The sequence below is a fragment of the Candidatus Magnetobacterium casense genome (assembly GCF_000714715.1).
GTDB classification, from domain to species: Bacteria; Nitrospirota; Thermodesulfovibrionia; order Thermodesulfovibrionales; family Magnetobacteriaceae; genus Magnetobacterium; species Magnetobacterium casense.
This window is the reverse complement of the sequence record NZ_JMFO01000013.1, coordinates 1-57671: the sequence shown is the minus strand read 5'-3', so window position 1 is coordinate 57671 and position 57671 is coordinate 1. Positions and strand designations below refer to the sequence as shown.

Genomic DNA, 57671 nt, shown 5'->3' with positions numbered 1-57671 from the left:
ACTGGCAGAACAGCCTCGACATTTCTGCCCGCAGGTGACACCAACAAACTAATCCTTGAGACCATGTACAAATCCATAGACGTCCTCAGAGAGCACCCCGTTAATGCCCGGAGAAGGCAAGAGGGCAAACGCATTGCCAACAGCATCTGGCTGTGGGGACAGGGTAGAAAACCACGGATGCCACTCTTTAGGGAGAAATACGGGATCTATGGCGCCCTCATCAGCGCCGTAGACCTCACACGTGGCCTGGGCGTGTGTGCCGGATTCAATATAATCAAGGTACCCGGTGTCACCGGCTATCTGGATACCAACTACGTGGGTAAGGCCACCTATGGCGTTGACGCCCTAAAGGACGTTGACTTCGTATACATACACGTAGAGGCCCCCGATGAGGCTGGACACTCCGGCAAGCTCGATGACAAACTCAAGGCCATCGAGGACTTTGACCGCCTCGTGGTCGGTAACGTCATGGAGGGGCTGAAGTCCCTCAAGGACGACTACAGGGTGCTCCTGATGCCTGACCATGCCACCCCCCTCAGTATAAAAACACATACGGATGAACCCGTCCCCTTTGTCATCTATGACAGCCGTCACCCTATAAATAACGGCAACCTGTCCTATGACGAGGGCATCGTCACGATGAGAGATATCAGGACTTTTCACGAAGGGTATAGGCTCATGGACTATTTTATAAATCCACAACAATAAACTTAATCCGGACATAGATTTGCTATAAATAAGTATCCTCTTAAAAAAGTATGGTAAGATTTACTTCCTGGTTAAAAGACATGGATTCCTGCTTTCGCAGGAATGACAGTTACATCCGTTTTTCAAGTGTGTCATTCCTGGCTTGACCAGGAATCCAAGATGCGTAAAAGTATAGTTACCGTGAAATATAAAGAGGATACAGAAATAAAATAGAAGGGAAGACAGAAATTAATGTTGATAGTACAAAAATACGGCGGCACTTCCGTGGGCAGCATAGAGCGGATGAGGGCAGTGGCAGAGCGTGCGGTGGCCTGCAAGAGAGAAGGCAACGACGTGGTGGTCATAGTTTCGGCCATGTCCGGTGAGACGGACAGACTCATAGCACTGGCAAAGTCCGTGCAACCCGTCCCCACAGAGAGGGAGCTGGACATGCTCCTGTCAACCGGTGAGCGGGTTAGTGCCTCACTGGTGGCAATGGCGATAGAGAACCTAGGTCAAAAGGCGCTCTCTCTAACCGGTCGGCAGGTTGGGATAGTGACCGACACCGCTTACACCAAGGCAAAGATACAAAAGGTAACCGGCGAACGGGTCAAGGATGCCATACGTGGCGGCTATATAGCCGTAATAGCCGGCTTCCAGGGTATAGCCAACGAAACGTCGGACGTTACCACGTTAGGTCGTGGTGGCTCTGATCTGACAGCGGTGGCCGTGGCCGCTGCCCTTAAGGCAGACCTGTGTGAGATATACACCGATGTCGATGGCGTCTACACTGCCGACCCCAATATCGTCAATAACGCCAGAAAACTCGAAAAGATATCGTATGACGAAATGCTGGAGTTGGCCAGCCTCGGCGCAAAGGTGTTGCAGGCAAGGTCTGTGGAGTATGCCAAGAAATATGACGTACCGGTGGTGGTACGCTCGAGTTTTAATTTTTTACCGGGTACGCTCGTAGTCAAGGAGGATTTGGATATGGAAAATGTTGTTGTTTCAGGAGTTGCACACGACAAGAATCAGGTCAAGATAACCATACAGGATGTGCCGGACAGACCCGGCATTGCCGCTACAATCTTTACGGCCCTGGCAGACAAGGGCATCGTTGTCGATATGATCGTGCAAAACGTCAGCACCGATGGCAAGTTTACCGACATCTCCTCCACGGTGACAAAGGCCGACCAGCACCTGGCCGTTGAGACCACAAAGGCCTTGGCAGATTCCCTGGGGGCCAGAGGGGTCGTCGTAAACGATGACATCGCAAAGGTCTCCATCGTCGGCGTCGGAATGAGAACACACTGCGGCGTGGCTGCAATAATGTTTAAAACCCTGTCGGACAATAACATAAACATAATGATGATAAGCACCTCGGAAATAAAACTGTCGTGCGTCATAGATGGCAAGTACACAGAGCTGGCTGTAAGAGAGTTGCATAAGGCATTTGAACTAGATAAACAATAAAGACCGACTACAGTGAAAATGGTCAGATGAGAAGGGTTTTGATTTTTACGTTGCTGATATTTGTGTTTGGTTGTACAAAGAAGACTATTGTCAGAGAGGATATCTCCAGGCCCCCTGTCCCCAGTGAAGATATACCGCAACAGATACAGCAACCAACACCAAAGTCGCCTTATGACGTCCTCCGGGAGAATATCCCTCAAATATCGTCCTCATTCCTTGGCGCTAAGTATAAGTTTGGGGCAAATCCCGACGATGACCCCTCATACACCGATTGCTCCCACCTTATATGCGCCGTCATCAGGAAAAGCCTCGCAGAGTCAGATTACGAATTCAAGCCTTATTATTTCAGTACAGACAAGATATATGACAGCACCTACAAGATAGAAAGAGACGACGTAAAACCAGGCGACATCATCTTTTTTAAGGATATAAAAAGAAACTTGCGCCATATCGGCGTAGTAAACAAGACCGCACGCGACAACATCAGCTTTATTCATGCCTCAAGTCAGGCCGGCGTAATAGAACGCTCAACCAACTCAGAAAGCTGGTTCTATTACTGGCAATACAGGTTTGATTCCTTCAGACGCTGGAAGGACGAAGTCTTTGCCAGAAAAAAGTACTCTATGAACTCAGAGTGAACCGCAAACTATGAAAACGTTAAGACAAGAACCATCTGCGTACAATCTTTATAGCCTGATTAGTAAAAGCATGGTAAAATGGGGTCAAGGGGACTGGTCCCCTTGCGGGGGGTTCTGAAGGGGGGCGGAGCCGCCCCTTTCTTCTTATATGCAGGCAAGTTTGATACCCGAAAAAACTCGAATCCGATCAGTACAGGATTAAATCTTTCTCAATTCATAACCGAAATATATATATAGGTAAGGAGACATACTTATGATAGAGACAAAGAGACAGCACTACTTTCTAATAGGCAATGTTATTTATGCCGTTGAGGTTGTCATAAGAGACAGCGGTACCGTTACCTCATTTTGCAGGGTACCAAATACCAAGCGATTGATCAAGGAGTGTGCAGACAAGGATGAGGCTGCAAGAGACCTCCAGTGTCTGTTGCAACAAACGAAACAGGACTCTTGCTCTGTCAATGCAGCAAAGGCGTGAGCAGGTGAGGGCCTGCAATTCTGGATTGGTCGGACCGCCAACGTGGCTGCAGGCGGCCCCGACAGCAAATACTGTGAAAAGGGATAGTGAGTGTTGATGTGGATTTAGAGAGAATCAGAAAAACAGAGGCTATCTTAAAGAGTATTGGCATACCAACTCAGTCAAAGATACTTGTGGAGTTAAATGCTGAAATCAATAAGAACAACGTCAGCATACACAACATAGCAAGTCTTGTAAGCAGAGACGTGTCGTTATCGGCTCAGATAATAAAGGTGGCCAACTCTCCCTTTTTTGCAGTACGCAAGTGTGACTCTATCATTGGGGCCATAAATGTCCTGGGTCTGGATAACTTTAAAAACATCGTGCTCGTATCGGCGCTGAAAAACGCCATAAAAATAGATAATCCCGTCCTGGAAAAGTTCTGGACCCACTCCATGCTGGTGGCCAGGGTTGCCACGTTGATAGCCAAAAAGCTCCGTGACGTCCCCGACAACCATGCCTTCATGGCCGGTCTGTTTCACGACTGTGCCACACCATATCTGCTGAAGAAATTCCCCGCCTATGCAAAGGATATTGACATGGCCCTGGGCAACGATACCGATATCGTTGAAATCGAAGACAGGGAATTTAACACCTCTCATGCCGTAGGCGGCTATATCATAGCAAAATCAATGGGCCTGACGGACGATATCTCTGCCGTAATCATGCACCACCATGACACTGATATCAGCATCCATAAAAACTCAAACGACAGAAGGCTTGCGGCATGTCTGTTCATGGCCGATTGCATCAGCTTCTACCAGTGTCAACCCGGTGCCGACACGAATCTCTGCATCGATAAGCTGCAATCATACAAGCAGGCGATGTTTGAACTGGACCTCGACAGGGATGACCTAATCAGCCTCTCCGAGGATGTCGATGATATATCAGTACAACTGGTCTGACAGCGGATCGCATCCACCCCGGGCACGAAGAAGTCCCCTTGATCCCAGGATTTCACTCTCAATTATCATGCCTGAAAAAGCCCGTGTCATTTCGGTATATAATTTCGTATAGATTTTTATGTGAGGCAACAGGTGTTGTTTCGTTTAGATTTTAGATGAGACAATTGGGGGGGTTGTTTTTTCTATCGTTTTTTTATTAAACTGTCTTAAAATTTTTAACTTAAGGAGAATGGTGTCAACATGTCATTATTGGAAAAATACGTAAGAGAACCAAAGATTGCCTATTTCACTATGGAGATAGGACTTAAGGACGACATCCCGACCTACAGCGGAGGTCTTGGTATCCTGGCGGGTGATACGATAAAATCCGCCGCAGACCTCAACCTCCCTGTCGTGGCCGTGACGCTCATGCACCGCAGGGGATACTTCACGCAGGACTTTGACGAAAGCGGCTATCAGCTAGCCCATCCCGTCAACTGGGACCCCTCAACGTATATGACCCTGGCCCCCGAAAAGGTTAGCGTGCGCATAGAGGGCAGAACCGTGTATATACAGACGTGGATTTACTTTATCCAGAGTCTTCGTGGCGGCGTGGTGCCGGTGCTGTACCTGGACACCGACATGCCCGAAAACAGCGCCGAAGACAGGGAACTGACACACTTCCTATACGGCGGAGACAGCAGCTACAGGATAAAACAGGAAGTAATCCTTGGCATCGGTGGTGTGCGTATGCTCAGAGAGTTTGGTTTCACCATCAAGAAGTACCACATGAACGAAGGACACGCATCCTTTCTGACCCTTGAGCTCCTGCACAAGTACAAGAAGGACATAGAATCGGTCTGGGATGAGTCCCTGGTCTGGGACTTTGATTCCGTAAAGGAGCTGTGCGTCTTTACTACCCACACGCCCGTGGAGGCTGGACACGACCGGTTTGACTACGAGCTCTATCGCAAGGTTATCGGCGACTACTTCCCCGAAAAGGTGATCCGGTGGCTGGCAGGTGAGAAGGACCTCAACATGACCATGCTTGCCCTCAACCTCAGCAACTACGTCAACGGTGTTGCCAAAAAACACGGCGAAGTCTCCCAAAACATGTTCCCCGGCTACAGGATCAACGCCATAACAAACGGCATCCACTCCTACACCTGGACGGTTGAAAACTTCAAGCGCCTCTATGACAAGTACATTCCCGGATGGGCCAACGAGCCGGAGACCTTTGTCAGGGTCGGACTGATCCCGCAAAACGAAATCTGGAATGCCCACATGGAGGCCAAAAAGGTCCTCATAGACTACGTAAACTCCACTACCGGCATCGGCATGGACTATAACACGCTGACACTGGGATTCGCCCGCAGATTTGCCACATACAAGCGAGCCAATCTACTGTTCTCCGACGTTGAGAGACTCATACGGATCGCCAAGGGCAAGGTGCAGCTCATATTTGCCGGCAAGGCACATCCCCGTGATGAGGCCGGAAAAAAACTGATCCAGTCCATCTTCAATTATTCACGAGAGCTGCGTGACCAGATAAAGATCGTGTTTGTGAAGAACTACCGAATGGACATTGCCCTGATGCTTGTCTCAGGCGTTGACGTGTGGTTGAACAATCCCCTGCGTCCGCTGGAGGCATCAGGTACCAGTGGCATGAAGGCCACACACAACGGAGTGCCAAACTTCAGCGTCCTGGACGGTTGGTGGATCGAAGGACACATAGAGGGTGTCACCGGATGGTCCATCGGCCCGGCCGCCACCGAAATTGCCCCCGATGAAAGCATGAACGCAATTGACGCCGAAGACCTCTACAATAAGCTCGAAAACGTCATTATCCCCACATACTACAACAACAGACAGCAGTGGCTTAACATAATGACAGACACCATAGCCAAAAACGCATACTACTTCAATACCCACAGAATGATGCGTCGCTATGTAACCGAAGCCTATATAAAGTAAGAAAAAAAGTAGGGGGGAGTGTCTCCCCCCTCTCAGAGCACAACCTTGCTCACTCAAAAATTTATGCACCCGGCAATGGGGTGCAGTTGACATTGCACCCAATTAGGGTATATGATATAACATCGATCTGAGATCGGGGCGTAGCGCAGTCTGGTAGCGTACACGGTTCGGGACCGTGCGGCCGCTGGTTCAAATCCAGTCGCCCCGATTATAAAACACTGTCAGTAAGAAAAAATTACCTAAGACACACTCCAAACTTTACCAAATAGATCAGACCTCTTATATATAACTTGGTTTTCATAGGTGGCACGTATATTGCAACTAAAAGCAGGCAGTAGACGCTATGCAAAAAGGATCATTGGAGGTAATAACGTGCAAAATGAGGTTAACGGGCATATTGAGTCTTTTATAGGTGGCTACAAGATTTGGTGTACCAGCAAATCACGACACATAGCCTGCGTTGAGTGTGTAAGCATTCAGCTGTCAGACAGTGATAGCTGCTTCTGGTGTGGCTACTATGTAAGTGATCTATCATGCAACAGTATGATGTTAAAACAACACACCTCATATGAAACATAATTGTCTAAAATGAAAAAAAGGTCTGTGATTAGCGCAGAAATTTGCTCACTTGCTGAATTGACATCTGCCCCGGGGCCGAAACCGTCTCTATGCTGGCAAATGTAAAGAGCGAGCCTATCAGCGGCAAAAACACCCTGGATGCCATCCCGAGCCTGCCCATGGCTATTGTGACGATGTCTGCGGTGTAATGGTTGAGCGTCAGCATCGCCATGGTTTGAAGGTCGCCTTGGGAGTTGGCCATGGTGGCTATCTTTGTAATGTGCGCACCAGCCTCCTTGCACCTGCTGATGATAGCAGCGAGTTCTCCTATGGGTGGGGTCTGTTGAAAATTGTGGTAGGATGCGATAACCGTCTTGCCGGCCTGTCTTACCAAGTCGATGACCCTGTTGGCAATGGGTGAATTTATCTCTATATCCACGGCATCGGCCAGTGGCGTTACGCTGCTGATGACTTCAAACCTGACCTCCTCCTGAAGCTGCCTCAAGCCGCCCTCCGCCGTTGAGCGACAGGTGGCGATGATTGGCGTGTCAAACCGCTGCCGCGCCCTCACAAACGTATCCCTGATGACGGCATTGCCGGCCTGTTCACCGATGGGACAGTCAAACATGTCAATGCGCAGCTCCATGAGATCGGCCCCGTAGAGCGTCTCCAATGTTTCAACGTCCCTGTTGGTGAGTGCTACGGCAATGGCCGGTCTTTCGCCCAGTGCGAGCCTTCCGATCCTTACGTTGCTAATACCTGTCACGCCGTAGTCAATCTCAGGCTGCAGTAATCGTTGCCTGCCTTGGCTTGAAGTGCCGTTCGCACGTCATTGAGTTCCCCGATGTAGGATAGCGCAATGCTTACGATGTCACTGTCGAGGGCATTTTGAGCGGCCAGTCCTTGGAGCAACCTCAACGCCTCTTCCACGCTCATCCCCTTGCGGTAGGGTCTGTCCTCCGTCACGGCGGTGAAGACGTCGCTTACGGCCATGATCCTCGATCCGATGGGGATGTCCCTGCCCGGGAGATGAAAGGGATAACCGGTGCCATCTATCCGCTCGTGGTGAAAGGATGCCCAGGCGTTGATGGTCTCCATGTTCTTTATAGAGCCCAGTATTCGATAGGATTGATAGGCGTGGCGCTTCATCACGTTGAACTCTTCAACGGTGAGTTTTCCAGGTTTTTCCAGCAGTTCGGTTGGCACGGAGAGCTTGCCGATGTCATGCAGATGACCGGCTATTGACATCATTTGGCACTCAACCGCCGAAAAGCCCACCAGTTGCGCCAACAGACTTGACACCGCACTCACCCCAGCCGAGTGCATGGCGGTAAATCTGCTCCGAAAATCAATGATATGGCTGTATAGCTTGGATATACTGGCAAGCTCGGAGACGTCTAACTCTATGCCAGACATTACTCCCTTTAGCTCTATGGTCTTATCTATCTCCGGAGTGGATACGTCAAACCAGAAGCACTCCTTGGAGGCAACATCCGCAAAGGCCTCCACCATGTCAGGCATAAATAACGAGTCACTCTTTAACCGTATTGACCTTGAGATGGCGTCCTTCTGTCCTAGTATCTCCAGTTCCTTGTTTATAAGAATTTCAACCCTGTCGGCCAGATGAATGATGTGCGCCCCAAGTGGAACCTCCGTCCCTCTGAACGACTGTCCCTTACCCCTGTCCCATGGCACATGGTGGTATCTTATGATGTCGGCAACGTCGGCAAACATCTTGAAATCCCTTATGAGCAGGTAGCCGTTTTCCGCATGGACATGGGGATTGCTGCTGAGTTCATAGTGTGTCAGCTCCAGTTTTTCCTTCAGAGAAAACACCCCTATGTCGTGAAGCACGGCTGCAAGAAAGATATCCATCCGCTGCTGTCGTGACATATTATAGGCAGTGGCAATGTCGTCCGCTATACATGCCACCCGCAGGTGGTGGTTGGACAAGGCGCTATCGACATAGTCCATGGCCTTTGAAAACACCGTCAGAAGCTCCTTGAGCTTTATCTTGCTATACAAGAACATCTTTAATTATAACATAGCAGCGTAAGTCTTTGTCATATGGGGCAGACAAAGATATAATCCGGATATGATAAAATAGTAAGGATATGTTGAAGAATGTTTTAAAGCTGATATATTTCTTTTTTTTGCGAGTTGCTGGTGGCATACTTCCTTTTAGGTTGGCATACCTTGTTGCCAGGGGGATTGGGCTTGTGGCGTTTATAGCAGCCAGGGGCAAGCGCCGGATGGTTCAACGTGAGGTGAAACGCCTGTTTGAGTTGACAACACGCTCACGGACGGATATGATCGTAAAGCGAACGCTGGAGGGCTTCTTCCTGAGCGAAATGGAGGTGTTTCTCTACCCCAGGCTCAATGCGGGCAACATCCACCGGATGGTCAAGTGTATTGGGGAGCAGTACCTTGAGGAGGGCCTCAAGGGTGGTCGCGGGACGATGCTGTTGTTTGCCCACTTTGGGGCCAATCAGATGATCATGCCCGCCGTGGGATACAGGGGGTATCGGATGTGTCAGATGAGCGCACCGGCCACGGTGTGGATTGAGCGTCTGCCGGAGATGAAGTCCACCCTGGTTGAAAAGATGATGCTCAGACACAAGTGGAAAAACGAACAGTCCCTGCCCGTTAAGCACATAAATATATTCGGCTCTCTGAGGGAGGCATTCATGTGCCTTAAGAGAAACGAGTTCCTGGGGATTGCCATAGACGGCGGTGGTGGCAAGGACACGACAGAGGTCGATTTCCTGGGCAGAAAGGCCTGCTTTCCAACAGGCGCCATCGACATGGCCCTGAGAACCGGGTGTTGCATCCTGCCTGTGTTTATGCTCAGAAACAAAGACGCAACCAATACGATGATAATAGAACCGCCACTGCAGTACAAGGTCAGCTCAGACAAGGCGACAGACATCAGGTATGCCACACAGTTGTTTGCAGACCGCCTGGAACAATATGTGCTGAAACGCCCCTGCCACTACATGTATTTCCTTGCCTGGCGCTCATTTATGGTCACAAAGGGAGATACACCTTTTCTTTAGAAAAAAACGTTTACGCTCACGTCGCTAACAAGCAAGGGACGAGGCGCAATCTTGTCGCAGCGTGTCGCACCCGCCCCGGGTACGAAGAAATCCCCTTGATCCCATTTTACAATGCTTTTCTAATAGGATACGTATTTTTTTTTAGTTCATCAAATAGAAATATGCTATAATATCTTTATAACTAACGTCTTTGAAGAGGCCGGCAACAATGATAGATATTAGACTTGATATATTTGATGGACACACAAAGATACAGACCGTTGTTTTGAGTGAGCCAAGCACACTCCTTATCGGTCGGTCAAAGAAGGCCCATCTGCAGGTTGGCGCCATAGACAGAAACATATCGAGAAACCACTGTATGCTTGAGATACGCCCTACCAGGTGCTTTCTGATGGACCTCAACAGCCGCAACGGTACGTTTGTAAACAACAAAAAGATAATAAAACACGTCCTCAACGACGGCGATGAAATAACGTTTGGCAACATTACGATTCGCGTGGCATTAACAAAGGCCGTCATCGAAAAGATTTATTGCAACATATGCAAAAAAGACGCAACCGATGAAGTAATCAACCTATTTGGAAAAAGCATAACCTTCCACGACTACACCTGCACTACCTGTCAGGATAAGACAATGGAACTGTTGACCAACAAAGCCGAGGTCAGATACCAACAAATCCCAAAAGAGAAGAGACGCAGCAGCTTTCACTGCCATGTCTGTAAAAAAGACCTCTCAGCGGAAGCAAACAGGGACGGCCTTGCCTATGAGCTTGAGGACTCCATTTACCTGTGTCCACAGTGCACTGCCGCCAAGTGCAAGCAAAAAGATTCGTTTTTGGCAGACAGCCAATATATCCTCCTTAACGAAGTCGGCAGAGGCGGCATGGGGATCGTCTATCGCGCCGTACACCAAAGCACACGACGCATGTGTGCAGTGAAGAAGATTCATCCATCGGTTATCTACGACGACCGCTACATCATGCTCTTTGAGCGGGAGATTGCCGTCCAGTCCAAGGTCATACACCCCAACCTTGTGAGACTCCTCGACAAGGGTGTCACGGGGGAGACGTGCTACTTTGTAAGCGAATTGCTGCCAGGTGGCAGTGTCTCCAACCTGCTCCTGAAGTCTACCTCCAAGCGTATCCCGGCACCCCTGGCATGCAGTATCACCATAGACATTTTGAAAGGGCTTTCTGCCTTACACGAAAACGGATTTATCCACAGGGACATAAAGCCCTCCAACTTCCTGCTCTCACTGCCTAGCGAGGCCGGCCACTACAGGGCAAAGATATGCGACTACGGCTTGGCCAAGTCATACGAGGACGCCGGAAACTCCTTCTTTGATATTACAAAGACAGGGGGTGGATTTGCAGGGTCGATCATGTACATGTCTCCGGAGTTGATACGAAACTACAAATACAGTAAACCCCCTGTTGACGTCTACTCCGTGGGAGTCAGCATGTACTACATGCTCACCGGCACATACACCGTGGACATCTCACGCCTGCCCTCAGAGTGCAGCGACAACTCCGGTCTCACGCGCCATGCCGTTGAACTGGTACTGGACGAACCCGCCGTTGAACTGCTTAAACGTGACCCAACACTGCCGCTGTCCCTGGCCAGGGTCGTTGACAAGGCTGTGTCCAAAAATGCATACGCAGGATTTCAGACTGCAAACGAGTTTATAGAAGGACTTGAAAAAGTAATGAAAAAAGAAGGATGGTGCTAACTTATGCGTAAAAACACTACGGTAAGATATGTGGTCTTGACGGGAATTATGGCATTGCTTCCGGTAATCTATGCGTGTGATTATGCCTCAGAGACCAAAGAGGACTTATCGACAATTACAGACAAGAAGGTAGACAAAATCGAAAAATCACGCGTTGCAACAGATAAGTCCGACCTTGAGGCCCTCAAGAGAGGTATTACGGGCTTTAATGCAGCCAATGGCAGATACCCCAAAGACCTCGACGAACTCCAGGAATTTACCGCCATTAACTTCGATAAGGGCATCTACAACTATAACCCGCAAACGGGGGCCATTACCATGAGATAAATAACGGAGCATAAATGTTTAGCACATTAGGGTTAAGAATAATGGGGTCAAGGGGACAGGTCCCTTTTATAGCAGGGGTGCCTCACCCCCTGGAGCGAAAAAGAAGCGGAGCCGCCCCTTTCTTTCCCCAAGGAACCCATGAGTTTTTTTATGCGCCCTGTTTTTGGGGTAGCTTTTAATTTTTAATGTCATGCGTTATAATAGATCAATATGGATACTACACCACCAGGCGGTTACGATAAGCTCATCAAGGAGCTGATGGAAGAGATAGAGCAGCCTCTGATAGAGAATGTCTTGGGGATCAAGGCCGATAAAATTACCAGGCTCAACCCCCTGATGCAGTTGACGGACGAACGTGAGACTGATTTCTTGGCCAGAGTGGACTGCGCCAACACCGACTCCTTCATTGCACACGCAGAGTTTCAGAGCACAAATGACCCCAAAATGCTTAAGAGGATGATGCGGTACTTTATTCACATATATTCTTTGTACGAGTTGAGAGTAAAGCAGTACGTCATATTTATCGGCAAAGATAAGATGAATATGAAAACTCGGTTAAACCTGCCGGAGATGCGCTACAAGTACAGGTTGATCGATATGAGGAATGTCGCGTGTGAGCAATTTCTGTATTCGGGTGTACCGGGGAAAATTATCATCGCTATATTATGCAATATGGGCGGGCGCGATGAGAGGGAGCTTGTACGACAGATTTTAGGTGAGCTGATGAAGGTCGCTAAAGGACTGGAACTGTCAAGAAATATAAGGACATTAGAGATGCTCTCAAGGTTGAGAGACATGCAAAAAATCGTGATAGAGGAGGTTGGAAAAATGTCACTTGCATACGATTTACCAATAGAAAAGGACCTGAGATTCATACAAGGTAAGCAAGAGGGTAAGAAAGAGGGTATACAGGAAGGTATAGAGAAGGGTATACAGAAGGGTATACAGAAGGGTATACAGAAGGGTATACAGAAGGGTAAGCAGGAGGGTAAGCAGGAGGGTATACAGGAGGGTTTGGAAAGTGGCCGGGTGGAAGGCATGCAAGATACGATAGAACTTTTGTTAAGGGCCAGATTTGGTGAAGAAGGTTTATCGTTTATGTCGAAGATCAGAGGTTATGGAGATACGTCAAGGCTCCGCTCAATAACAGAGGCGTTGATAAAGGCCCAGGACATCAGGGAGATTGAGGGATTGCTTTGACCTCCTCCGGTTACACAGGTTACTAATGTTAGCAGTGAGGTTTTTTTAGCTTGCTTTAAAAGGGGGTGGTGTGTTATGCGTTAGGTTGTTGTGTTGCAGTTCTGAGTGATTGAGATTGGTGGTTTTGTTCCTTGGCATTAGCCGGGGGAATGAGCAGTTTCAAAGGATTAAGGAGGTATTTGTAGTATGTTTAAGAAAGGTTATAGAGCAGGAAGTATTTTTTTAGCGCTCCTCACGCTTGGCATGATTATTGCTAATGGGGGGGGGAGCGGGGGCGACGTTAAATGACGGCCTTGTTGCGTATTACCCGTTTAACGGTAATGCCAACGACGAAAGCGGCAACGGCAATCATGGGGTGGTACATGGGGCAACTCTGACGACGGATCGATTTGGGAATGCCAATAAGGCGTATAGCTTTAATGGGAGTAGCGATTATATAACAATAAGTAACTTTTCGATGTCGTATAGTGCTATAACCGTGTCTGCGTGGGTTTATTCTAAACCAATATCTTGTGGTGGCCAAGAAATATTAGGCATGTCTTCTTCTAATGGGACAGCATTAGTTCAATTAGAATTAGCTGGCGCTAACTGTAACGCTATGTTATGGGATTGTGTTGATGAAAGTACACGACTTGTTTCTGATAGTAGTGTTTTTGAGTTTGGGAAATGGGTTTTAGTTACCACAACATATAATGGTACAAATAGTACAATATATATCAATGGTAAAGCTGTAAAGATCGGACAATTTAGTAAAACAGGCTCCGTGTCTAATGCATCTTTCAATATAGGAAAAGAGATAGGATCATCTCAGAGTGCCTATTGGTCTGGTTCCATTGACGACCTTCGCATCTACAGCCGTGCTCTTTCCGACGCAGAGGTACAACAGCTTTACGCCGAAGATGACTCAATCACCAACACCCTAACCATCTCCAAGCCAGGTAACGGTACTGTAACGAGCACGCCTTCAGGGATCAACTGCGGCTCAACGTGCTCTGCCTCTTTTGCTGCCAACACATCCGTGACCCTCACGGCAACACCAGACTCCGGCTCAACCTTTACCGGCTGGAGTGATACCTCTGGTGAATGTTCTGGAACCATACCGGTGTGTACCGTAACCATGTCGTCGTCAAAGACCGTGACTGCAACATTTGGAGGGTCTTCTCCAACGCCTACTCCGACTCCAACTCCGACACCTACACCCACACCGTCAACAGACGTATACAAGGACTTTAATGGCGACGGTACCAGCGATATCCTCTGGTATAACACAAAAACGGGCATGGTCTACATCTACCTCATAAACAAGGACGGCTCAATCCAGGGTTCCGGTTCGCCCGCAACGGTGGCAGACCTGAACTGGAAGATCAAGGACGTCGGCGACTACAACGGCGACGGCAAGAGCGACATCCTCTGGCAGAACTCACAAAACGGACTGATCTACATATGGTTCATGAACGGATACACCATACAGGGCACCAAACAGGTAGGGTTAGTCCCCGACAGCGATTGGCAGATATTTAAGTAGTTACGGCAAGACAAGGGGGGACACTCCTGTCCCCCTCCTTTTATGACGGACCACCCTTGCTGCTCCACTTTTATGGATCATTTTAAAAGTTCTTTTAATTGCTCTACACTTAAATCAGCATCTCTGAGGATGTTTGACAAGGTTTTTTGATGCAGGATTTTTCCTGAATGATAGGGAACAGTTGCCCTCCTGCCTTCCTTATTCTTGTATATCTTGTGGCTTCCACTTTGTCGTGAAAAGACAAACCCAATCCTTTCCAAGACTTTAATTGCAGTAGCAGCAGTTATTCTCGGAAGTTTTTCGCTCACACTGCGACTTCCATCAGGGGTAGGTTTACTGATTCAGGCTGTGGAATTTCTTCCCCATTTTCAATTCTATCTTCTATGTGAAGGCGGATTGCATCCTTGATATTTTCCAGTACCTCTTCATAGGTATCACCTTGTGTGTAGCACCCTTGAAGCTCGGGACAGAAAGCAAAATAACCTTCGCTATCCTTTTCGGTTACCACTGACAACTTATATACACTCATCTTACGACTCCTCTTTAGACAACTGAGTTGGTTGTAGAAATCCTATCGACTTATTGTACACCAGGCCAAGTGTACTGGTCAAGTAAGGTGGCATAGATTTTTTGGGTAGCTTTTAATTTTTAATGCCATGCGTTATAATAGATCAATATGAATACTACACCACCAGGCGGTTACGACAAGCTCATCAAGGAGCTGATTGAGGACCAGGAGCGTCCTGGAGCGTCAAAGAAATAGAGCAGCCTCTGATAGAGAGTGTCCTGGGGATCAAGGCCGATAAAATTACCAGACTGAACCCCCTGATGCAGTTGACGGACGAACGTGAGACTGATTTCCTGGCCAGGGTGGACTGCGCCAACACCGACTCCTTCATTGCACACGCAGAGATTCAGAGCACAAATGACCCCAAAATGCTTAAGAGAATGATGCGGTACTTTATTCACATATATTCGTTGTACGAGTTGAGAGTAAAGCAGTACGTCATATTTATCGGCAAAGACAAGATGAATGTGAAAACTCGCTTAAACCTGCCGGAGATGCGCTACAAGTACAGACAGAAGGGTAAGCAGGAGGGTTTGGAAAGTGGTCGGGTGGAAGGCATGCAAGATACGATAGAACTGTTGTTAAGGGCCAGATTTGGTGAAGAAGGTTTATCGTTTATGCCGAAGATCAGAGGCTATGGAGATACGTCAAGGCTCCGCTCAATAACAGAGGCGTTGATAAAGGCTCAGGACATCAGAGATATTGAGGGATTGCTTTAGCCTCCTCCGGTTGCAAATGTTAGCAGTGAGGTTTTTTTAGCTTGAGGAGGTGTATTATGCGTTAGAGCATCGTGAAGATAGAGTGTTATGTTGCGGCGCTGAGTGATTTTAGGGTGGTGACACTTGTGCCCTTGGCATTAGTCGGGGGAATGAGCAGTTTCAAAAGATTAAGGAGGTAGTTGACAAAGCAATTTGGAATACTTACAATTACATATTGGGTACCACAACATTTCATGACATGGCTGGAAGGCTTGCAGGCTAAGGAGGCTTAATATGGAAGCGTTTGAGGTTATTGAGGAGCCGTTGACGGAGACCATAGACGGGGAGGAGGTTATGTCGTATAGTCCTTTCAGGAGACACGAGGATATTTTTATGAGATTATCGTACATTATACAACAACATATAAAGAAGGACAAGCTTGGTTATATCTACGGAGCGCCCCTTGATGTCATCCTTGATGAGGGGGTAAACAGGCTGCAGCCAGACCTGATATTCGTTAAGAGAGAAAACTCAAAGATACTCCAGGACTGGATAAGGGGCGTCCCTGACATGGTGTGTGAAATTGTATCAAAGGGGTCGGTCACAAAAGACACGGCTATCAAAAAGGATATCTACGAACGCTACAGTGTCCCGGAGTATTGGATCGTGTTACCTGAGACACAAACCATGCAGGTCTTTGTCATAGAAGATAACCGATATAGGCTCTATTGCTATGCCGAGGGTGAAGGCGTGATCAGGTCTAGGGCAATAGACGGATTGGAGATTGACATAGCAGATATATTTTCCGAGGAATATTAAGTTAAGTATGAAGGACAAAGGTCACTCCGGCAAGCGGGAAAAAGGTCTGTGGTCAAAAAACACCGTCGTTGAAAACAGATACGATGTACGCGATCTTGCCCGTGGTGGCATGGGAGAGGTCTACTTCGTCTACGATCGGGAGACGGAACGTATGATGGCCGTCAAGACCCCATTGCCCTCTATCATGTCCAGCGAAACCGGCCTCAAACGATTCCACAGGGAGGCCGAGGCATGGATCAACCTCGGTATACATCCAAACATCTGCTCGGCCTACTACGTGCAAGAGATAGAGTCGATCCCGCGCCTGTTTATCGAGTATGTAGACGGTGGCAGCCTGGATAAGTGGCTGAAGGCAAAGCGACTGACTACAATGCAAGAGAAGCTGGATATGGCCATACAGGTAGCCTCGGGTATGCACCACACCCATACGCTCAACTGGAGCGACGAAGAAGGCACACAACACACCGGCCTCGTACACAGAGACCTCAAACCCGCCAATATACTCCTTAGCAAGTACGGTATGGCCTTGATCACCGACTTCGGTCTGGTGGGGGCTGGCCTGAGCCTGGAGTCTGATGGCCAGATAACCAGCGAAAAGTACAAGGATAACCTCAACCTCACCGATTCTGACGTAAACGACATCTCAGAGGGTTCGGTCTTTGCGAGGAGTCTCTCAAGCCTCAGCCTCACCGACAACCAACAGGAGGGTCTCATCGTATCCGACTCCTGGCAGACTATAACTCTGGGAGATGTCCCCTATGGCACCCCACAGTACATGGCCCCGGAGCAGTTCAGGGACGCCCACACGGCAGGCTTCCCCACCGATATATATGCGTATGGGTGTATGATGTACGAGTTCTTTTGTGGCAGGCGTCCGTTTGCGTTGACGGAGGAGGAGCGCCGTGGTGTCATCTTTTACCAGTTGACCGTGTGGCAGAAACTCCACTCCAAGACAGCCCCACCGCACCCAGGGGATTTTACCCCGGGGATAGACGAAGAACTTGCACAATTGATGCTCCAGTGCCTGGCAAAAGACCCACGAGACAGACCCGCAGACTTTGCCGAAATCAAAGACCGGTTAAAGACTATCTACAGACGCATTATCGGTGAAACCTACCAGCGCTCCGATGAGGACACCGAAGAGCGTAACGACGAACTCAGGGCCGATTCCCTGAACAACCAGGGGGTGTCATATGCCACGATAAACCAGTTGTATAAGGCCGAAGCTGCATGGAAACAGGCCCTCGACATTAAACCAAACCATCCCGAAAACGCCTTTAACCTCATGCTGTACCAGTGCATGAGGGGGCTGCTGTCCGAGGATAAGGCAGTCAGGAAGATGCAGGAGTTCATCGATAACATGCCCACATACGCCAGTGACAAGTTGCACATTGGCAAGCTGTTCATGGCTAAGTTGTTGCTGTTTTTTTCAAACGAACACAAGGCGCTCCACACCCTCAGAGAACTCAGACAACACATCAGAGACAACCACGATATCTCCCGCAACATCGCCCTGTTGCTCTGTAGTGCTGATACTGCCACCGAGGACGCTAACTCCTGGCGGGAGGTCAAGGAAGCCCTGTATCGCCTGATCAACGACGGCAAGGAAGACCCCTCGGTTATAACAGGATATGCCCTCGCCCTCAAAAACCTCAACGAAGACTACCAGGACTTCTACGCCACCGGCAGGGTGCGCTACAGGGAGCTGCCAGAGTCTCTTGATGAGGCACTCCACGCGACGTTACCAGGCTTTGCCATAACCGCCAAGTTCTCCGTCGAACACACCGGCATAACGGCCCTTGCACTGCTATCGGATACCGCTGCGGACAACGACCAGACTGTCCGGAAAATTGCCCAAAAAATAGCAATGATCGGATGCAGCGACTCACGCCTCTCCCTGGTTGATCTCGGCAGCGGCGAAACCATAACTACTCTCCAGGGGCATGCAATGGGCATAACCGCACTTGCCCTCAGCCAAAACCACCGCTACGTCCTCTCAGCCTCACAGGACAGGAGCATCGCCCTGTGGGATATGCAACAGGCGAGACGCCTGCAAACCTTCTCCGGACATGAGGGCGTCATCACGGACGTGCTCTTTGTCGGCAACTCCGTCTATGCGGTGTCTTCTTCCCTGGATGGCACCATACGAGCCTGGGACCTTCGGAAAGGCAAGTCTGCCGGTATGTTTAACACTCAAAACAAACCCGTACATGCCATCGCCATCTCAAAGGACGGCAAGTACGTCTACTCCGCCCTCAAAGGGTCGGCCCCATGCAAGTGGGATACAAAGACGGGAAAATTACTGTTGAGCTGCCAGGGTCAGTTCACCGGCTCTACCACAATCGCATTGAGTGCCGACGGCAAACGCCTCATCACAGGCGGCATCGATGACACCGTATGCCTCTTTGACACCGACTCCGGAGAGTGCATCAGTACCTTCAGGGGACACACGGGAAGGATAACCTCCGTTGCATTCAGTTACGATGACAACTTCGCACTGTCTACCGGACAACAGACCGTCCATGTCAGAGACCTCAGAAATGGTCTGCTCTATGCACAGTTCAGCTATAAGGGGCCTATCGCAGGGGCGGTTGCAAATGACAGGGGACATCAGATATTGTTTGCACAGGATAACGAACTCATCTGCCTGAACTACCTCAACAGGTATACCTGCAAATATGCCCTCCTGCCTCCGGCATCTCTCAGAAAAGGCGACATCAGGGCCGAGTTCACACGCAGGCTCACTGTGGCAAGGCAACTCGTAAATGACGAAAACTATCCGGAAGCCTTAAAAGCCATAGACAACGCAAGGGAACTGACAGACTATGACAACCACGAAAATATAATAAACCTGTTATCCAACATACCTCTGAAATATGACCGCAGCTCCGTCCGTGCACCTGTCAAGACAGATACCTACGACCCCTTTGGTGGCAATAGCATTACTGCCCTTGTTCTGTCATACAACGGTGGCAATGTGTTTGTGGCTAATGCAAAAGGGGAGGCGGCAAGGTTTAATCTTGAACACAAAACAAAAGAGGCACTCTACGAGGGTGCTATGGATAAAAATTCAACAACCGCCATAACCGCCCTCCAGTTGAGTTATTGCAACAAGCATGTCTTTCTGGGTGATGATGACGGCAGGATCGTCAGGTGCGACGATGACTTCAATTCCCCGCTGGAGTTTGACCGTCGTTATGAAGGTCTTAGCTCCATGGCGCTGACACGCAGCGGGCAAAATCTGTTTGCGGCAGGCAGGGACGGCATCATCAGGCTATGGCGAATATACAAGGACAAGGGCGACTACATGGGCCACTTTGACCCAGTATATCAGGAGATCACGGCAATTGCCGTAAGCTACAATGAAAAGACTGTCATAGCAGCTCTGGGGGATGGCTCCGTAGTCTTTTTTGATTCCGTAACGGGCAAGGAGCGCAACAGGGTTGAACATAAGGGCGTCATAAATGCCATCGCCCTAAGCCCAGATGGCAACCTGTTTCTTACGGCTTGCGAGGACGGCTCCGTTGACCTCTGGAACTACAAGACAAGGACTATACAGAGTCGCTATGACGAAGCACACCTGGAGGGTGTAACGTGCGTGACCTTTAGCCCCGATGGCCAATACTTTGCCTCCGGCAGCAAGGACACTACCGTTTCCCTGTGGAGTATCCACACGCAAAAGAATTTGCAAAATATGACCGGACATAACAACACCATAAGCACCATCGTCTTTAGCCCTGATGGCTGGTTTCTGTACTCTGCCGGCATGGATTCGGCGGTGATAAAGTGGTTCCTCAACTGGACGCTCAACCCACAGGCAGAGACAACCTGGAAGGTTCAGGCAAAGCACATGATCTTCGACTTTCTGTCCTACCAGTACAGACGTGGGCAGATTGAGAAAAACAAACCGTCATGGACTGATGAAGACCTGCAGATACTTGAGGCAAGGTTTAAGGCTGCCGGGTTTGAGTCTGACTTTGCGGAGATGTCAGCCAAAGAGCTGTTAGAGTATCAGGACAGGTGGACGGAATCGGTGCCCAAGTTCCACACCCTTGAAATGGATGAACCCAAGACTATGGAGCAAATCAGCAAGGAAGCACATGCCAGGGCAGATAAGAAAAAGCTGTCGAAGCTGACAATTGCACTGGTGGTACTCGTTGTTGTCTTTGCACTTTCGGCCTATATGTATAATTTACGCAGAGATAGATATGACACACAGGCGTTGAACAAGTTTGCCCTAAACATTACCAACGCCGACAGGGCACGCGAGGCCCTTGATTACGTTAAACCCAAGTCCCTCGGCAATTGCGACACTAAACGGCTCGATGAATATATGGACAGCTATGTCTATATGGTAAAAAATCGTCTGACGGCAATAATGTCAGCAAACCCCAGGACGCAGGAAAATGTAAGCTGCCTGGTTGCCTTAAGTGCAGACAAGGATATCCAGGATAAGTTACTTTCACAGTTTTCAGAGGGCAACGATGTTGCGACACTCACTGCCCTGAGCTACCTGTTCTCCTACACGGGCAAGGATATCCTGCCGTCACTTCTTGCCGTTCTTACCGAGCCACCCAGGGCGTGGGAGCTTGGTGACAACGCCGTAGCCAAAGACGTCAGGCTGCGACTCACAGTAGAGGCCATTGTCAACATGGGTAGTGCGGAGGCCGTAGATGCCATCCTCAATCATGCCTCAAGGGAGGGCATAGATGCTGGGCCAATAGCGCCTTACATCAGCAAGATAATAGCAAGCAAGCAGCTTGACGTGGATACGGCCCTTAAGACTATCGAACGATTGATGACTAACGAAAACGAAGATGTGAGGAGAAATGCCGTGGGAGCACTTGGGCTATTCAAGGGATCGGAGGCAAAGCGGCTTGCAAAAAAGGCCATCCTTGACGGCAGCACAAAGGTACGCAAAGAGGCCGAAGCAGTACTGTCAGATTGATTGGCACCATTATAGCGCGTTTTGATTGCATGCAATACAAAAAAAGAAAGGGGCGGTTTGTGGCCGGGGTGCCTCGCATCTCTACCTTGCGGGGGGAAACGTTGTTGTCTTAGTTATGTTGATTTGTTAAAATATGAGTATAGCTAAAAATTTCACATAAAGGAGGAATTTGGCATATGCCCAAAAAGATAAAAAAGAAACACGACTCGCAACAAACCACGTCAATGGGGCCCTCTGATGAACAAGATGAGGAATTTGCAAGTATAATCATTGAGTACGCCGAGCCAATGATAGAGAAAGGAAAGAACTTTGTGCAGAGAAGGCGCGCCTTGAATCTATCGATCCTTTTTTGGAATGCCAGCTTTTTGCCGGAAGACGATCAATCAGAGGCAATGAGAAAAATTGTGGCAGATGACAGCGTCCAATACAACAGATTCACTTTACTCCAGGTGTTTATGGCCATGATCGGTAGAAGACTCAACGAATACGCAGATGTTAACAAAGTGGTTCTGAAGTATGACGTAAAAGAGGCCGAGGATGGTGTGTTGTTGTTATCTGTAGTGTCCAAGGTAGTCACTGAGAAATATATAAATGTCTTTGCAGGTGGTAACTTCAAGCTGGCAAAGTGATTTCATCACAGAGTTGTATCTCTGGCCTCTGCCATCGCCTTGAGCAGTTCGGTGTTTTCCTCCGGTCTGCCGATGGTGATGCGCAGACAGTTTTCCAGGGTGCTTGTCATGTCCTTGAGCAGGATGCCGGATTGCAGCAGCCTCTGGTGGAGCGTCTTTGCATCGGCTGTTTTTATCAGGATGAAGTTGGCATCGGAGGGATAGGCGGTTATGCCGTTGAGGCGTGCCAGTCCTTCAAATAGCCGTTGTCTTTCTGCTATTACGGTTGTGGTGTTTTGCTCTGTCAGCCTGTCATCCTGCAGGGCCATGAGCGCCATCCGCTGCGACAGGGCATTGACGTTGTAGGGCAACCTCACCTTGTTTAACTCCTCGATACCCTCAGTCGCTCCCACAAGAAATCCAACCCGCAGTGCAGCAAGTCCCACCTTGCTGAGAGTCCGCATCACGTAGAGATTGTTATAACGTGATATCATGGACACTACGCTCGGTCTTGGTGAGTAGGGCTGGTATGCCTCGTCAATTACAACGATCCCACTTGACAGGCTCAGTATCTCAAGGATGGTTTCCAGGCTGAAGGAGTTTCCCGTCGGGTTATTGGGAGAACTCAGAAATATCACATTGGGGTTGTGTCTCCTGATGGCCTCAGTCATTGCACCGGCATCGAGGTCGAAGTCATCGCCCAACGGCACTGCTACGGAGGTCTCTCCGAGGGTCTGGGCAATGATGCCGTACATGACAAACGTTGGCGTCGGATAGAGGACTGGTCCGCCCAGGGACGTTATCAGGTGGTAGATGACCTCGTCAGAGCCGTTACCCAAGAGTATATTGTCGGCACCGACCTCCAGGGTTTGTGCGAGGTGGTTACGAAGCTCCCTGGCCTCCGGATCGGGGTAACGATTGGTGTCAACCGCTACCGGCCCAGGAACAAGGCCGTAAGGGGCCTCGTTGGCGTCGAGCTTGATACGGCAGGGTATCTCCACCGCACTGTAGGGCCTCAACTGCTTTATGTTAGCTCGTGTGATTTCCTTAAACATACGAACCGATAGTTTAGCAAAAAACTATTCAAATGTGGTAGCGTTTATTTCAGGGCAATTGCATTAGAGAATTTTATGATCTGTCTGCTAAGTTTAGCCTAAAAACATATAGTTATGATCCCTTCGGAACCGTTGTAAATAAACACACTGTGTCTTAATATATCCCTGCCAATCAGACACTGTATATGCTGTCCCTCTAATGGCGTCTCTACGATCTCTGTAGTTTCTATAGTATTTTGATTTGGCATTACTATTGCGACATGATATTGATAGCAATCTACCCCTGTGGATGTAGGTGTGCTTATTTTAATTTTCCCGATAGGGTTTATTCCCAAGGTCGTTATGACATCAGGTGTAATAGCACTGATTGCGGCTCCTGTGTCAATCATTGCAACAACCTTCACCGGTAGTGGAATTAACTTTCCAGCTTTTCTTAATACCTCGCGATATAACCTTGCCGGAGTGATTTGAACTTCCACAATCGGTCCAATCTTAAGCAGGTTTGGTATATGCTCAGTAAAAGATGGCATTAAACTATGCAGCTATGAAACGGGATGTAAAAGACAGTACCTCTTCATATCTTAGTACCTGTTTTACTAAAAACGGGGAGCTTTCGTAAAGCTGATATCCCCTCTTAAGCGCATCCTCTTTTGCTATAAATGTATCTATTAATTCTTCTCCGTGTATCAGGGCATATTCATTTTCTGCCTTACCTAATAACTCATCCAGTATCGAATCAAAATAATTCAATTCTTTATCTAAAACATCACTTTTCATAACATACCCCCTTATTCTATATTACCGTTATGTTAGCAAACAGAGGTATGATAAGTCAACGGTTAAAAAATCTTGCTCTAAAAAAACTACTGTGATGATATACTATAAGCGATGGAGCAATATAATAGTGTTTGACGATTTTTTGAAAGATAAGGCGGAGGGGGTAAGGCACCCCGGCCATTAAGAAGTCCCCTTGACCCCATTATTTCACACTCAATTATCATGCCTGAAAAAACCTGTGTCATTTCAGTATATATTAGGTACTGTTACCTCAACCTTTGAGTCTCTTCTTAGCCAGCACGATGGCCCCCACTATGGCGACCAACAGTATCATGGAGGCTATCTCAAATGGCAGCAGGTACTGAGTAAACATGATGCGTCCCAGTGCGGATGTGTGAGTCAATGCCCTGATCCTGTCGATGCTCCATACCCCGTGTTCTCCGGTTCTGAGAGAAAACGTTGCCATTACAAACACAAACATCGCCGACAGTGCGACAACCAACCCCACCGGCCACTGCCTGATGTACTGAGAACTCTTTTCGTCCTCTCTGAGATTTAACAGCATCACGACAAACAAAAACAACACCATGATTGCCCCGGCATAGATGATAATCTGTATGGCGGCCAGGAACTCCGCATTCAGAAACAAATACAGACCGGCCACGTGGAAAAACAACAGCAGCATAAACAACACGGCGTGCATAACATTTCTCCGTGTCACCGTCAACACAGACACCAGCACACACACGGAGGCAAGATAGAGAAAGAATACCTTTTGGATCATCTACGCCCCCTTGTCCTGCGATTCACCGGCAGACGGCTCGTCAACCGTATTGCCCGGAGGCAGGGATGGTGCCGATACTTTGGATGGTACGGCAGGGGATGTCGGTTCACTTGCCCCCCTGGGTCTGAAAACGGCCTGCTCTTGCGGGGTGGCAAAGTCTTTGGTCTTTGGGCGCCAGAAGTTGTCGAGGTAGAAGGTTCCCTTAGCGCCTTCCATGTACTTGTCCCAGTTGTCGAGCAAGGTCGGTATGGTCAGGAAGAACGAATCCTTTGAGTAATCGGAATACTCGTAGTGTTCCGTCATCACGACGGCCCCAAAGGGACATGCCTCTACGCACAGGGAGCAGTACAGGCATCTCAGGATATCGAGTTCGTAGCGGTCTACGACTTTTTCGTGGTTGGGGCCCTCAGACGTGTAGATGTTGATGCACCTGGAGGGACACACCGCCGCACACAGGCCACAGCCAACACACTTGGCCTTACCGGTGGCGGGGTCTCGCACGAGGGCGTGCATACCGCGAAACCCTGACCGGGCCTGGCGTTTTTCCTTGGGATACTGCTTCGTCACGGGTTTCTTAAACGCCGTTGTAAGGGTCAGCTTCATCCCCTGGAGTATCTCCGTGAAAAACACCGTCTTGATGAGTCTGGATAGAAAGCCCGGCTCTATCCTGCTAACTACCTTTACGTATTTATCGCCTTGTTCGTCTGTTGTATTCACCTTGCACTCCTGATGTATTCAGACTCGGCCACTTGTGAGCCAGAGCTTCATTAATGCGGTTATGATAATATTGGCCAGTGCCAGGGGGATCAACAACTTCCACCCGATGGCCATCAACTGGTCATATCTGTACCTGGGGATGGTTGCCCGTATCCAGTAGTAGAAGAATATGCACGCATACAGTTTGAGCAAGAACCACACGATCCCCGGTATCATTCCAAGAAATGGCAGCAAATTCAAGACAAATGCCGGCAACGTCCATCCGCCAAGGAAACACAACACGGCCAACGAAGACATAATGATCATCCCCGTGTACTCGGCCATGAAGAACAGTGCAAATCGCATCCCGCTGTATTCGGTAAAGAAACCGCCTACGAGTTCTGTTTCGGCCTCCGGCAGGTCAAACGGCGTTCGGTTGGTTTCGGCGATAGCGGAGATTACGAAGATAAAAAAGCCGATAATCTGCGGTACGATGTACAATCCCCCGGGGTATCGCTGTTGTGCGTGGACGATGTCGGTGAGATTGAGCGAGCCGGCCATGATCATTACCCCCACAAGACTCAGGCCAAGGGAGACCTCATAGCTGATCACCTGCGCCGAGGACCTCAACGCACCCAGGAACGGGTACTTGGAGTTGGACGCCCAACCGGCGAGGATTATCCCGTATGTCCCCAGCGAGGACATAGCAAAGATAAAAAGCAGGCTGATGTTTATATTGCTGATGACAAAGCCGTCATAAAACGGGATCACGGCCAGTGTTGTCAGTGCCGCCATCAGTCCAAAGACGGGTGCCATGAAAAATATCGGTTTATCCGCGTTGGTCGGTATAATGTCCTCTTTGAAGAAGGACTTTATTCCGTCGGCAATTGGCTGTAGTATTCCATAGGGGCCTACGATCATTGGTCCCAGACGCATCTGCATCCTGGCGATGATCTTCCTTTCAAAGTACGTAGCATACGCCACATGTCCCATCACGGCGGCAAGCACCACGGCTATCTTAAAGACGATAATCCCAACGTCTTTCAAAAGCCCTATTAAATCCCTTGTCAGTTCTATATCCATAATTTATATCCGTTCTATACGTACTGCGGTTGCATCCAGGCAGAGACAGCCCAGCACCGGATCAATGTGATAGTTTAACAACCCCAGGCTGCCTGCCTTTTCAAACGTGTTGGACATCAGTACAACACAGTCCGGGACGTCCTTATCGAGCTTAACAACGGTCTCCACCTCACCTTCGGTCGTGTACACCGTGACCCTTTCGCCATCAGCGAGGGGGCGTGCAGCATCGGTGGCATAGAGTTGGGCGTGTTTGTGATTTATGAGCACGTATGGCTCCGGATATATGCCCAAGATGGCCTTGGACCTGGTTGTTATTGTACCGCTGTGATAGAGGTGTCTTTCGGACAGCAGGTGCATCCCTGGGAATTCGCTGTGGCAGTACTCCGGTATTGGCATGTCGTCTATGCCCTCGACGTCAAAGTCTATCTCACCCGTTCTGAGGGACTTGCCGTTGTATGGCCAGATGGTTTGTCCGGTGTTGAGTTCCTCATAGGTCAGGCCAAAGTGCAGCGGTGATATCTGTGTTATCTCCGCCCAGAGACCACGCACGTCCGTATAGTTTTCCTTCATACCAAGCGCCCTGGCTACGTCGGCAACGATCCGCCAGTCGGGTTTGCCGGCAGAGACCGTCTTACCCTTTCTCAGGCGCTGAATCCTGCGTTCGAGGTTGGTGTAGGTGCCGTCTTTTTCAGACCACGCCGCAGCGGGTAGGACGACATCGGCCAGTTTGGCCGTCTCCGTCATAAATATATCCTGAACCACTACAAAATCTGTGTTGTTTATTGCCTCTTGGGTCTTTTGTCTGTCGGGGAAGTTGAACGTCGGATTTTCGCCCATTATGTAGAGCGCCTTTAGGGTGCCGCTCTGTCCGTGTTCTATGATCTCAAAGGCGTTGAGTCCTTTTTCTTCGGGGATTGCACCACCAATGGTGTCCTTTATCTTGCGCTCGATGGCGCCCAACTCAACGGGTCTGCCCCCGGGCAACATGTCCGGCACACAACCCATGTCAACTACGCCCTGGTAATTGGGACGGTCCGACATCAGAAATATCCTGCCGTTTAACAGATACGCTATAGCCCCAACCAGAAACACCTTCTTGGACACCCTTTCGCCCTGACATATATCCTGTCCCACGATAATAACCGGGGTCTTCATTGCACACAGGTCATCGACCACACGGTCTATGACGTCCTCCGTCAGTCCGGCAGGATTAAGGTCTTTTGCCGATGGCAGCCTGAGGGCATTTATCTTATCCTCAATGAGATAGCTTTCGCCTCTTAACCCCTTGCGTTTTGCGACCTTGCCGACAATGGCGCACAGGACAACCTCCTCGGCATACAGGGCGGGGATTACCTCGTAGTCCGTAAACATCTTCAGTCCGCCGGGGGAACCAACTACGATGACCTTGGCACCGTGCCTCCAGGCCAGCCTCACCTGTACCCCCATTATGGGATTAACCGCCGTGGGGTCGCCTCCGATGACCAGCACGCCATTGGAGCGCTCGATACCGTGCAGCAGGTTGGCCGTTACACCGACACCAAGCATACTCTCCAAGTAGGTCTGCACCGGGGAATAATAAAACCGTGCCGTTGAATCTATATTGTTAGTGCCCAGGATAAAACGCATGAACTTCTGGAGCATGTAGTTGTCTTCGTTGGTACAGCGTGGCGAAGCAATGGCTGCGATGGCCTTGCTGCCGTGGTCTTTTTTGACGTCCTTGAACCTTTGGGCGACATAGGAGATGGCCTCCTGCCAGGTAACCGGCACCAGTTGGCCACTCTTTCGGATGAGCGGTGTATTGAGGCGTTCGTCACTGTCAACGTAGTCGTAACCAAATCGCCCTCTGACGCACAGGAGTCCTCTGTTGAGACCGCCCGTGAGGTCGGGCATGGTTCTCATGATCGATCCGCCACGCAGTTGTAGTACCATGTTGCATCCCACGCCGCAGAATCCGCACACAGTCTTTACTTCGCCCTCGACGTACCAGGGGCGGTAGCTGTGCCGATGCGGCCTTGACGTAATTGCACCGACGGGACAAACCGTCAGGCAGTTGCCGCAGTACTCACAGTTGTAGCGGCCTCCCGAAAACGGCTCAACGAAGGACTTACTCCCTCTGCCCGTGATCGCTATTGCATATGCCCCCTGGACGTCATTGCACATCCGCACGCACCTGGAACACAGGATGCAACGTTCCATGTTTCTGACGATGAAGGGGTCGTTAAAGTTCTCCGGATGTGTGCGTTTGCCCTCGGCGAATCTCCCTTCGGCGGCCCCGTACTGCACAACCAGGTCCTGAAGGACACACTCACCGGCCTTGTCGCACACGGCACAGTCCAGCGGGTGGTTGATGAGCAGGAACTCGAGCATTGCACGTCTGGTTGCACGTATGGCCTCCGTCTCCGTCCTGACCACCATGCCGTCGGTTACATGGACGGTGCATGAGGTCTGAAAGCGATTGAGCCGCTCGATCTCCACAAGGCACATGCGGCATCCACCGTAGGGTTCCAGTCCCTTGAAGTGGCACAGCGTCGGTATCTTTATCCCTACGCCCTGGGCGGCCTCCAGTATCGTTACCGGTGTTTCAACCGATACCTCTATGTCATTTATCGTTAGCTTTATCATTGTTGATTGGATATTATACCCGAAACAATAAAATAAGTAAAGCTACCCAATTGCCTGGGTGCATAAAATTTTGGTGGATAACAAGTGGTAATAAAAATGCATATAAAGTGGTCAGGGGGGCTGGTTCCTTATCAACTCCAAATTTTGCCGTGCCAGGGAGAAGCCCGGGTCAATCTCAAGGGCTGTCGTGTACCGGGAAACAGCCTCGTTGAAACATCCCTGCTTGAAATAAACGTTGCCAAGGTTGTTGAGTGCCATCGGATAATCGGGCTTAAGCTCCAGGGCAACCTTGAACTCGGAAATGGCCTCCTCATAACGTCCCTGACTGTCGTATACCTTGCCGATGTTGTTGTGTACCTGGGCAGAGTTGGGGGCAAGCCTCAGGGCGATGGCGTACTGCGCTATGGCCTCATCGAGCCGCCCCTGCTGGTCATAGACAACGCCAAGGTTGTTGTAGGCATCGGCATAACCGGGGCTTAATCCGATAGCGGTCTGGTATGCCGCTATGGCCTCCTCTTGCCTCCCCGTTGCGGCATAGACGCTGCCGAGGTTAAAGTGTGTTTCGGCGTAGTTGGGATTGATGGTCAGTGCGGATTGGTACTCCCTGATAGCGTCATCGAACCTGCCCGCCCTCATGTAGAGGCTGCCAAGGCTGTTGTGGGGACGCACCTTGCCGGGGCTCTTGCGGGCAGTGTCTTCCCACAGGCGTGTTGCATCCTGCCAGATGTAGTTTCTCTTGTAGGTTGCAACGGACAGCGATATCACAATCGCACACGCTATGAGGCTTGCCGCAATGCCTTTTGTTTTACCGATAAACCTCTCTGCCGCTATCACACATGCCGTTGTAAGGGCAGTGATAAATCCCACTGAGGGTAGATACAGCCTGTGCTCAAAGATTACATCCCTTATGGGGATGATGCTTGACTCTACCGAAAGTGTTACAAAAAACCATATTATCCCAAAAGAGACCAACCTGACCCTGCGACCGTTCTGCGTCTTGTCTATGGCCCAACGGCGATACAGGTATATGCCCAGGGCAAACAACGACAGCACAAACACGGCAGAGACAAAGACCTCCGGTGCAAGGAACGTCCCGTAAACGGGGTAATCGTAGTCCATGTTCTGGTTGACGGGCAGCAGCAACAGGCGTATGTAGGTCACAAGCACCCTGAATTGCGTGATCAGGTATTGCCACCTCGACGTATGACTCTCCACCCTCATGACCTCATCGAATGTAGCTAACCCCGATGCCGAGTCCACCCCTCCAACGTGTGACAGCGGTATGACAAGCATGGTAAGGGCTATGGGGATAAGCCAGACAATCCGTGTACGCAGGTTACCCCCAAGAAAGAAAGCCTCAAACAGCACAATGATTACAGGCAGGGTAAAGGCTATCTCCTTTGTCTTCATGGCCGCCAATGCTGACAGGATTGACAACACATACGTTGCATACCGTGTGACGCTGAATTGCGTAAGTCTCGACTTTACGTATAACACCAGGGCAAGGAGATAACACAAGGTTGCCAGGGATGCAAACCTCTGAATGACGTATGTAACCGCCTGGGTCTGCACCGGATGGGAGACAAAGACAAGGGCACACAGCAGGGCTATGGAGCTACGGCGTGGGTCTGTTGTTGCGTGGCAGGGGGTGGCAAGTGTCAGCAGTATCAGCCAGTACACGAGCAGGGCATTGATTATGTGGACCGTGATGTTGAACAGATGATAGCCTGTGACGTCAAGACCTCCGAGCGTATAGTTGACGGCGATGGTGAAAAAGCCAAACAGTCTGTCTCTGAAGAAATACTTCATGCCTTTTCCCGCAGTGCTGCCGTCAACGGCATGGGAGTCCGTAAAGTAACGCATATCTTTAATCAGCGGATTGTCAACGATGTTGTGGGTATCGTCAAAGACAAACGGTCCATGCAGTGTGTTGGAATACGCAAGGGCGGCAACGGTCACTATGAGCAACAGGGCAACAATCGGCCTGTGGATAAACGACTCGAAAGAAGCGTAACGACTCTGCTCTCCGGGGCGATTATGAGCGAAAGACGAAATACACCGCCCCCGACAGACACAGTGCAGCCCACAGGTAGTCCAGCTTCACAGGCTGTTCCATGTAAAACACGGCAAATGGTACAAACACGCTCAACGTAATGACCTCCTGTAGTATCTTCAGACGTGGCAGGGTCATGACGTCAAAGCCGATCCGGTTTGCCGGCACCTGGATCAGGTACTCAAACAGGGCAATGCCCCAACTGATCAGGGCTGCAACATACCACGGTCTACCCTGCAGGTGTTTGAGGTGACTGTACCAGGCAAACGTCATAAACACGTTCGATAGTATCAGCAACATGGTACACTGAACTATAACGTGTTGTGTACCACCGGGTGCTCCTTTAAAAGGCATAATGAAAGCTATCACATAAATACCGGCATTGTCAAGTTCTCAACAAACACATTCTTTCTTTTCTTTTTGATTGTAGATTTGTTAGAATTAATAATGTCGATACTTAGCATAAAGACCTATCCGGCACGGGTGCTGAAAGAAAAAGCAGAACCTGTGAAGTCCATTGACGGGCGACTGCGACAACTCATCGCAAACATGGTCGAGACGATGTACGACTCCTCCGGTGTGGGCCTGGCCGCCCCGCAGGTGGGCGTCTCCAAGCGCCTGATCGTGGTTGACACCGCCTACAGGGAACAGGGCACCAACGGACTCGTGGTCATCATCAACCCTGAAATCGTTTACCAGGAGGGGCAGGAAAACGCCATCGAAGGCTGCCTCAGCCTGCCACGATTTACAGTGGCCATGGAACGCTCTGTCAGGGTCTACGTCAGGGGCGTTGACCCCAACGGCAACCCCATCGAAATTGAATCAACAGGGCTCTTCAGCAGGGCACTGCAGCACGAAATAGACCACCTCAACGGCGTGCTGCTGATAGACAGACTGACACCGCTTCAGAAACAGAACCTCGGTGGCAGCTTCCTGAAGTTCAACCAATGAAGTTAGTGTTTTTTGGCACACCGGAGTTTGGCGTCCCCACGCTTGAGGCCCTCACACGTGGAACGCCGGCAGAGAGGAGGCACGAGGTCCTGGCTGTGGTGACCCAACCCCCACGCAGACGAACACGACACGGAAAAACCGAATCCTCACCCATCAAGCTGGTTGCACAAAAAGCCGGCGTCATGGTCATCGAACCGGAGAGCGTCCGCCACCCGGATGTTATCGAAACCCTCAGTGCGCTGAAGCCCGATGTTGCCGTGGTCGTGGCCTACGGTGAGATACTGCCCGCAGAGATATTGGCCATTCCGCCGCGGGGATGTATAAACATCCACCCCTCACTCCTGCCCCGCTACCGGGGTGCTGCCCCCATCCAGTGGGCAATCATTAACGGTGACACCACCACGGGCGTCTGCTCCATGCTCCTGGACGAAGGAATGGACACCGGCCCGGTCTTCCTGTGTATCGAGCAACCTATCGAAGAAGACGACACGGCAGAAACCCTCAGCCGACGACTGTCACATATAGGGGCAGGGCTGCTCCTGAGCACCCTGTATGCCATCGATTACTACGGCCTGACCTCGCGGCCACAGAAAGGCGTTGCCGGCATCGCCAGGGCACTGAAAAAAGAAGACGCCATCATCAACTGGAACCTGTCGGCAAGGGACATCGTAAACCGTATCAGGGGACTACACCCCTGGCCAGGCTGCTACACCTACGTCAACGGTCAACGCCTCAAGGTGCTCAAGGCCACCGTGGCAGAGGAAACCTCCGGCGGCATAGAGGCATCCACAGTGGTCAGACAGGAGGCCGATAGCCTTGTTGTGGCCACGGGGAGTGGTCTGTTGTCGATAGAGATCGTCCAGCCCGAGGGTAAGAATGCCATGTCTGCCGGGGCCTATATGCGAGGCAGGGGGCGTGGGGGGATTGTCCGTGTGGGCTAGGTGGTTTAAGGCGTCGATAAGGTTCCTGTTGCGGCTGACACGGGGGATAGTCCTGAAAGTCCTTTATCCGATGCTCATGCTCTTGGGGGCGTTTATTAAGAGCAAAAAAGAAGCCTTTCAGTTGTTTGTCATAAGGCTCAACAATAAGCTCGTAATAAAAGAAGGCATCAAAACAAACAGGATACTGTTGATCCTGCCACACTGCCTGCAGATCGACAAGTGTGACATACGGATCACCCACAACATATACAACTGCAAACGCTGTGGCCGGTGCAAAATGAAGGACCTCATCGCCATAGCCGAGGGCAAGCAACTCAACCTCTACGTTGCCACCGGGGGGAGCATGGCCCGCAAGATAGTCTACGAGTGTCGCCCCAAGGCGGTGATTGCCGTGGCCTGCGAGCGAGACCTCAGCAGCGGTATAGTGGATTCCTACCCGCTGCCCGTCCTCGGTATCCAGAACGAGCGCCCCTTTGGTCCCTGCTTTAACACCACCGTGGATACCACAAGAGTAGAGGAGGCCATAAATATTTTTTGCTGAGGATACGGCAATTTTTTTTTGGATAGTTTTTTGTGTTGACAAAGCTGTCTCAAAGATGTTACAAATAACTGCTATCTTGGAAAACAGATTCAAACATTAAGGAGGTAATACAGTGACAGCGACAAAGAAAAAGAGGATGGCGATAATTGCAAGCAAGGGGACGTTGGACATGGCGTATCCGCCGTTGATTCTGGCGTCTACCGCAGCCGCAATGGACGTAGAGGTACAGGTATTCTTTACATTGTACGGAGTAGACATCGTAAACAAGAAGAAGTACCGTGATCTGCAGGTATCTCCCCTTGCCAATCCGGCAATGCCCTCACCGGTGCCGTTTCCGAGCATACTGGGAGTCTTGCCTGGAATGACGTCTATGGCTACCATGATGATGAAAGGGATGATCAAAAAGATCAACTGGCCCAGTATCCCTGAACTCGTCGATGCCTGCCGCGAAATAGACGTAAAGATGATTGCATGTACGCCTACGCTTGAGATGACAGGGGTAAAGAAAGAAGACCTCGTTGATGGTGTTGTCGTAGCCGGCGCTGCAGAGTTTTTGAACTTTGCACTCGATGCAGATATCAGTTTATTCGTATAGTCCGGCATTTTTATTCTGACAGGCAGAGGGTTGCCAGTCAAAGGGTTGCCAGTCAAAGGTACAAGGCCTCTACGCAAAGTACAAGGCCGCCTCGTAACTGCCTTTGAATCTACCCTCTGCCAGGCAGTAATTATTATTTTTTGGCTTTTTACTGTTTTATACAGAGATACGCTTAGAGTATACTTTTTAGGTATCCTCTTTATAATTTGACGGTAACTATGCTGTTACGCATCCTGGATTCCTGGTCAAGCCAGGAATGACACAATTGGAAAATGCCTGTAACTGTCATTCCTGCGAAACATGTCCCTGGCTTGAACAGGGAGCAGGAATCCATGTCTTTAAGCCATAAAGTTAATTTTACTATGCTTTTTAAAGAGGATACCTTTTTAGGTTAGTCCAGGTGTTGGGACTTTAAACGTAGTACCCATTAAAGAAGCTTGCCTGTAAGCAAGATTTAGCTGCTTATGCAGGTCCTTGAGGTGAATCGGTAACCTGCCTTAAGAGGCTGAAGCAGCTTATATTGATATAAGGAGAAATATTTGTATGGGTAGAATAAAAGAACTTATAAGGAGATTAAATCGTTTCCAACCACATAAAGATCGCAATAGACCGATGCTATTTTTTAGTATGGTGTTTGTGGCATTTCTCTCAATGACACACTTCACGTTAGACCTCTCAAGGCCCGTAGTCGTTGTGAGTTCCAAGAAGGTGTCTCCTTCAAATACTGTGCAGAGTAAAACCCCTCAAATAGAAAAGATCAGAGGGTTTATAAAAAAAGGCGAAACCCTGTACGATATCACCAAAAAGTATGGCCTGAAGACGGGTGACCTGCTCAATATCACCAGGGCGGCAAAGGACTTTCACGATCTGCGTGATCTAAGGCCAACGATGTCATATCGCATAGTCGTTGACAGAAAAAGCAACGATATACTCGAACTCAAGTACGCCATAGATGACACGTCCTACCTGACGGTCTCCAAGAAACTCAACCGAGAGGACTTTCAGGCCCAGATGACCTCCCTGACGTATGAAACACGTGTGGGTATGATATCGGGTGAAATCAAGTCAAACCTCATAGAGTCAATCGGCACTGACAAGGAACACGTCAACGTGGCATATGAGCTGGCAGACGTCTTTGCCTACGATATAGACTTCACCACCGACCTCAGAAAGTCCGACAAATATCAAATCATCATAGAGGAGCGATTCAGAGACAATATATTCATAGGATATGGCAATATCCTCTACGCCTCCTTCGTAAACGACGGCGAAAAATATGAGGCATTCAGATATACCTACGGGGATACTACGGAGTACTTTAGGGCCAACGGCAATTCGGTCAAAAAAGCCCTGATGCGAGCACCCCTGAACTATCGTTACATTAGCTCCTTCTTTTCCTACAACCGGATGCACCCGATACTGAAAATCGCCAGACCGCACCTCGGTGTTGACTACGTGGCCCCATCAGGGACCCCCGTATCGGCAGCCGGTGATGGCACCGTCATCAAGGCCAGGTACAACGGCCAATATGGCAACAACGTCTGGATTGACCACCACAACGGCTATGTGACCTGCTATGGGCATCTGTTGCGATACCCAAAAAACCTCAAGGTAGGCTCCAATGTGCAAATGGGGCAGATCATCGGTTACGTCGGAGCCACTGGCCTGGCAACCGGCTCTCATCTCGATTACAGGGTCAATCTTCAAGGCAAGGCCATAAATCCGCTTGTTATGAAACTGCCAACCAGACCAATACCCGCAAACCACAAAAAGGCCTTTGCCACTTACGTAGCGCAAATGAGATCGAACCTGGATAAATCGATGTTGGCCGCAAACATCAAATAAACGAAAAATAAGGAGTGTATGTACCTATGGTGCAAAGCAGTGTGTTAAGAGAATCATGGAAGAAGTGGCTGATGATGTTAGCGTTGTTTTTGTTTGTGGGGTGTTCTATGGCCTCCACGAAGGAGACAGCGGGAGGCGCAAATAGGGTCAATGCAGATGAGCCTGGTTTTGAGGCATATCTTGCCTCCAAGGCCAAGACGACGGACAAGTTTAGATTTGTCGTATATGGCGACAGCAGGGGCAACGGTAAGGGCGACGACAGAGACTCTAAGGTCAATTTCCCTGTGATGACGAAAATAAACGAGTATATCGTTTCTCTTAATCCCAGCCCTCTTTTTTTGATCCATGTCGGAGACCTGGTACTGAAAGGTGGCACTGAGATGTATGACTTAGGTAAAAGCGCCATGAAGCAGTTTAACGATGCCCATATACCTTATGCAGTGGTTCTGGGAAATCATGAACTATATAGTTCGTACACGCCGGGTATTAAAAACACCGTAACTTTAGAGATGCAGAAAGAATATCAGAGGAGCTTTTGTGCATCAAAGACGGTTGGACCAATATGTTTTCCGGAGGACCCAAAGCTACCTGGGTACGAAAACCTTGCCTTTGCCTTTGAGTTTGGCAATTCCTTCTTTGCAATACTTGACAACTATTATGTGACGGAGGGTGCCAGGTACGTTGATGACATTTCACCGGAACAGTTGCAGTGGTTTAAGGACAAGGTATCAGGCACTACGAAAAAGCACAAGTTTGTCTTTGGACACAAGCCCATTTACTCTTCCGGTTCTCACAATGAACTCCCTACGAAGTCCATGCGTGAACTGATGTATGTGTTAAACGGTAACCACGTTGACATATATTTTGCAGGACACGAGCACTACTACGTCAGGAGGAAGATCGAAAAGGCCCATGGCCATACGTGGCCCAACGGTGTTACCCACATAGTTGATGGCGGTGGTGGAGCCACTTTGCATAGGGCAGACCCTGCGTACGGACTATCTGCCTGCGCCGTCAAGTATAGTTTCACCGTTATGGATGTCGAACCGGACAAGATAACAGGCGTTACCTACGGGTTCAGCTCACTGACGGATGACATCAAGCCCATTGATAAGTTCTGTCTGCTCGGTGATGGCAAACCGTGTCCAGGGTGGGAATCCCAGGATAAGACCGTAGAGAAATGTAGCTAGCAAATCATGCCCCTGTCTGCTATGCCTATAATTTGGTTAATGGACGGACACAGGGGCAAGGCTCTCCTTTGCAAAAACAAACCCCAAAACAGCGCTCCCGTATAGAGCGAGAGTTGAGCAGGAAAGAGGGCAGCGCCATTAGGGACATGGAACCTATCGCCTCGTCAAAAACACCCACAGGTGGTTCACACAAGAGGCAAACCGCCCTTGTGCTGGCAATTGCGGCATTGATAGTGATTGCCGCAATGATCCTGATAAAGCCGCTATTTTCCGATTTAGACAAGGCAATCGAAGATAAGCTCAGACCGGCTAAGGTTTACTCACGCGACCATAAATCAGCAGCATCGCCTGTTACGGCATCCCCTTACATCCCGCCTGCCAAGACAACCGACTCAAAGGCTGTCATAACGACCCAAAAACAAACCTATCAACCATATGAGCCTATCGTCGTACAGTATTCTGCCCTGCCTGGCAACGCCCAGGACTGGTTGACCATAGTGCAGAGCAGCGCACCAACTAATTCATACAAGCAATGGTTTTATACCAATGGTCAGACCGAGGGGAGTTACCAGTTCAATGGTCTGCCAACGGGAGATTACGAGGTACGGTTGTACTATGATTGGCCAAGAGGCGGCTACAATCTCATCAAGCGTCACAGGTTCAACGTCAAAGAAGGACAATAATGACACAGTTTTTTCAGGCATGATAATTGAGTGTGAAATAATGGGGTCAAGGGGACTGGTCCCCTTGCGGGGGGTTCTAAAGGGGGGCGGAGCCGCCCCTTTATTTCTTGTATGCAAGCAATTTTGGTACCCTAAAAAACTCGAATTCGATCAGTATAAACGTATTTTGCGAAAAATATAGGTTATATCGGAGGTCTTTCTAAGTGGCAAACAAAGGGACGATCTTAGTTGTTGAAGATTCAATGATACAGGCAGAAATGCTAAAACGCATTCTCCAAAGGCACGGCTACGGCGTGATTACCGCATCAAATGGCAAACTTGGGCTGGAGCTTGCTTTAAATAATATGCCCGACCTTGTAATAAGCGATATTATTATGCCTGTGATGAATGGCTATGAGCTTTGCAGAGAGATTAAAAATAATGAGAATATCAAGCGAATACCGGTAATATTGCTGACCGAGTTAAAATCCGTCACAGATATTCTGGAAGGACTTGAGTCTCTCTCCGATGACTATATAACAAAACCGTATAGTGAGGATTATCTTATTTCTAAAATTGAATCACACATTTATCCCACTATTGCAATCGATAATACAACAGACGTGGAGAAGGGTTTTGAGGTAATCTACAAAGGGGCAACTCATATGCTTTACACGAATTACAAGAAAATATTCAATCTCCTTATTTCCACTTATGAAAACGCCATTCATCAATATCAGGAGATTTTGGACTCCAGAGAGACCCTTAAAAGACTTAACGACGAACTTGTTGAGCAAACACACATAATTAAACAATCCGAGGAGATGTTTAAGTTTTTTGTTCAAACCATACCCGATGTAATATACAAGATCGATATCGACGGTAGATTTACCTTTATAAATAACAGCATACGTAACTATGGATATGAACCTGAGGATCTGATAGGTGAGCACTTTAGCAAAATATTTAACACGGAAGACGTAAAAAAAATAAGCAGAGCCGAGGTTCTCCCGCATTTCATCGGAAAAAGCACGGGCACTTTAGAAGCACCTAAGCTCTTTGATGAAAGAAGAACCGTTGACAGAAAAACTTTCGGTCTTGAGGTTCATCTGAAAACAAAGGACTCTGAGTTGTCAGGCAAATCAATAATTGCCGAGGTATCCAGCTATGGCATATATAAGTTCAACACCCACAAACACGTCTCCGACCTTGAGGGTACGTTGGGTGTCATAAAATGCAAGCAAGAAGATTTCTTGGGTTCCGGTGGTATTATTAAAGATATTACCGAGAAAAGACGCACAGAGAAGGCGCTTGTTGAGTCGGAAAAGATGGCACAAGCATTGATGGAAAACGCATGTGATGCCATCTTGATAGCCGACATAGAGGGAAATCTAATCGATGCCAACAAAAAAGCTGTTAAATTACTAGGATATGATAAAGCGGAACTCCTTCATATGAAATACACAGACATTCATCCACAGAATGAACTTATGAGGGTTATTGATCATTTTCAAGGCACTGTTGAAAAAGACCTCCGCGATTACATAGAAACACAGGTATTAAGCAAAAACGGCAGTAATACTTTTGTTGAAATCTCTGCCAGCCTCATAAAGATTAATGGTAAAAAACTTGTGCAAGGCATATTCCGTAACATCACAGAGCGTAAGCTGTCACAAGAGAGACTTCGCAGGCAAGAACAGTTATTAATTCAACAATCAAAGATGGCTGCTATGGGTGAAATGATAGGTGTAATATCGCACCAATGGAAGCAACCATTAAATGGGCTTGCTCTCATTATCCAGAACCTTAGAGATGCTCGCGAATATATAGAGATTGATGATAACTATATTAACAATTTTGTAAACGACGCAATGGACCAGGTTCTTTTTATGGCAAAAACGATAGATGAATTCAGAAATTTCTTTAAACCATCAAAAGAAAAAGAAACATTTAACATAATGGGTGTTATAGGAGAAATATTTTCACTACTTTCACCGCAGTTGAAAAACAATGCAATATCTTACAAGATAACATGTAATCCGCATAACAAAGCATTCAGGGACCACTCCGTGGTAATGTCATGTAATGCCATATTAATTACGACATATAAGAATCAGTTAGCCCACGTTATATTAAATTTAATAAGTAATTCAAATGATGCTATCATAGAGAGAAGGCAGAAAGGCTTATTGCTTAAAAGTGGCATGATATCGGTTGACTGCTATAAAGAAAATAATTTACTGAAGGTAGAGATAAGTGACAACGGAGGAGGAATTCCTGATGAAATAATTGATGGAATCTTTGAACCTTATTTTACAACGAAAAAAGATAAAGGTACCGGAATAGGTCTTTATATGTCTAAAGTAATCATAGAGGAAAGTTTAGGTGGCAGAATATATGCCAAGAATATAGAAGATGGCGTCATGTTTATATTAGAATTTGATGTTTCCGCACAATTACCCCACCTCCGATGACTCGGTTGCCGACATAAAATACGGCGCTCTGCCCCTGTGCCGGTGCCCACTGGGGAGTATGCAGGATGACCCTTTTTGCGGTGCTGCCCTCAATGTCCGCTATGTCTGCGGGCACGGCTGCCATCGTTGAACGAAACTTAACCAGGACGCTGTCGGGAACCTCAGTTGTCGGAACCAGCCAGTTGATAGCGTCAACCGTGAATTGGGTCTTTACGCCACACTCCTTTGGGCCAACTATCAGGGTATTGGTTGCCGTGTCGATGTCGATGACGTATAGGGGTTGCTTTGCCGCGATGCCAATGCCGCGTCTCTGTCCGACGGTGTAGGCAAATAGTCCCCCGTGAGTGCCGATGGTCTTGCCGTCCACGTCCACGATTGGCCCTGCGGCCTGAATGTCCGGTGAATATGCGCTGAGAAAGCCACGATAACCGGTGTTGTCAACAAAACATATGTCCTGGCTCTCCGGCCTCTTGTGGCATGGAAGATCAAGCCCTGCGGCCAATTCCCTGACACGGGGCTTGGTCCACGGGCCAAGAGGGAATTTCACCCTCGACAGCATATCAATGGTCAACACGTACAAGAAGTAAGATTGGTCCTTTGCCATGTCCGTGGCAGTCATCAACGCCGGTTGGTCCGTGCCTGCGGCATAATGCCCCGTGGCTATGCAGTCAAACCCCCTGGAATTGGCCTCAGCCAGGAGGTATGGAAACTTGATATGTTGGTTGCACAACACACACGGATTTGGCGTGACACCCCTGGAGTACCCCTCGATGAATGGCTCAATGACCCGCTGCATGAACTCAACACGTACATCTGCAAGGCTGTGCCTGATGCCAAGAGCGGCGGCAGTTGCCCTGGCGTTGTTGAGGGATGCTGCCGAGCAGCACGTGTTGGTCGTGTCGGGGGTTTTTGCAGCATCGCTGTTGCTACCCCATAGCAGAAAACTCAGACCTTCGGTATAATAACCCTGCTCTTTGAGCAGATATGCAGCGACAGAGGAGTCAACCCCACCGCTCATTCCTATGAGCACGCTTTGGCCTGCCTGCCCCTTTTTGGATGTCACACCGTTGGCCACGTGTCAGGCGGGATGTTATAGTTTGCTTTTACCGGTATCTGCGTCTGGGTTTGTTTAGCCGTTGCTCCAGCTTATCCAGGGCAGCATTGAGCTTATGAACCTTTTGGGGGGTCAGACGGCCTGACGCCATTGCCTTTGCGTCTCTGATCTTATTCAGTGCAATATTAAGATGTTCCGCCCTTTTAGGCGTCAGTTGCCCACTGCTTATTTTAGCGTCTATTTCCCTCTGTATGGAATTGATTCGCTCATCGAGTGCAACGCCTGGTTGATTAAAAGCACTTGCCACCACCACGGATGTCACCAAAAACGCCGCTATTACCACTACGGTTCTCATAGGCTACGGCTTCCTACAAGCACCCTTCTCAACCACCCTTCTGCAAGCACCCTTCTGCAACCTCTCTGCTTGTACCAGTCCTTTAAATGTATGTAAGCCAATGGCTGTACTTATCCACCAGTCCGTGTACGGAGTCAAAGAAGATTTCCTGTATTCGCTTTGTGACAGAGCCGGGTTTTCCGGAGCCGATTTTACGGCTATCTACCTCTCTGATAGGGGTTACCTCTGCGGCAGTGCCTGTAAAAAAGGCCTCGTCGCTGATGTATAACTCATCCCTTGTGAAGCGTTTTTCTTCCAGGGGGACTTTCTCATTGGCTGCAATTGTTATCACACTGTCTCTGGTGATTCCCTCAAGTATAGACGTAAGGGGTGTTGTCTTTATGACACCGTTTCTCACAACAAAGATGTTTTCTCCGGCACCCTCAGCGACGTATCCCTCGGCATCGAGCAGCAATGCCTCATCAAATCCCATGCTGAGGGCCTCTCTCTTGGCCAGTTGTGAGTTGACATAATAGCCGCTGATCTTGCCACGGGACATGTTAGAATTTACGTGGTTTCTGATAAAAGACGAGGTTTTGACCCTTATGCCGTTTTTAACGCCATCCTCTCCGAGATATGATCCCCAAGCCCATGACGATATCGATACATTTATCGGATTCCCTTTGGGATGCACACCCATTGCTCCGTAGCCGATATACACAAAGGGCCTGATGTAACACTCCTGGAGGCCATTGATCTTTACGCACTCCACGATGGCCGCTTCAATGTCGTCTTTTGAAAACGGTATCACCATTTGCAATATATGGGCTGAGTCAAAGAGCCTTCGCACATGCTCCTTCAATCTGAATATTGCCGGTCCCTTGGGTGTCTTGTAGCAACGGATACCTTCAAAGATACCCATTCCATAGTGCAACGTATGCGTGAGCACATGCACCGTCGCATCATCCCAGGCAACCAGCTTACCATCCATCCATATCTTATCTGTCTTCTCTACCATGATGAGATACATTACACTATCATAGGTTACGATGTCAACAGTTTTTTTTGTGGAGGGGGTTACAGTAAAATAGAAATGTTCGGTTATCTCTGTATCACATGCAGGGCTCGCATTTGACCGTAAGAGAAAAAACTGCCGGCAATCTGTTATACTACATATAAACAGAGGTTGTCAGATATTATGATACCAAACATTGCAGGTCAACAGACAGCATGGCGAGGCAGGTTTCTCAATGCGCTCATCCTGGAGTACCAAACATCCGGGGGTGAGCTGATGCACTGGGAGGCCTTTAAGCGAAACAACTGCGACGGCATTGTGGCCATAGTGCCCTTTACGGCAGACGATCAGACAATAGTGATCAAGCAGTTCAGACCGCCCATTGGCAAGTATGTAATAGAGTTTCCCGCCGGTCTCAACGATCGTAACGAGTCGCTGGCCGCTACGGCCCGACGTGAACTGCTTGAAGAGACCGGATACGACGCCCCGAACCTGGAACAGATAGCCGTTGGTCCGTTGTCTGCGGGGGCATCTACGGAGGTGCTCACCGTCTATGTTGCCAGGGATGCGGTGCGTAAGGGCATGCAAAACCTGGACAGAGGCGAGGATATAGAGATGATAAAACTGCCCGTAAAGGACTTCCATCAACAACTCTACGCACTTGAAAATCAAGATACGTATGTTGACCTGAAGCTCTACGGGCTATTTGTGTTGGGTCTACGGCATATCAGCGCCACACGGGTCACCCTCCCTTAAGGCTACAGGAGGGATACCACGACGCGGAATGCACCCTGGTTCCAAGGGTGGTCTTACGCCTTTATTCGTGCTCAGAGGCAGGGGTCACCACTGCCATAACAACCAGCCGTTCACCCTTTGAGGCCTTAAAGCCGTGGGGAACCATCGGGTCACATAAGATAGCGGTTTTGGCGTCGGCCTCGACCTCTTCCTCACCAACCGTGAAGACCCCGCGGCCCTCGACACAGTACATCACGAGTCTCATCGGGGCCTTGTGGGGCTTGATCTCCTGGCCGGGTTCCAGGCACATCAGGGCCATACGCATCTCAGGCTTGTCCGACAGCATCTGCTTGGAAAAGCTTGTGGCGTTGAAATTTATAAGTTTTTTCAGGTCTAATACTTCCATGTGTTTTTTACCTCCGTGTCTTTCTTAGTTTCATTAATTATAGCACGTTGTCGTTGCAATATGCTATGATGCAAAACATACTAAACTTTTCACGTTTAAATCCAGGGAATAAAAAAAACGTCTTGTTAATTTGGCAATGTCAAATATTATGTGTATTGTCAAAATGCGTTCTCCTTGCTATACCAACGTACTTGCACTAATATACAGTAAATTGATATGATTGTCAATATAGAAACTCAAGGAGACGCAACAGGACAGCCATGGATATAAGGGACAAGGTTAGGGCAACGGTCAGGGCATTTTCGATGTTTGGGATGGATGCCGGTGGTTGCGTATCGAGCATGTGCGTGTTGTCCGGACTTTCCGGCGGACCTGATTCCGTGGCGCTACTGCGGCTGCTGAGGGAGTTGTTCCCGGCTGTAAGCGTCCATGCCATCTACATCGATCACGGCCTCAGACCGCATGAGACGCCTGCCGAAAAGGCGTTTTGCGGCCAACTCTGTGAGCATCTTGGTGTGCCCCTGAGCATACGGGCAATTGAGCCCCTGCAACGCAAGACCCCGGCCACAATGAGACAGAGCCGCTACAGACTCTACAAAGAGACCGCCATGCAAATTGGGGCATCAAAGATCGCCCTGGGGCACAACAAGGACGACCAGGCCGAAACCGTCATGTTAAATCTCATGCGTGGTGCCGGTCTGACCGGTCTGGCAGGGATAGCCCCCACGCGGGGGATGGTCATAAGACCCCTCATTGACGTCTCACGTTGGGAGATATTGCAGTATCTCAACGAGTGCAATCAGACCTACTGCCTGGACTCCTCAAATCTCAAGGACATATATCTGCGCAATCGGGTTCGCATACACCTCATGCCGGCTATGGTGCAGTACAACCCAAACATCGTCGATACCCTCACTCGCAACGCACGCATCATCAGAGAGGAGGATGAGTATTTGGAATTGGCCGTGACAAAAAAGCTGATGACCCTCATAAGCAGAAAGACAGACCAGAAGATAGAGCTGTTCCTGGTCCCCCTGCAGGGTATGGAGAGGGTGTTGCTGAGGAGGTTGCTCAGGCGTGCAACGGCAGCAGTTGAGGCACTCAGGGAGATTGGGGTGCAACACATAGAGGAGATTATCGCGTTGATAAAGAATGCCTCAACCGGGGACAGATTATACCTGCCGGGTGCCGTGAGGGTCATAAAGGGTTACTCCACGCTTGTCATTACATCGGAGCCTCCTGTGCGGATTTCGGAGACCGAGCTGTCACTTCCCGGGGAGGTGGTTATACGGCAGGCTGGATACCTGTTGCGTGCAACGTTGGCGGAGCACTTCAGGCAACCCGAAAACAACCGCCAGGCATGTCTGGATGCCGGTCTGATGTCGTCCCCGCTGAAGGTAAGGGCCAGGGTCAATGGGGATTACTTCTATCCGCTGGGGTTGGGTAAGCGCAAGAAGGTGCAGGACTATTTCGTCGATGAAAAGGTCCCCAGGGATAGTCGCAACAGCATACCGCTAGTGTTGTCAAATGACAACCTGGTCTGGATCGCAGGATACAGACCCGACGACAGGTATAAGGTGACTCCGGCAACAAAAAGCTACTGTCTGCTGGAGCTGATACCAATCAGGTGAGGTATGCCCATAGTTCATCAGCCCCTTTCTTTACTTGTTGGTGTTTAACAACAGTTCAAGGTTTTTCCTGGCATCGGTGTCGTCAGGATTGAGCCTTAGTGTTGTCTGGAACTCCTTAATGGCCTCGTCATCACGACCGAGGATGCCGTAGACGCTGCCCAGGTTATTATGCGCCTCGGCATAATCAGGGTTGAGCTTTATGACCGCTTGATATTCGGCTACGGCTTGCTGATAATTTTCTTGCCTGAACCAGATGTTACCGAGGTTGTTATGCGCCTCAAGGTAATCGGGTTTGAGTTTCAGGGCTGCCTGATAATGTTTGATGGCTGCGTCGAAATCGCCCTGTTTCTGATAAACGTTGCCCATATTGTAATGGGCCTCGGAGTCATTGGGGTTGAGCGCTATGGCCCTTTGATACTGCAACAATGCCTTTTCGTAATCTCCGGCCCTCTCATAAAAGACCCCAAGGTCGTATTGAGGACGGACCTTGTTTGGGCTTTTTCTGACAACGTCTGACCACAGGCTGATCTCATCGTGCCAGACGTTGTTTCTTATGTACGTTGCTACGGCGAGGGTCAGCACGATCAGGATTACCGCCGTTGGCACAATCCACCTGTTTTTCAACTTATCATCAGCGATGATACACACCGAAACAAACACAAGGCAAAACCCCGCCAAGGGTAAATATAGCCTGTGTTCAAAGATAACATCTGCAATGGGTATGATGCCGGATTCCACAGAGAGGGCCAGGAAAAACCACAATATCCCAAAGGCAGTCAATCTCAGGATGCGTTTGTCATTTGCCCTGGCCGACAAGACATACATATAGACCGCCAGCCCTGTGATTGAAGCTATAAACAGCAGTGAGACAAGTATTTTGACGTTAAACAGGGTCCTGTATACGGGGTAATCATAATCGAGATTCTGGTTGACGGGGATAAGCAACAGCCGTATGTAGGTTACAATTACGCGAAACTGTGTGATGAGGTAATCCCACCTGCTGATGTCCGGGGCGCTTGCTATGCCTATAGACCTGCTGATGCTCCCGGCGTCTGACAAAGCCCCCCGACTGCCTATTAGCGTAAGCGGTATCACCACGATTGTCAACATGATTGGCGCCAGAGAGGCAACCCTTTTTCTGAGACCTCCCTCAAGGAACGTAAACTCATAGAGGGCTATGCACAGTGGGATTGTAAATGCAATCTCCTTGGTCTTCATGGCACAGATGGCTGACAGAACGGATACAACATATAGTATAACTTGTGCAGTGACAGACCGGCAGCCCCTGGCCCTGACATACATCACGACCGACAACAGGTAAAACAACGTTGCAAGTGAGGCAAACCTCTGGATAATATAGGTCACCGCCTGTGTGGCAATGGGGTGACTTATAAATAAGAGTGCTCCAAATAAGGCATATAGTTTGGAAGTATCTCTTTCTGCCGTGGTGTTTGAGAGAAATGGCGAATTAAGCGTGAGTATAATAAGCCAGTAGATGAGACCGGCGCTTGTGATATGCACAGCGAGGTTGAAGATATGATATCCGGTAACGTCAAGGGCATTTAGTTTATAGTTTATGGCCAGAGAGAGATAACCAATAAAGCGTGTCTTGAAAAAGTCCTTGACTTGCCTGGATACATCGGCAGATTCAAAGGCCGTGTTGTCGGTAAAGTATTTCAAGGTTCTTATCAGTTGGTTCCTGATAATGTTAGGCTTGTCGTCAAAGACAAAAGGTACCTCAAACGTGTTGGAATAAATCAGCAGACCGACAACGGTTGTTATTAAGACGTGAAAGAACGGATTATTTAAGAAAATCGTGGTTTTCCGCCCTATGATTGTTACAGCGGACTCTGTTGTGGAGTTGCTGCTCTTTGGATTTTTCTGTCCTGATTTCTTACTCAAACAATGCCCGACTTTACCTGCTCTCTTTTAACAACGCTTCAATAAACTTTATAAATATCTTTGCATGGGACAGATATGTATCAATATTATATATATGTTCCAGTATTATTGCATAGCGGGATTCAACGGCATACGCATTTAGTGTTGTAAGAATTTTAATGTATTCCGGTAATTTGATATCGTTATCTTCAGCAAGTTCAACCAGGTCTTCAAGGTCATGTGTTTTAGGGAAAGAAACATCTTTGGAACTCAACAAAGATTTAATAGCCTTTTCAACGCATTGTTGCAAGTGGAAGTATTTTATTTCCTCGGCAACGGATATATTATTAACCACCTGTTCAACAAGCATTAAGTCTTGTTTGGCTTTAATAAATAATATCTCAAATTGTTTGATAAACTTACCCTCTTTCATAAATCACGATACCATTTTTAGCCGCCTCATAGGAAACAGAGTTGACCTGTGTCTTATAGAATTCAAATTCCTCCGGGGACTGTACTATTGTATCAAAGGGCATCAAGATACCCTTTAATGCCCTCCTGGCCTCTGTCATCTCCTCTACCTTTGACTTTAGGATGTCCTTTATTATCAACAAGTCAATATCGCTGTCTTTTGTGGGATTGCCATATGCAAAGCTCCCAAAGAGGATTATCCTTGCAGGGTTTACAACCTTCAATCTCTCTACGATTTTATCCCTCAGTATAGTATCCAGATTCATGATTTTATACTAAACCAACGTGGCCGCCTCTGTCAATGATTCAGGGGGTGCATTCCTAGCCCTTACAATGCGAGAAGGTAAAAGACACGCCGGCATATAGGGTTTTCTCCTTGCGGCGTCTATTACGCGACGAAAGACAGGCGACCCGAACAACGGGAGTTCACAGAGCTTGAGGGTCTTTTCGGCAACTTCACCGAAGGGGTCAGCCTTGATTACGGTTACCAAAGGAACCCAGTCAGGCGCTCGACCTCTGGTCAGGATGTCTTCTATCGCAGCAACCGTAAATTCCTCATGTACCAAGTGCCTGTGTTTCATGTGTCAAGCCCAGGCAACGAGACTGGAGGAGGTGTTTGACCGGCAGCTCGGGCATCACACCAAGCGTCATCCATACTCCACAGAGCCTCACCGGCGGCGTCTATTCCCATGTGCGCTGCCAGAGCTGCCAAATCAAGATAGTCTCTTGTGGCGTTGCGTTGGAGGCACAGGAATGCCTTGATGCGGAGCACTTCAGGCAATGTCGGTAGAACCACATCGTATTTGCCCACACGCATGACCGTTGTTTCCAAAGGTTGCGCACGGCGTAATTGACGCACGCCGGTTTCAACCCCGTCCAGCGAACCAAGAATCAGGACTGGACGTTTGACCCGCGCCGTCTGCCATCCAGCAACCGACTCCAGTTCGGTTAGGACGGTATCAAAGCGTTCACGGAGATCGGAGAGAACATGATCATGGTCAAACGAGAAACGATGCCCAGCGTAAAGTGCCGAAGCCGTTCCGCCGACAAGCACAGCTTCCGGTAACACGCCTTGCAACCGGCACAGCGACGCCAGCACGTCTTCCCATGTTTCGTCTGGTTTGCTCATGATCTCATTATATCACATACGGCATTGTTTTAGCGGGTGAGAAAAACAACGCCAGAGACAAGCGAAGGCAGAGGAGGGGGCGGGGCACGATTTTCCCGCAGCGGGGGGTTGGCAAGGGGTTGGCAACCCCTGGCTCAGTGCCCCTGGCTGAAAGTCGCACCCGCCCCTGCCACAAACCGCCCCTTTCTTTTCTCTTACGGTCAAATGCAATTGCCCCGTCAGCCCCCCAGGTTTCAGCCTATTGAATCTGCCACTCCGTACCAAGCACCGCCGGTAGCCCGCCAAGCGACAACTGCGTGCCATCCATGAGCCAGATGCATATCTCTCCGGTTGCGGAGTTACGCCAGACTATGTCTCTCTTGCCGTCGCCATTAAAATCTCCGACGCTTATGATCTGCCACTGCGTGCCAGCCTTGGCCGTCAGATCGCCGCCGGTTATGGTTGTGCCGTTCATAAGCCATGTGTAGACCATGTCGTTTTCGGTGTTGCGCCACAGGAGATCGCTCTTGCCGTCGCCGTTGAAATCGCCCACGTTGACTATCTGCCACTCCAGGTCAATCGTCGCCGGTGAACCGCCACCCGCTATCGTTGCACCGTTCATCAGCCAGATGTAGACCATGCCGGTTGATATGTTGCGCCACAGGATGTCGGTCTTGCCGTCGCCGTTAAAATCGCTCACGCACGCAATCTGCCACTCAGTTCCAACCGTCCCCGGGGAACCTCCAGCCTTACCGTTCATAAACCATATGTAGGTCATCCCGGTTGAGGTGTTTATCCACAGGACGTCGCTTGTGTCGTCGCCGTCAAAGTCGCCTGAACTCACGACCTGCCAGGCAGAGTCAACCGACGATGGTTGCGACAGCGACGATGGTGAGGCACCGCCTGCTATGTTTGCGCCATTCATGAACCACGTGTAGACCATCCCGTTTGAGGTATTGCGCCACATTATGTCGCTCCTGCCGTCGCCGTTGAAGTCGCCTATGCTTTCGATCTGCCATTCATGGCCGAGCGTCGCCGGTGAACCGCCTCCTGCAACGTTCGTCCCGCCCATGAGCCAGATGTAGACCATCCCGTTTGAGGTATTGCGCCACATTATGTCGCTCCTGCCGTCGCCGTTGAAGTCGCCCATACTTTCGATCTGCCACTCGTCGCCGAGCGTTGCCGGTGAATCGCCGTTTGCTATGTTGATGCCGTTCATGAGCCACGTGTAGATCATGCCGTTTGACATGTTGCGCCACAGGATGTCGCTCTTGCCGTTACCGTTAAAATCCATCCTGGGGATTCTGCACAGCAGGCAGACGCCCTGTGTAAAGCTGACGGAGACGCTCCTGTTTGACGACATCGCTACGGTACACTGGTTGCCGCTTGTGGAGTCGCATCCCGTCCAGCCCCCGAACTTTGACTCCTGCGTCGGAGTTGCCGTCAGGGTAACGGATGTTCCGCTGGCGTAGGTTGTCGTGCCGGTGTTGTCGTTCCAGGTGAGGGTGCCCGTTGAGGCGGTCACCGTGCCGGAGCCGGACTTCGTCACGGTGAGGGCGTAGGTTGTTTGACCCTGAGAGGAGAAGGTTGCCGTAATGTTCTTAGCGGCGCTCATTGTAATGGTACACTGATTGCCGCTTGTGGAGTCGCATCCCGTCCAACCCCCGAACTTTGACTCCTGCGTCGGCGTCGCCGTGAGGGTAACGGACGTTCCGCTGGTGTACGTGGCCGTGCCAGTGTTGTCGTTCCAGGTGAGGGTGCCCGTTGAGTCTGTTACTGTGCCGGAACCGGTCTTCGTTACGGTAAGGGCGTAGGTACCTTGAGAGGAGAAGGTTGCCGTGACATTTTTAGCGGCGCTCATTGTAACGGTACACTGATTGCCGTTTGTGGAATCGCATCCTGTCCAGTTGTCAAATTTTGAGCCGGTATCGGCTGTCGCCGTCAGGGTAACGGATGTTCCGCTGGCGTAGGTTGTCGTGCCGGTGTTGTCGTTCCAGGTGAGAGTGCCCGTTGAGGCGGTAATTACCCCTGAACCTGTACCATCTTTTGTGACATTTAATGTATAGGTTGGTGAACTTCCAACTGTAGTTATCGGTGAGATTGTCATGTTTGTAGTCAGGGAGTTTATTGTGCAGGAAATCGATGATGCAGCGTCACAACCTGTACCCCAGTTTATAGATGTTCCAGCAGGAAGCATTGCAGTCAGTACTACCTGTGTACCTGAGTTGATGGCCACTGACGTGCAAGTACCGCTCTTTGCCGTACCGTTCCATATGCAGTTAAGACCTCCTGTATTGCTCGTTATAGTTGCTACATGTCCGTTTGTTACTGTACCTGATGGGTTGATATCTAAGGTCAACGGAGTTGTTGTTGGTATAGCTATTACAGTTACAGGAATGTTTACGCTAAGTCCATTGTTGGTCACAATGATTGTATCCGTACCACTTCCCTTTGGCGCGACAATGCCATTTTGTAAAACTTCAATGACGGAATTATTTCCACTGGTTGTAACATATGTTGTTCCATTACTATTGGATGTTATATCAATTGATGAGCTTGTAGTCTCACCAATAACCATTATCCTCTGTGCTGTATATGTATTATCAAAAATCATAGAATCTGGGTATATCTTTAAGGATTTTACAGGTTCATTAGTTTTGATTACAACATTAGTTTCAGAATAATAGCCGTTGTTTTTATCATCAACCCCCAGGACTACTATGTTTATCTTTCCCAATTTATTATCTGGTATCTTTATGCTAGTATCTAAGGTTGAGCCATTAACATATAGCATATCAGAGCCTTCAGCAAGTATTAACCATTCTTTAATCACTCCAGTTGATGCCTCTGCACTAATCATTATATTACTGCCAATGTCAACAACTGTTCCAGGTGTAGGGTTAGTGATATTCATATTACCCATACTAGTTATTGTGTGAGATAATGGTGACTTGTCCTTATAGGGTACCAACTGTGGAGATGTTTCGCCGCATGGAAATTTTGATGGCGCAGGGAAATTAGGTGCAAAAAGTTTGTCATCACTATGTAAATTTAAGAGTGTTATCAGCATGTCTTTAGCCAATTTTGCATTTTGTATTTCCATATGATTTGTTTCAAAAACAACGGTATTATTTTTTATACCACCTCCTTGGCTTACCCTCGATACGATTACGTCATGTCTTTGTTCACCACAAAGCAAAGTATCTATTGTTTTGTGTCCAATTATACGGGTTAAGAGGTCTAAAGACAGTTCTAACATATCAGGACTAGCATGTTCAATTCCAATTATAGCGTGTGACGGCAAATCCGTTTGCCCTATCGCTGTTAAAGCTTCACTGCCAGGAATTAGATCGTCCAAGGCCAATCCTAATGGACGCCCAGTCTTGTTCATGATACTTTCTAATGAAACACAAAGTAGTATACCACTGCAAAAACGAGAATCTTTATGCTCTTTCATGAACGCAGCAAGTTGTGAGCCATAGTGTGGGGTATCCATTGTTATAAGTTTATGAATACTGCCAACACCAAAGTTGCTTGACCTTTTGTAATCCGATTGTTTTGTACGGGCACGACTAATCAGACCACCCATGCTATGAGCTATTATGTCAACCTGTGTTCCGGCAAATCCATTCTTGCGTATAGAATTCAATGCGTTGTAAATAGTTGCCTGTAAAGAAAGTATAGGTATTGTATCACGTGTTGGGTTGCAACTACCTGCATTATCATAGCTATAAGTTGCACGGAAAATCTTAAGTTTTTTTGAAAAGTTGCTTTCGAGATAAGATACTAGGCCATCCCAAGCCGCCGGACCTGACCATAAACCATGCACCAATACCACTGGAGGTGGTATCAATTCAATGCTTGTTTCAGCTACTTTAACTGAATTACTTGTCGCTGATATAGTTACAGTGCTATTTGTATCCACAAATTGATTTGGAGCTGTGTACTCTGCGAAAGCATACTTTTTCCCATTAGCAACGGCTATCGGAGAATCTCCTAACACTTTGAATGTACCTTGCGTTGCAGAAAAAGTAACAGGGGTATCACTTTCAATCCGGATCAATAGCTTGGTAACACCATCGGCAACAATGCCAGTCCTTGATGTTAATCCGGTTTGTGCCAACTTTTCATAATCAGTAGTTATGGAGTATGTTTGATCGTTTTTAACAAGTAAATGCCCATTGCATACTGAATCTTTACAATTAGGATCAAGAATCTCTAAACCAGCTCCTACTACACTTCTGACTGGCCAAACCCAGCCAACGTCAGCCTGTTCCATTCCAGAAATGAAACCATTGCCCATATTGAAGGCATAGTTGTAAAACAGCGGCGTATCACCAGGAATAGCAATAGGTGTAAATGCTCTGTAACGGATGCCTGAGTACACGTTTGTAAAACCCTCACTTTTAAGCCAAGTTGCAACATCAACAGAGTCACCATTACAATAATCACCATGATGTGAATATTGATCAGAACCATTCTTGTTACAAATGCTTGCTAACTCTTTTTTAGATGGTAAGTGCCAAGCGCCATCAAGATATTTCTCTTTAAAATTTAAACATGCTATATACTTAATTGCATCATCCCAGTTCTTCCAGCCACCCGTACATTGTCCTATCGTGGGCGTACCAGCATTCTTTGTCCAAACAAGCTTGGTAATGTTATCAGTCATCGTACCGTCTCCATTATCTTTGAAACGCGTGCTTGCGTGAGCGGCTCCGGCAAGGCATACGGCTCCGATTATGGCGATTAACGCCAGGGTAAGCAAGACCTTTACGCCTAACGCTCTGTGTAACCGTGGATACCTCTTCTCTTTGCGGTTGCTATCTCTCCTGAACATAACTTCCTCCAAAAACACTTCGGACTTTTTTGTACTCTATGACCAGTGAAACCGGTCGGGCTATTATATTTGCTGATTGCGTAAAATGGCTAAAATAAAGGATGTATTCATAGGCGACACTCGGGCAATTTTCACCCCCCATAGTGGAAGACGTAATGATGGAAATCGCGGGGTTGGTGATAAGAAAACAGCTAAAACTAGCGTTGCATTGTGTGTGTGTGTGTGTGTGGCAAGAACGTTGCCAGACAGGCCGATGCCACGGTGGTGCTTGGGCACCCTGCCTTGAGTTCAATCATCTTTGACCCCTTCGTGATTGTCATGGGGTTATTATAATCGAAGGGGAAAAATGGTGTCAAGGGAATTTTTGTTCACGGGTTTTTTCAGGGGTGCAGGGACCAAGTATAGTGGTTTATTGATGTGCGGAAGGGCATTGTTGAATTGGCGTGTGTATTGTTGTTACGAGCTATCCGGTTTTGTTTCTGCCGATTTCAACTGCCGAAAAACCTCGTCTGCGTGCTTCATCTGCTGCCTTAACCAAACGAGTTCGGATGGCGTCAAAGGATGGTTGACGTAAGAGATTGCCCCCTTCGGCTTCGGTAAGGGTTGCGATTGCATGTCCGAAACTGCCGCTCCAAAATTCATCAAGTTCTCGTCCATATTTTTTCTCCAACGCTTCAAGTATTTCCAACCTTAATGCCAGTTTCCGGCCATCCCGGCTTTCCGTTAAAGTGGAAACGGCTATAACATGCCCGCCGTTGTCCTCAATATAACCACGCAGATTGGCAATAGTTCCGCCCAACCCTACATGATCATCTATTATAACATAATCGGCTCCATTTCGCACCTGGCCTTCAAATATTGCCGGCGTTACCATCCGATGCGCTGCCCTGGCGCGGGTATGTCCAACCTTGTTTGACTGGACAATAGAGGAGTATTCAACCTCCAAATTGAGTCTGTACGCAATTTCTCTTGCCATCACATTTGGGATGGCGTTAAAACCTTCCTGCTCAATGGCTCCAACTGGAACCACAAGGGGTTTTTTGTCACCAACTTGCCTCCGTAGTTGCTCAACTGCCGAATTGGAAAGTGTATCCTTAACAAGTTGGTAGGCTGCTGCACAATCGCCAGTTTTGGCGGCCTTATAGCATGGATGAGCATCACGCTCTTCTACAGTCGTATGAATCACAACATCAGGGAAATCCGGCGGCCATGGAGTCCTGTGTATTTCCTTTTGCTCCAATTCCTTCATCTTTGCATCCTTTCAGATTTTTTTAAGCAATCCTCACTTAATATTATTGACTAAGAAACCAAGGATGTCTTATTATAAATAAGCAGGCGTCTTTTTTTGCTATGAACAACCCCTGCAAACATTGACAACCACCAAAAACAGGAGGCTGTAAGATGACCACAATATTCAGGGCCAGGGTCTTCAATGGCGTGCTTGAGCCCTTGGAACCTATAGATTTACCATCGGAAGGTAAAAGGGTGAAGGTTACGATTGAAGATGAAGTGGAGGTAAGCCATCCAAAAGATACGGCAGAGCAACCTTCAAGGTGGGCGCGTCTGGCAGAAGAAGTCCACAATGATAGTACATTTGCCGGTCTTAGCGAACACATATTGAAGAGCGTGAAAGAATTTAGAGAGGATTTTGCCTTTAAACATGATGGGTAATACGACATGAACTTCTTGTTTGATACCAACATGGTGGCCTTTTTCTATGATCAAACGTCAGAAAACCATTTAACTGTTTATAAGAGGCTTGCAGCCTTAAAGAACGAGGATAATGTTTATATATCAATTTTGACTGTGTATGAATTAGAATATAGCGTGTTTAATGCTGATGCTCCCAAGAGAATCTTATTGCAACAGCAAGCAGATAAAGCCAGGACTCAATTTGAGATTATACCACTGAGTTACCAGGGGGCACGGATTTACGGAGAGCTAAAATGGCGTCTTAAAAAAGACAGAAACATAAGTCGGGAAAATATCAGAAAGTACAACATAGACCTTATGCTAGCCAGTACAGCTATAGCACAAGACTGCATATTAGTAAGCGGTGACAGGGTCTTTGAGACAATTGTTGGAATTAATGACAAGTTTATTTTTCAGAATTGGCTGATCTGACAAAAAAAAACACTTCGGACTTTTTTGTACTCTATGACCAGTGAAACCGGTCGGTTTATTCTACTTGCTGATTGCGTAAAATGGCTAAAATCAAGGATGTATCCATAGGCAACACTCGGGCAATTTTCACCCCCTATAGTGGAAGACACAAGGACGGAGATCGAGTGGTTGGTTATGGTAAAGTAGTTGAAAATGTAGCTTAGACTAGCGCTGCATTGTGTGGTGGCAAGAACAGTGCCGTACAAGCTGATTTCACGGCGATTAGACCTTCTGTTTTACGTCCAGATAATTTTGACCCCTTCGTGATTGTCATGGGGCTATTGTAACCGAATTAAAAAAGTATGGTAAAACGGGGTCAAGGTGACTTCTTCGCACCCGCCCCTGCCACAAACCGTCCCTTTCTTTTCTGTTCTTCGGCATGTTGTCAAACACTCACCGGAGATGCTATTGTATACAACGGCAATGTCGCAAACACAACTGCAACTCTTTAACAGCCTTCTATACTGGGAGGCGCCACAGGTGGTGTTTCTGGAGGTCACAAACCACTGCAACCTCCGGTGTGTCATGTGCGCCCATGCACAGGACGATCTGAGGATGGACAAGGGACATATGCAGTGGACGATGTTTGAGGATGCCTTCAGGCAGTGTAGTCATATCAGGTCGCTGTGTCTGTTTTCGGCGGGTGAGCCACTGCTGGCAAAGAATTGGGACGCAATCCTTGAGCATTGCACAAAACACCTCCCCCAAGACGTTGATATCAGCTTTTCCACCAACGGGCTGCTGCTGACCCGCCAGAAGATACTCCCCCTGTTGGGCAAAAACATAGCCATAACCATCTCCATCGACGGGGCCACACGACCTACCTATGAGTATATCAGACAGGGGGGGAGCTTTGACAGATTGATAGAAAACATAAAGCTGCTGAACTCACTCAAAGACCAGTACAAAACCGACCGACCCTCCATAGAGATTGCCTTTGCCGCAAGCAGGGATAACGTAACCGAACTGCCACTGATTGCCCAACTGGCCGTGCAACTGAGCGCAACACAGCTCGTTGTAGCACAGCGCATATTCTTCAACGAGGATGACTTCAAAGCGAAATCAGTGTTGTTTGCCAGGGAACAATTTGACAAAAACCTGCAAGAGGCCATTGCCGTCTGCCACAGTCACGGCATAAGCATCATCCACGGCGGAACGTACTCGGGTGAGATTCCTCCCCCGACGGGACTGATCAACAGGTTCTTTGATATGAGGGCTGACGGCAGGTTTGCATGCAGGACGGCAGAACAACACGTATCTATTGGCTTTAAGGGATTGATCAGGGCGTGTTGTTTCATAGACCACCTGTTTATGGGTAATCTCAACTATAATACCCTGTCAGAGGTCTGGCATGGGCATCACTACAGGCGTCTGCGCCTGGATATAAGAAACGGTCGATTTGGTGATGGCTGCAAGAATTGCCCGTTCTTCCAACTGCTCAACAGACACGAGCAGGCATGTCTGCGCACGCTCAATACGCAGTCGCACATACCGGCCTCTCCGCAGATCAGACAACCATATGACGTCTTTGCCCTCAACGGCGAGTTCCAACGCC

The 57671-nt window shown here is 48.7% G+C and carries 53 protein-coding genes, 1 tRNA gene and 1 pseudogene (1 of these 55 running past the window's edge); 30 read left to right on the top strand and 25 right to left on the bottom strand.

The window, feature by feature from the left end:
• From Mcas_RS08690 to Mcas_RS08660, 7 genes are all read left to right on the top strand, one after another.
• Positions 1-708, top strand: partial view of a cofactor-independent phosphoglycerate mutase gene (locus Mcas_RS08690; protein ID WP_040335127.1) — the 3' portion only. The gene continues 558 nt to the left of window position 1, outside the view; 708 of the gene's 1266 nt are visible here — the last part of the coding sequence; its start codon lies beyond the left edge, outside the window; the stop codon is at positions 706-708.
• Between the two features lie 231 nt (positions 709-939).
• Positions 940-2160 carry an aspartate kinase gene (locus Mcas_RS08685; RefSeq protein WP_040335126.1) on the top strand — a complete coding sequence of 407 codons (1221 nt, stop codon included), beginning with the start codon at positions 940-942 and terminating at the stop codon, positions 2158-2160.
• A gap of 38 nt (positions 2161-2198) precedes the next feature.
• The gene (locus Mcas_RS16635) at positions 2199-2798 is read left to right on the top strand and encodes a C40 family peptidase (protein ID WP_052567064.1); all 600 of its coding nucleotides are present in this window, start codon (positions 2199-2201) and stop codon (positions 2796-2798) included.
• Between the two features lie 253 nt (positions 2799-3051).
• Complete coding sequence (locus Mcas_RS08675; protein WP_040335125.1) at positions 3052-3276, top strand: hypothetical protein; 225 nt, start codon at positions 3052-3054, stop codon at positions 3274-3276.
• Positions 3277-3374: 98 nt separating this feature from the next.
• Positions 3375-4220, top strand: a complete 846-nt coding sequence (locus Mcas_RS08670; RefSeq protein ID WP_162176287.1) for an HDOD domain-containing protein — start codon at positions 3375-3377, stop codon at positions 4218-4220.
• A 240-nt stretch (positions 4221-4460) separates the two neighbouring features.
• Positions 4461-6173 carry an alpha-glucan family phosphorylase gene (gene glgP, locus Mcas_RS08665; protein ID WP_040335124.1) on the top strand — a complete coding sequence of 571 codons (1713 nt, stop codon included), beginning with the start codon at positions 4461-4463 and terminating at the stop codon, positions 6171-6173.
• A 134-nt stretch (positions 6174-6307) separates the two neighbouring features.
• Positions 6308-6381 (top strand) — tRNA-Pro (locus Mcas_RS08660).
• Between the two features lie 399 nt (positions 6382-6780).
• Here Mcas_RS08660 and aroD read toward each other — a convergent pair.
• Both aroD and Mcas_RS08650 read right to left on the bottom strand, forming a co-directional pair.
• Complete coding sequence (aroD, locus tag Mcas_RS08655; RefSeq protein ID WP_040335123.1) at positions 6781-7497, bottom strand: type I 3-dehydroquinate dehydratase; 717 nt, start codon at positions 7495-7497, stop codon at positions 6781-6783.
• Positions 7494-8762: an HD-GYP domain-containing protein gene (locus tag Mcas_RS08650; protein WP_040335122.1), complete on the bottom strand. Its 1269-nt coding sequence runs from the start codon at positions 8760-8762 to the stop codon at positions 7494-7496. The genes aroD and Mcas_RS08650 overlap by 4 nt, the downstream gene beginning before the upstream one ends.
• Before the next feature lie 83 nt (positions 8763-8845).
• Here Mcas_RS08650 and Mcas_RS08645 point away from each other — a divergent pair, with 83 nt between their 5' ends.
• From Mcas_RS08645 to Mcas_RS17625, 5 genes are all read left to right on the top strand, one after another.
• Positions 8846-9787: a lysophospholipid acyltransferase family protein gene (locus Mcas_RS08645; protein WP_052567061.1), complete on the top strand. Its 942-nt coding sequence runs from the start codon at positions 8846-8848 to the stop codon at positions 9785-9787.
• 208 nt (positions 9788-9995) lie between these two features.
• Entirely contained in the window at positions 9996-11516 is a 1521-nt protein-coding gene (locus Mcas_RS08640; RefSeq protein ID WP_040335121.1) for a protein kinase domain-containing protein, read from the top strand.
• Between the two features lie 3 nt (positions 11517-11519).
• Entirely contained in the window at positions 11520-11843 is a 324-nt protein-coding gene (locus Mcas_RS08635) for a hypothetical protein (protein WP_040335120.1), read from the top strand.
• 210 nt (positions 11844-12053) lie between these two features.
• Complete coding sequence (locus tag Mcas_RS08630; RefSeq protein WP_040335119.1) at positions 12054-13043, top strand: RpnC/YadD family protein; 990 nt, start codon at positions 12054-12056, stop codon at positions 13041-13043.
• Between the two features lie 355 nt (positions 13044-13398).
• Positions 13399-14568, top strand: a complete 1170-nt coding sequence (locus tag Mcas_RS17625) for a LamG-like jellyroll fold domain-containing protein (protein ID WP_268748993.1) — start codon at positions 13399-13401, stop codon at positions 14566-14568.
• 77 nt (positions 14569-14645) lie between these two features.
• Here Mcas_RS17625 and Mcas_RS08615 read toward each other — a convergent pair whose 3' ends face one another.
• Both Mcas_RS08615 and Mcas_RS08610 read right to left on the bottom strand, forming a co-directional pair.
• Positions 14646-14876: a type II toxin-antitoxin system HicA family toxin gene (locus Mcas_RS08615; RefSeq protein WP_081853727.1), complete on the bottom strand. Its 231-nt coding sequence runs from the start codon at positions 14874-14876 to the stop codon at positions 14646-14648.
• Positions 14873-15097: a type II toxin-antitoxin system HicB family antitoxin gene (locus Mcas_RS08610; protein ID WP_040335116.1), complete on the bottom strand. Its 225-nt coding sequence runs from the start codon at positions 15095-15097 to the stop codon at positions 14873-14875. The genes Mcas_RS08615 and Mcas_RS08610 overlap by 4 nt, the downstream gene beginning before the upstream one ends.
• 299 nt (positions 15098-15396) lie before the next feature.
• Between Mcas_RS08610 and Mcas_RS08605 the strand changes: the two genes are divergently transcribed.
• From Mcas_RS08605 to Mcas_RS08590, 4 genes are all read left to right on the top strand, one after another.
• A complete protein-coding gene (locus tag Mcas_RS08605) occupies positions 15397-15855 on the top strand; it encodes an RpnC/YadD family protein (RefSeq protein ID WP_040335115.1) in 459 nt (152 codons plus the stop codon).
• A gap of 273 nt (positions 15856-16128) precedes the next feature.
• The gene (locus tag Mcas_RS08600) at positions 16129-16653 is read left to right on the top strand and encodes a Uma2 family endonuclease (protein WP_040335114.1); all 525 of its coding nucleotides are present in this window, start codon (positions 16129-16131) and stop codon (positions 16651-16653) included.
• A gap of 7 nt (positions 16654-16660) precedes the next feature.
• The gene (locus tag Mcas_RS08595; RefSeq protein ID WP_040335113.1) at positions 16661-21601 is read left to right on the top strand and encodes a protein kinase domain-containing protein; all 4941 of its coding nucleotides are present in this window, start codon (positions 16661-16663) and stop codon (positions 21599-21601) included.
• 176 nt (positions 21602-21777) lie between these two features.
• Positions 21778-22230, top strand: a complete 453-nt coding sequence (locus tag Mcas_RS08590) for a hypothetical protein (protein ID WP_040335112.1) — start codon at positions 21778-21780, stop codon at positions 22228-22230.
• Positions 22231-22235: 5 nt separating this feature from the next.
• Here the strand turns inward: Mcas_RS08590 and hisC are convergent, their stop codons facing one another.
• From hisC to Mcas_RS08545, 9 genes are all read right to left on the bottom strand, one after another.
• A complete protein-coding gene (gene hisC / locus Mcas_RS08585) occupies positions 22236-23264 on the bottom strand; it encodes a histidinol-phosphate transaminase (RefSeq protein ID WP_040335111.1) in 1029 nt (342 codons plus the stop codon).
• Between the two features lie 98 nt (positions 23265-23362).
• Complete coding sequence (locus Mcas_RS08580; protein ID WP_156033282.1) at positions 23363-23743, bottom strand: retropepsin-like aspartic protease; 381 nt, start codon at positions 23741-23743, stop codon at positions 23363-23365.
• Positions 23744-23798: 55 nt separating this feature from the next.
• Positions 23799-24041, bottom strand: a complete 243-nt coding sequence (locus Mcas_RS08575; RefSeq protein ID WP_040335109.1) for a hypothetical protein — start codon at positions 24039-24041, stop codon at positions 23799-23801.
• Between the two features lie 271 nt (positions 24042-24312).
• The gene (locus Mcas_RS08570; RefSeq protein WP_052567060.1) at positions 24313-24825 is read right to left on the bottom strand and encodes an NADH-quinone oxidoreductase subunit J family protein; all 513 of its coding nucleotides are present in this window, start codon (positions 24823-24825) and stop codon (positions 24313-24315) included.
• Entirely contained in the window at positions 24826-25542 is a 717-nt protein-coding gene (locus Mcas_RS08565) for a NuoI/complex I 23 kDa subunit family protein (protein WP_200873666.1), read from the bottom strand.
• A gap of 18 nt (positions 25543-25560) precedes the next feature.
• Positions 25561-26604, bottom strand: a complete 1044-nt coding sequence (gene nuoH / locus Mcas_RS08560; RefSeq protein ID WP_052567059.1) for an NADH-quinone oxidoreductase subunit NuoH — start codon at positions 26602-26604, stop codon at positions 25561-25563.
• A gap of 3 nt (positions 26605-26607) precedes the next feature.
• On the bottom strand, positions 26608-29226 hold the full coding sequence (gene nuoG / locus Mcas_RS08555) for an NADH-quinone oxidoreductase subunit NuoG (RefSeq protein WP_040335108.1): 2619 nt from the start codon (positions 29224-29226) through the stop codon (positions 26608-26610).
• Between the two features lie 111 nt (positions 29227-29337).
• Positions 29338-31185 (bottom strand): tetratricopeptide repeat protein, encoded by a 1848-nt coding sequence (locus Mcas_RS08550; protein ID WP_235203342.1) that lies wholly within the window; start codon positions 31183-31185, stop codon positions 29338-29340.
• A 76-nt stretch (positions 31186-31261) separates the two neighbouring features.
• Positions 31262-31633 (bottom strand): DMT family protein, encoded by a 372-nt coding sequence (locus Mcas_RS08545; RefSeq protein ID WP_081853726.1) that lies wholly within the window; start codon positions 31631-31633, stop codon positions 31262-31264.
• A 93-nt stretch (positions 31634-31726) separates the two neighbouring features.
• On the opposite strand from Mcas_RS08545, the gene def reads away from it, so the two are divergent.
• The 8 genes from def to Mcas_RS16630 all read left to right on the top strand — a co-directional run bounded on the left by def (position 31727) and on the right by Mcas_RS16630 (position 40478).
• Positions 31727-32230 carry a peptide deformylase gene (gene def / locus Mcas_RS08540; protein ID WP_040335107.1) on the top strand — a complete coding sequence of 168 codons (504 nt, stop codon included), beginning with the start codon at positions 31727-31729 and terminating at the stop codon, positions 32228-32230.
• Entirely contained in the window at positions 32227-33171 is a 945-nt protein-coding gene (fmt, locus tag Mcas_RS08535) for a methionyl-tRNA formyltransferase (RefSeq protein WP_040335106.1), read from the top strand. The genes def and fmt overlap by 4 nt, the downstream gene beginning before the upstream one ends.
• Complete coding sequence (locus Mcas_RS08530) at positions 33161-33712, top strand: DUF116 domain-containing protein (protein ID WP_235203324.1); 552 nt, start codon at positions 33161-33163, stop codon at positions 33710-33712. Before fmt ends, Mcas_RS08530 begins: the two co-directional genes overlap by 11 nt.
• A gap of 112 nt (positions 33713-33824) precedes the next feature.
• Complete coding sequence (locus Mcas_RS08525) at positions 33825-34307, top strand: DsrE/DsrF/DrsH-like family protein (RefSeq protein ID WP_200873665.1); 483 nt, start codon at positions 33825-33827, stop codon at positions 34305-34307.
• A 543-nt stretch (positions 34308-34850) separates the two neighbouring features.
• Positions 34851-36152 carry a M23 family metallopeptidase gene (locus Mcas_RS08520; protein WP_081853724.1) on the top strand — a complete coding sequence of 434 codons (1302 nt, stop codon included), beginning with the start codon at positions 34851-34853 and terminating at the stop codon, positions 36150-36152.
• 26 nt (positions 36153-36178) lie between these two features.
• The gene (locus Mcas_RS08515; protein WP_040335105.1) at positions 36179-37342 is read left to right on the top strand and encodes a metallophosphoesterase family protein; all 1164 of its coding nucleotides are present in this window, start codon (positions 36179-36181) and stop codon (positions 37340-37342) included.
• A gap of 113 nt (positions 37343-37455) precedes the next feature.
• On the top strand, positions 37456-38025 hold the full coding sequence (locus tag Mcas_RS08510) for a hypothetical protein (RefSeq protein WP_156033281.1): 570 nt from the start codon (positions 37456-37458) through the stop codon (positions 38023-38025).
• A 203-nt stretch (positions 38026-38228) separates the two neighbouring features.
• Positions 38229-40478 carry a PAS domain S-box protein gene (locus Mcas_RS16630; RefSeq protein ID WP_052567054.1) on the top strand — a complete coding sequence of 750 codons (2250 nt, stop codon included), beginning with the start codon at positions 38229-38231 and terminating at the stop codon, positions 40476-40478.
• Here Mcas_RS16630 and mnmA read toward each other — a convergent pair.
• From mnmA to Mcas_RS08490, 3 genes are all read right to left on the bottom strand, one after another.
• Positions 40432-41508, bottom strand: a complete 1077-nt coding sequence (gene mnmA, locus Mcas_RS08500; protein WP_156033280.1) for a tRNA 2-thiouridine(34) synthase MnmA — start codon at positions 41506-41508, stop codon at positions 40432-40434. The genes Mcas_RS16630 and mnmA overlap by 47 nt on opposite strands.
• 73 nt (positions 41509-41581) lie before the next feature.
• Positions 41582-41887, bottom strand: coding sequence for a hypothetical protein (locus tag Mcas_RS08495; RefSeq protein WP_040335103.1), 306 nt, complete (start codon positions 41885-41887; stop codon positions 41582-41584).
• Between the two features lie 82 nt (positions 41888-41969).
• Complete coding sequence (locus tag Mcas_RS08490; RefSeq protein ID WP_040335143.1) at positions 41970-42884, bottom strand: branched-chain amino acid transaminase; 915 nt, start codon at positions 42882-42884, stop codon at positions 41970-41972.
• A gap of 180 nt (positions 42885-43064) precedes the next feature.
• On the opposite strand from Mcas_RS08490, the gene Mcas_RS16625 reads away from it, so the two are divergent.
• Complete coding sequence (locus Mcas_RS16625; RefSeq protein ID WP_052567052.1) at positions 43065-43637, top strand: NUDIX hydrolase; 573 nt, start codon at positions 43065-43067, stop codon at positions 43635-43637.
• Between the two features lie 61 nt (positions 43638-43698).
• On the opposite strand, the gene Mcas_RS08480 is transcribed toward Mcas_RS16625, so the two are convergent.
• Entirely contained in the window at positions 43699-44022 is a 324-nt protein-coding gene (locus Mcas_RS08480; protein WP_040335102.1) for a cupin domain-containing protein, read from the bottom strand.
• Between the two features lie 260 nt (positions 44023-44282).
• On the opposite strand from Mcas_RS08480, the gene tilS reads away from it, so the two are divergent.
• The gene (gene tilS, locus Mcas_RS08475) at positions 44283-45653 is read left to right on the top strand and encodes a tRNA lysidine(34) synthetase TilS (protein WP_040335101.1); all 1371 of its coding nucleotides are present in this window, start codon (positions 44283-44285) and stop codon (positions 45651-45653) included.
• 30 nt (positions 45654-45683) lie between these two features.
• Here the strand turns inward: tilS and Mcas_RS08470 are convergent, their stop codons facing one another.
• The 6 genes from Mcas_RS08470 to Mcas_RS18825 all read right to left on the bottom strand — a co-directional run bounded on the left by Mcas_RS08470 (position 45684) and on the right by Mcas_RS18825 (position 51220).
• On the bottom strand, positions 45684-47555 hold the full coding sequence (locus Mcas_RS08470) for a tetratricopeptide repeat protein (RefSeq protein ID WP_052567051.1): 1872 nt from the start codon (positions 47553-47555) through the stop codon (positions 45684-45686).
• Positions 47556-47568: 13 nt separating this feature from the next.
• Entirely contained in the window at positions 47569-47967 is a 399-nt protein-coding gene (locus Mcas_RS08465; protein ID WP_052567050.1) for a HEPN domain-containing protein, read from the bottom strand.
• Positions 47954-48271: a nucleotidyltransferase domain-containing protein gene (locus Mcas_RS08460; RefSeq protein ID WP_040335100.1), complete on the bottom strand. Its 318-nt coding sequence runs from the start codon at positions 48269-48271 to the stop codon at positions 47954-47956. The genes Mcas_RS08465 and Mcas_RS08460 overlap by 14 nt, the downstream gene beginning before the upstream one ends.
• A 9-nt stretch (positions 48272-48280) precedes the next feature.
• A complete protein-coding gene (locus tag Mcas_RS08455) occupies positions 48281-48586 on the bottom strand; it encodes a hypothetical protein (RefSeq protein ID WP_040335099.1) in 306 nt (101 codons plus the stop codon).
• Positions 48583-49134 (bottom strand): hypothetical protein, encoded by a 552-nt coding sequence (locus tag Mcas_RS08450; protein WP_052567049.1) that lies wholly within the window; start codon positions 49132-49134, stop codon positions 48583-48585. Before Mcas_RS08450 ends, Mcas_RS08455 begins: the two co-directional genes overlap by 4 nt.
• A 238-nt stretch (positions 49135-49372) precedes the next feature.
• Complete coding sequence (locus Mcas_RS18825; protein ID WP_235203310.1) at positions 49373-51220, bottom strand: FG-GAP-like repeat-containing protein; 1848 nt, start codon at positions 51218-51220, stop codon at positions 49373-49375.
• Between Mcas_RS18825 and Mcas_RS18820 the strand changes: the two genes are divergently transcribed.
• Positions 51219-51797 (top strand): hypothetical protein, encoded by a 579-nt coding sequence (locus Mcas_RS18820; RefSeq protein ID WP_235203307.1) that lies wholly within the window; start codon positions 51219-51221, stop codon positions 51795-51797. The two genes, Mcas_RS18825 and Mcas_RS18820, sit on opposite strands and share 2 nt — an antisense overlap.
• A 686-nt stretch (positions 51798-52483) precedes the next feature.
• Here Mcas_RS18820 and Mcas_RS19205 read toward each other — a convergent pair.
• A pseudogene (locus Mcas_RS19205) lies at positions 52484-53785 on the bottom strand (alpha/beta fold hydrolase); the annotation flags it as partial.
• A gap of 631 nt (positions 53786-54416) precedes the next feature.
• Positions 54417-55202, bottom strand: coding sequence for a hypothetical protein (locus tag Mcas_RS08435; protein ID WP_052567047.1), 786 nt, complete (start codon positions 55200-55202; stop codon positions 54417-54419).
• 152 nt (positions 55203-55354) lie between these two features.
• Here Mcas_RS08435 and Mcas_RS08430 point away from each other — a divergent pair, with 152 nt between their 5' ends.
• The 3 genes from Mcas_RS08430 to Mcas_RS08420 form a co-directional block, all read left to right on the top strand.
• Complete coding sequence (locus Mcas_RS08430; protein WP_040335097.1) at positions 55355-55624, top strand: antitoxin family protein; 270 nt, start codon at positions 55355-55357, stop codon at positions 55622-55624.
• A 6-nt stretch (positions 55625-55630) separates the two neighbouring features.
• Positions 55631-56077 carry a type II toxin-antitoxin system VapC family toxin gene (locus Mcas_RS08425; protein WP_040335096.1) on the top strand — a complete coding sequence of 149 codons (447 nt, stop codon included), beginning with the start codon at positions 55631-55633 and terminating at the stop codon, positions 56075-56077.
• A gap of 447 nt (positions 56078-56524) precedes the next feature.
• Positions 56525-57671 (top strand): radical SAM protein (locus Mcas_RS08420; protein ID WP_040335095.1); only part of this gene is annotated, 1147 nt, incomplete at its 3' end.

Coding starts and splice junctions, on each gene's coding strand:
- Mcas_RS08490 (WP_040335143.1), bottom strand. CDS start 42,884: ATGGTAGAGAAGACAGATAAGATATGGATGGATGGTAAGCTGGTTGCC.
- Mcas_RS08495 (WP_040335103.1), bottom strand. CDS start 41,887: ATGAGAACCGTAGTGGTAATAGCGGCGTTTTTGGTGACATCCGTGGTG.
- Mcas_RS08595 (WP_040335113.1), top strand. CDS start 16,661: ATGAAGGACAAAGGTCACTCCGGCAAGCGGGAAAAAGGTCTGTGGTCA.
- glgP (WP_040335124.1), top strand. CDS start 4,461: ATGTCATTATTGGAAAAATACGTAAGAGAACCAAAGATTGCCTATTTC.
- Mcas_RS08435 (WP_052567047.1), bottom strand. CDS start 55,202: ATGAAGGAATTGGAGCAAAAGGAAATACACAGGACTCCATGGCCGCCG.
- Mcas_RS08480 (WP_040335102.1), bottom strand. CDS start 44,022: ATGGAAGTATTAGACCTGAAAAAACTTATAAATTTCAACGCCACAAGC.
- Mcas_RS08465 (WP_052567050.1), bottom strand. CDS start 47,967: ATGAAAGAGGGTAAGTTTATCAAACAATTTGAGATATTATTTATTAAA.
- Mcas_RS18820 (WP_235203307.1), top strand. CDS start 51,219: ATGTTTGTAGTCAGGGAGTTTATTGTGCAGGAAATCGATGATGCAGCG.
- Mcas_RS18825 (WP_235203310.1), bottom strand. CDS start 51,220: ATGACAATCTCACCGATAACTACAGTTGGAAGTTCACCAACCTATACA.
- nuoG (WP_040335108.1), bottom strand. CDS start 29,226: ATGATAAAGCTAACGATAAATGACATAGAGGTATCGGTTGAAACACCG.
- Mcas_RS08610 (WP_040335116.1), bottom strand. CDS start 15,097: ATGAGTGTATATAAGTTGTCAGTGGTAACCGAAAAGGATAGCGAAGGT.
- def (WP_040335107.1), top strand. CDS start 31,727: ATGTCGATACTTAGCATAAAGACCTATCCGGCACGGGTGCTGAAAGAA.
- Mcas_RS08640 (WP_040335121.1), top strand. CDS start 9,996: ATGATAGATATTAGACTTGATATATTTGATGGACACACAAAGATACAG.
- Mcas_RS08575 (WP_040335109.1), bottom strand. CDS start 24,041: ATGAAAAGTGATGTTTTAGATAAAGAATTGAATTATTTTGATTCGATA.
- Mcas_RS08685 (WP_040335126.1), top strand. CDS start 940: ATGTTGATAGTACAAAAATACGGCGGCACTTCCGTGGGCAGCATAGAG.
- fmt (WP_040335106.1), top strand. CDS start 32,227: ATGAAGTTAGTGTTTTTTGGCACACCGGAGTTTGGCGTCCCCACGCTT.
- Mcas_RS08455 (WP_040335099.1), bottom strand. CDS start 48,586: ATGAAACACAGGCACTTGGTACATGAGGAATTTACGGTTGCTGCGATA.
- Mcas_RS08430 (WP_040335097.1), top strand. CDS start 55,355: ATGACCACAATATTCAGGGCCAGGGTCTTCAATGGCGTGCTTGAGCCC.
- hisC (WP_040335111.1), bottom strand. CDS start 23,264: ATGTTTAAGGAAATCACACGAGCTAACATAAAGCAGTTGAGGCCCTAC.
- Mcas_RS08600 (WP_040335114.1), top strand. CDS start 16,129: ATGGAAGCGTTTGAGGTTATTGAGGAGCCGTTGACGGAGACCATAGAC.
- Mcas_RS08650 (WP_040335122.1), bottom strand. CDS start 8,762: ATGTTCTTGTATAGCAAGATAAAGCTCAAGGAGCTTCTGACGGTGTTT.
- Mcas_RS08675 (WP_040335125.1), top strand. CDS start 3,052: ATGATAGAGACAAAGAGACAGCACTACTTTCTAATAGGCAATGTTATT.
- Mcas_RS08590 (WP_040335112.1), top strand. CDS start 21,778: ATGCCCAAAAAGATAAAAAAGAAACACGACTCGCAACAAACCACGTCA.
- Mcas_RS08515 (WP_040335105.1), top strand. CDS start 36,179: ATGGTGCAAAGCAGTGTGTTAAGAGAATCATGGAAGAAGTGGCTGATG.
- Mcas_RS08570 (WP_052567060.1), bottom strand. CDS start 24,825: ATGATCCAAAAGGTATTCTTTCTCTATCTTGCCTCCGTGTGTGTGCTG.
- Mcas_RS08425 (WP_040335096.1), top strand. CDS start 55,631: ATGAACTTCTTGTTTGATACCAACATGGTGGCCTTTTTCTATGATCAA.
- nuoH (WP_052567059.1), bottom strand. CDS start 26,604: ATGGATATAGAACTGACAAGGGATTTAATAGGGCTTTTGAAAGACGTT.
- Mcas_RS08520 (WP_081853724.1), top strand. CDS start 34,851: ATGGGTAGAATAAAAGAACTTATAAGGAGATTAAATCGTTTCCAACCA.
- Mcas_RS08635 (WP_040335120.1), top strand. CDS start 11,520: ATGCGTAAAAACACTACGGTAAGATATGTGGTCTTGACGGGAATTATG.
- Mcas_RS08630 (WP_040335119.1), top strand. CDS start 12,054: ATGGATACTACACCACCAGGCGGTTACGATAAGCTCATCAAGGAGCTG.
- Mcas_RS08645 (WP_052567061.1), top strand. CDS start 8,846: ATGTTGAAGAATGTTTTAAAGCTGATATATTTCTTTTTTTTGCGAGTT.
- Mcas_RS08450 (WP_052567049.1), bottom strand. CDS start 49,134: ATGAGCAAACCAGACGAAACATGGGAAGACGTGCTGGCGTCGCTGTGC.
- Mcas_RS08545 (WP_081853726.1), bottom strand. CDS start 31,633: ATGCCTTTTAAAGGAGCACCCGGTGGTACACAACACGTTATAGTTCAG.
- Mcas_RS08460 (WP_040335100.1), bottom strand. CDS start 48,271: ATGAATCTGGATACTATACTGAGGGATAAAATCGTAGAGAGATTGAAG.
- Mcas_RS08605 (WP_040335115.1), top strand. CDS start 15,397: ATGCAGTTGACGGACGAACGTGAGACTGATTTCCTGGCCAGGGTGGAC.
- tilS (WP_040335101.1), top strand. CDS start 44,283: ATGGATATAAGGGACAAGGTTAGGGCAACGGTCAGGGCATTTTCGATG.
- Mcas_RS16625 (WP_052567052.1), top strand. CDS start 43,065: ATGATACCAAACATTGCAGGTCAACAGACAGCATGGCGAGGCAGGTTT.